Origin of the sequence: Micromonospora sp. NPDC005299 (assembly GCF_042872345.1) — a bacterium.
GTDB lineage: Bacteria > Actinomycetota > Actinomycetes > Mycobacteriales > Micromonosporaceae > Micromonospora.
In genome coordinates this window covers 166580-222752 of record NZ_JBIAKG010000008.1, presented here as the reverse complement: position 1 = coordinate 222752, position 56173 = coordinate 166580, and the positions used below count along the sequence as shown (strand labels likewise).

The window sequence follows — 56173 nt, the reverse complement described above, 5'->3', positions numbered from 1 at the left end:
CTCGAGCGACGGGTCGAGCTGGGCCAGCGTCGCCGAGCTGGAGCGGAACACCAGGGGAAGGAACCGCACGAAGTACGCCAGCGGCATGATCCAGAAGGTGCCGATCAGCACCTGGCCGAGGCTGAACGCGTTGCCGGTGCTGAATGCCGAGATCAGGTTGATCGCCACCACCGTGCCGGGCAACGCCCAGGCCAGCATGACCGCCACGTCGAGCAGACCGCGGCCACGGAAGTCCAGCCGGCGGACCGCGTACGCGATGAGGACGCCGAACACCACGCAGCCGACCGTGGCGATCAGGCTCATGTTCAGCGAGTTGACGATCGGCCGGTACGCCTCGGGGTCGGAGAAGATCGTGACGAAGTTCTGCGTGGTGTAGGCCGAAGGGATCACCTCGGTCGTCCACGAGCCGTCCTGGGAGAACGCCACCAGGGCGATCGTGCCCACCGGGGCGAGCAGCACCACGGTGGCGAGCACCGAGGCGAGCAGTGCGAGCCAGCGGCCGAACGGGTTGGTGATCTCCCGGCGGTGGGAGGCGACGCCCTTGGACTGGGAGCGGTAACTGCGCCGTCCCTCGTACCAGCGCATGCCGAGCAGGAAGAGCACCGACACCACGCCCAGCACGGCGGCGTACGTGGAGGCCATCGGCAGGTCGCCGTTGGTGCGGTTGATGTAGATCTGCATGGTCATCGTCTGGTCGACCCCGAACAGCAGCGGGGCGGTGTACGACGCCAGCGACGTCATGAACACCAGCAGCGAGGCGGAGACCAGCGCGGGGGTGAGCATCGGCAGCAGCACGGTGCGCCAGACCCGGACCCGGCCGGCACCCAGGTTGTACGCGGCCTCCTCGACCGACGGGTCCATGCCGACCAGCGCGGCCGAGGCCGCCAGGTAGAAGAACGGATACATGGTGAAGGTGTGCACCACCAGCACCCCCGCGATACCGCTGAACGGCAGCACCGGGTTCTCCGTGCCGAACAGGTGCTGAAGGCCGCGCGGCAGGATGCCGGTCTCGCTGTAGAGCAGTTGGAACGAGATCGCCCCGATCAGCGGCGGCAGCGCCGCCGGCACCAGGATGATGGCCTCGATCAGCCGGCGGCCCGGAAACGAGAAGCGCTTGAGCAGGAACGCCATCGCCACCCCGACGATGCCGCAGAGCACCACGCTGGCCGCGGAGATCACCAGCGAGGTGACCAGCGAGGAGCGGGCCACCCCGTCGCCGCTGAGGAAGACGCGGTAGTTCGCCAGGCCGTCCGCCCCGACGCTCTCCGCGAAGGTGGCGAACATTGGCTGCACCACGTACCCGAAGAGGATCAGGGCCAGCGGGAAGACCAGCAGGTAGGGGAACCAGCGGGAGTTGGCGCCGCCGGCGAGCCGGGCGGACCGGCGGGCCCGGGGTGGCGTCGGATCCCCGGTGACCGGCGGGACGGTGGCCGCGGCGGGCGTGGCCGGAATGGTGCTCATGGCCGCACCACCCACATCCGCTCCCGCTGCAGGCGCAGCCCGACCTGGTCGCCCGCGGCCAGCCCGGCCGGCACGTCGACGGCGGTGACCTGCACCGGCTCGCCGGCCACGTCCACCAGAAGGTTGGTGGACATGCCGGTGAACTCCAGCTCGGTCACCCGGCCGGTGAGCGCGCCGGCCTCGGTGGCCGAGGTGAGCCCGATGTGCTCGGGCCGGACGGAGACCAATGCGGTGTCGCTCGCGCGCAGCCCGTGGTCGGCAGGCGCCGCCACGGCCACCTGCTCGCCGCCGGGCAGCGCCACGGTGACGGTCTCCGGGCCGGCGGCGGCCACCGGCAGGCTGAGCACGTTGCTTCGGCCGATGAACCGGGCCACGAACGCGTTCGCCGGTCGGTGGTAGATCTCCTGCGGCGCGCCGATCTGCTGGACCCGCCCGGACTCCATGACGGCGATCCGGTCGGACATCGCCATCGCCTCGGCCTGGTCGTGCGTGACGTAGATGGCGGTGGTGCCGCTCTCCTTCTGGATCCGGCGGATCTCGACCCGGGTCTCCTCGCGCAGCTTTGCGTCGAGGTTCGACAGCGGCTCGTCGAGCAGCAGGGTGCGAGGCCGGATGACCAGGGCCCGGGCCAGCGCGACACGCTGCTGCTGGCCACCGGAGAGCTGGTCGATCCGGCGCTCGCCGTAGCCGGCCAGGTGCACCTGGCCCAGCGCCTCCTCGACCCGCCGCTTCGACTCGGCCCGGCCGACCTTGCGGATTTTCAGGCCGTACGCGACGTTCTGCGCCACGGACATGTGCGGGAAGAGCGCGTAGTTCTGGAACACCATGCCGGTGTCGCGCTTGTTCGGTGGCCGGTGGGTGACGTCCTCCTGGCCGAAGCGGATCCGGCCGGAGGTGGGGAAGTAGAAGCCGGCGACCATGCGCAAGGTCGTGGTCTTGCCGCAGCCGCTCGGGCCGAGCAGGGTGAAGAACTCCCCGGCGGCGATCCTGATGTCGACGTCGTCGACGGCCGCGGTGTCGCCGGCGCGCGTGAAGCGCTTGCTCACCGACTCCAGCGTGACATCGATCATGATGTCTCTCCTTGCATCCGGTACCGGGTCCGACCGGTGGTGGGTGGGGCCAGACCCGGTCTGGCGGTGCGTACGAGCGGCGGGTGCCGGGTGCGGTCCAACACCCGGCACCCCGGAGGTCAGCCCTTGTTCTTGATCTGGCTGTTCCAGTGGTTGATCCACTCGGTCTCGTTCTTGCCGACCACGTCCCAGTTGACGTCCAGCGGCTTGAGGTTGAGCTGGTTCAGCCACTCCGGCTTCTGGGCGATGTCCACGGCCGGGATCTGGTAGTAGTCCTTGGCCAGGTCGGCGCGGAGCGAGTCGTCGAACAGGAACTCGATGAACTTCTGCGCGCCGGTGGTGTTGCCGCCCTTGACCGCGGCCAGGCCGTCGACCAGGACCGGGGCGCCGGAGGCCGGCATCACGTACCCGAAGGGCATGTTGGACTGGTTGGCCTGGAGCAGGATGTCCTGCAGGTTCCACGCGCTGAGGACGCCCTGCTGGCGGGACATCTTGAGGTAGAGGTCGGTCGGGTTGGCCGCGTAGGCGCCGGTGTTGGCGTCGAGCTTCTTCAGCCAGTCGTAGCCGGGCTGCGGGTTGCTGCCGTCCGGCGACTGCCGCTGGATCATCGAGGCGTAGATCGACCGCATCGTGCCGGAGGCCGCCACGTCACGGATGATGATCTTGTCCTTCCACTCCGGGTTCAGCAGGTCGTCCCAGTCCTTCGGGGCCTGCTCCGGGGTGAGGGCCTTGTTGTTGTACATGATGACCTCGGGCAGCAGGATCTCACCGAACCAGCGACCCTCGGAGTCCTTGTACTTGGCGTCCATCTTGCCGGCGAAGGACGGCTGCCAGGAGGCGAGCAGGTCCTCGGTGGCCCCGGCGGCCAGGCCCTGCTGGGTGCCACCCCACCAGACGTCCGCCTGCGGGTTGGCCTTCTCGGCCCGGACCCGCTCCAGGATCTCCTGCGCCCCGAGGTTGAGCACCTCGACCTTGCCCTTGTACTCGGGGTACTTGGCGGTGAACTTGTCGACGGCGAAATCGGCGACCTTCTTGTCGCGGGCCGTGTAGATCGTCAGCTTCTCGGTGCCGCCGGCGGCGTCGTCGTTCGAACCACCGCCACCGCAGGCAGTGCCGGCGGCGAGGACGGTGGCGAGCGCTCCGGCGAGAAGAAGTCGACGTCTCATGTGGTACCTCCGAGGGGTGTGGGGGGAACTGCGTTGTTCTGAAGGGAGAGGTCAGGGGGCCGGCAGCAGGGTGGACAGTCCCGCCGCGGCAGCGGAGAGCGCGAAGCTGACGGCGCCGTGCAGCACCGCCCGGTCGCCGAGGACCGCCCGGCGTACCTCGGTCGGGCTCGGCGCCGCGGCCGAGACCAGGGCCTGGAGCCGGTCCACGGCGGCGTCGTCCAGCTCGGCGGCGGCCCCGCTGAGCAGGACCCGGCCGGGATCGACCACGCAGGCGCAGGAGACGATGAGCCGGGACCAGGCAGCGAGGACCTCGTCCAGGTAGGCGGCGGCCCGGTCGTCGGCGGCGGCCAGGTCCACCAGCGCCCGGACGGGCGACTCGGGACGGCGGCCCGGGGCCAGGGCCACCACCCGCTCGGCGATGGCGCTCTCCGACCAGCGGGCCTCGAACGGGCCGACCCCGTCGTGCCCCCGGTCGGCCGGATCGAGCGGCAGGAAGCCGACCTCGCCGGCAGCCCCGCCGGCGCCTCGGCGGACCTGTCCGTCCAGCACCAGGCCGGCACCGATGCCGTCGGCCACGTGCAGCAGGAGAAGGTCGGCGACGTCCGCGCCGGCACCGGCGGCGAGCTCGCCGGCGGCCATCAGGTTCACGTCGTTGTCCACCACCACCGGCACGCCGAGCCGCCGCTGGACCGACTCCCCTATCGGCTGTCCCTCGACCAGGCCGACCGACGGGGCGAGCCGGACCGCGCCACCGGAGGAGACGCCGGGTGCGGCGATGGCCACCCCGCGCAGCGCCGGCAGTCCGTCGCCGGCCAGCTCGGGCACCGCCTTGCAGATCAGCTCGACGATGTCGCCGGTGAGCCGGACCGTCCGGTGGGCGACCACGGCGCCATCGCTGTCGGCGATCTCGTAGCTGATCCGGGACGGCTCCAGCGAGACGGCGGCGACCAGTTCGGCGCGGGGGTTGAACTCCAGCATGGCCCGCGGCCGTCCGGCCCGGGACGCACCGGGTCCGCGTTCGATCAGGTAGCCCTCGGCGATGAGGTCGCGGACCAGCGGGGTGAGCGTGGCCGGGCTCAGCCCGGTGAGCTCGGTCAACTCGGCACGGGAGAGCACCCGCACTTGGCGGGCGGCGGAGATCACGGAGAGCCGCTTGATCTCCTTCGACCGCTCCCGGCTCACCGGGCTCGTCGGTGGCGTCACCACGTCAGTCACACTTCCTTCCTACGGCGAACGAACTATCTAGTCAAGTAACGAAAGCGTCTCGGCCGCGCGACAAGGCGGTTATGAGCTGCGGAAATGTTCAGGAATCCGGTCACCAGGGGACAGTGCTCTCCCGGCGAGGATCACGATCACAAGCGCTCTTGGTGGCGACTTAGTTTCTTTCGCAAATTAAGAAAGATCTTGCACGGCATTGACGGGCCGCCGCGCCGGTCCCTAGCGTCACCGGGCGAAGGCCTTCCAGTGTGTACGGCGACCCCGTGCCGCTGCGTACCCGGTGACCCCGGGCGCCGTCCGGCGCCCGCCGTCCCGTCGCTCACCCACCACCGTCCGAACGCGACCACCACGTCGACGCGACACCCGCGTCCGACGGCGATGACCGCTGCCCGGACCTCGCCACAGCCGGAAGGATCCGCATGCGACTCAAGGCGTTCCTGCTCCCCACGGCACTCGCCCTGGCCCTCTCCGGGGTCCCGGGCCCGGCCCTCGCCGCCCCCGCGCCGAACCGCCCCGCCGACGGCGTCGACCTCGATGTGCTCTTCGTCAGCGCCCACCCGGACGACGAGGCGGGCAGCCTCGCGACCCTGGGCCAGTGGAAGGAGCGTTACGGCGCGAAGGCCGGCGTCGTGACCATCACCCGGGGCGAGGGCGGCGGCAACGCCGTCGGCCTCGAGGAAGGCCCGCCCCTCGGCATCATCCGCGAGCGTGAGGAGCGCACCGCGATCGGCAAGGCCGGGGTGGAGAACCTGTACAACCTGGACCGGGTCGACTTCTGGTACACCGCCTCCGCGCCGCTCTCCGAGCGGATCTGGGGGCACGACGACACCCTCGCCCAGATCGTGCGCGTGATCCGGCAGACCCGCCCGGAGATCGTGATGACGATGAACCCGTCGCCGACCCCGGGCAACCACGGCAACCACCAGCAGGCCGCCCGGTTCGCCGCCGAGGCCTTCTACGCCGCCGCCGACCCGACCGCCTTCCCCGAGCAGCTCTCGAAGGAGGGCCTGCAGCCCTTCCGGCCGGCGAAGTTCCTGCGTACGGGTGGCACCGGCACCTCGACGGCCGGCCCGGCGTGCGCGACGAACTTCGTCCCGACGGTGCCGACCGACCAGGTCTTCGGCATCTGGGAGGGCACCCCGAGCAGCACTGGGAAGACCTGGGCGGAGATCGAGGTGGACGCCCGCCGCGACTACGCCACCCAGGGCTGGGCCGGCACCGCCGCCGCCCCCACCGACCCGGCGAAGGTCCGCTGCGACTTCTACACCCTGGTCGACAGCCGGGTCCCGTACGACCCGGCGGACACCTCGCCGGAGGCGATCCTGCGCGGTTCGGTGCTGCCAGCCGCTGCCGGAGGGCTGCCCCGGGGCACCGAGCTGTACCTGACCACCGACCGGTTCGACCTCGCCCCCGGCGAGACCGTCGAGGTCACCGCCCACGTCCGGGCCCCCCGGGACCGGGCCCTGCCCTCGCCCCGGCTCGCGTTGCGGCTGCCGCAGGGCTGGACCGCCACCGGCTCCGGCGCCCTGCGCGGCGCGGTGCCGGCGGGCGGGGAGCGGACCGCCACCTTCACCGTCACCGTGCCGGCCGACGCCGACACCAACCAGCAGCGGCTGGTCGGCGCGACCCTGACCACCGCCCGGGGCGCCGGGCGTACCGACCGGGCGGTCCGGGTGGTCGCCGACGTGCGGGGCACTCTGGAGCCGCTGCCCGAGGTGGGCACCTTCCGGGACTGGGCCGGGGCGAGCGGCTACCCGCAACTGGACACTCTGATCAAGCCGGTGCTCAGCCTCGGCTCCGGACAGAGCCGTACCGTCCGGGTGGACCTGCGCAACCACGGCGAGACCACGCAGCACGGCGAGGTCGCCCTCGGCCTGCCGAAGGGGTTCGCCGCCGACACCGCCACGAAGAGCTACCCCGACCTGGCCCCCGGTGCGACCGGCGCGGTGACCTTCACCGTCACCAACACCGACGCCACCCTGCCCACCGCCAACTCCGGCGGCACGGACGGCGACTACGGGATCACCATCACGACCACCAGCGCCGCCGGCAGCACCGTCGAGACCGGCGCCCTGGAGCTCGTCCCGACCAGCGAGGTGCCGCGCGCCGGGACCGACCGCGTGGTGGACGGGGTGGCCGCCCCCGGCGAGTACCCCGGCCCGGAGCTGGACCTCTCCCGGATCTGGGAGGGCGAGGCCACCACGCCGCAGGACGCGTCGGCGACCGGGCGGATCGCCTGGACCGATGACGCCCTGAAGGTCTACGTGCAGGTCACCGACGACGTGCTCGGCACGAAGGTGGTGCCGCAGGACTGCAAGCGGCAGCGCCGCACCGACAGCGTGGAGATCATCGTCGACCCGAAGGGGAACTCGGCCGACACCTCCACCGTGTTCAAGGCGGGCATCTTCCCGGTCACCGACGACCCGGCCAAGGGCGACCCGCCCTGCTGGCAGCGGGACGCCGACAACCGCCAGGGGCCGGGCGCGACGACCGCGCCGGGGATGACCGTGGTCAGCAAGGTCAGCGCGCCGTACACCGGCTACACCATCGAGGCGAGCATCCCGTTCGCGGTGCTGCCGGACGCGGTCGACCCGGCCCGGATGGGCTTCAACGTGCTGGTCTACGACTCGGACACCCAGGACCTCACCTCCCAGTCCCGACTGGGCTGGTCCACCTTCACCGGGGTACGGGCCGACCCGTACCGGTACGGCCTGGTCACCCTGCCCGGGTACGCGCCGGCGGCCCGCCAGCCGAGCGTCCCGGTCTTCCCGGACACCGCCGCGCGCAGCGTGCACAGCCCGCAGACCATCGCCCAGTCGGCGACGGACGGGGTCGCCCCGGCGGCCGTGCCGCGGCTGCCGGCAAAGGCGCTGCGGCTCACCGACCTCCGTGCGGTCACCGGTGGTGTCTCGGTCACCCTCCGGGCGGACCGGTCCGGCACCGCGTACCTGTACGGCTGGGACGGTGACCGGCCCACGGGCGACCGCATGGTGACCCTGACCGCCGGCTCGCCGGTGACCGTGGTGGTGCCGGTGACCGCCGGTTCCACGACGTCGCTGCTGGCCGCGTTCGAGGCGGACGGCGGCGCGCTGGCCCGCCGGCTACCCCTGAGCTGACGCCGAAGGAAGGGCCCCTTGTCAACGCACGTCTGTTGACAAGGGGCCCTTCCTTTCACCGCAGCCGGTAGACGGCCGTCCGGGAGTTCTCGAAGCGCAGGTCGGCCAGCGTCCGCAGGGCCGGCGCCTCGGAACCGACCTGCCGGTCCACCACCAGCCAGCGCACCCCGTACCGGTCGCGCAGGGCGGCCAGGCCGGCGGCCGTCGGGGCGGTGAAGGCCACGTCGTTGGCGCGTTGCCGCTCGACGTCCCAGAACGGCGCGTACGGGCCGTCCGGCCGCCCGACCATCCGGGGCGCGAACGCCCATCCCTCGACCAGCACCGACCGCTCGGCGTAGCCGCTGAGCCAGAACGACCGGGCGTCGCACCACCCGTCCACCATCTCCCGGCAGTGCGCGTTGGTGGCGAGCACGTCGTCCGGGGCGCTGTGCGCCCGCACCCAGCGGGCCGCCTCGACCCGGGAGGCGGGCATCGCCACGACCGGGTACGCCCCGCCGTTCGGGTAGACCCTGGTCGCCGCGGCGTCCAGCACCAGCCCCGGCGCACCGGCGGTCAGCACGGCGGTGAGCAGCACGAGCCCGCCCCGCCCGGCCAGCCCCGGCCAGCGCCCCACCAGGGCCGGCCAGCACAGGGCCACCAGCACCGCCGGCACCGTCAGCACGGCCGCCCAGCGGAGCAGCGGCAGCACCGGGGCGTACGCGGGGACGGCCGGCGAGCTGGTCGCGGAGTCGAGCTGCACCGCGGTGAGCAGCACGGCGAACCCGGCGGTGCCCGCGCCGAGCAGCCACCGGCCCCGGGCGGAGAGGGCGGCCCGGCCGGCCACCTCGACCCAGCCCCACGCGGAGACCAGCACCCCGAAGGCGAACCCGGTCCGGGTGAAGTACTGGTTGCTGCTGCCGGGATGCCCGACGAGCAGGTAGATCGCCGGGCCGGCGAGCGCGCCGCCGAGCAGGAACACCTGCACCGGTTCGACCCGCCGGCGGCGCAGCCGGAGCAGGGCCGCCGCGCCGGCGACCCGGAGTTGGAGGTTGAGCAGGAACGCCACCGCGACCAGCACCCAGTACAGCGCGGTCACCCCCGCCGGCCGGTCGGTCGGCACGTACGGGCGCAGCCCCGAGAACGGATCCAGGACCACGCCGTGGCTCTCGAAGGCGAACAGCACCGCGGTGGCGAACACCTGCGCGGCCAGGGCCAGGCCGGCGGCGACCAGCACCGTCCGGGGCAGCCGCCGGCGGGCCACCAGGGTCACCGCGGCGGTGACACCGAGCGCGGCCAGCACCACCGGCAGTGAACTGGCCTTCGCGCCGGTCGACGCGGCGAGGAAGAGGACCGCCAGCGCCCAGGCGCCGCGGCCCAGCGCGGGCACGGTCACCCCGCGCGCCCGGCCGACGATCTCACAGAGCGCGGCGATCAGCGGCAGCAGCAACACCCAGCTGTACGTCATCGACGGGCTGCCCCAGACGATGAAGGTGGCCTGGCTGCCGAAGAGCTGCCGCCAGCCGTTCTCGAAGCCGAACTCGCCCACGGTGAACAGCAGCGCGGCGGCCACCACCCCGGCGTACGGCCGGCCGGTGATCCGCCAGCCGACCACGGCCATCAGCACGGCGGCGAGCGCGCAGAGCGCGGGCACGGCGAGCCGGAACAGCACCGTGGGCAGGTCCACCCCGCTGACCAGGCTGGTGGCGGCCAGGTGGGCGAAGCCGAACCAGTGGTAGTGCAGCGGCTCCCCGGCGACCTGCGGCACCTCCGGCGGCACCTGGTGGGTGGCCGCCCCGGCGATGGAGAGCTGGAAGGCCAGGTCGAGGTACTGGGCCTGCCCCTCGTCGGTGGGCAGCACCGGGTTGACGGCGAGGAACGAGCCGTACAGGTAGAGGGTGAAGCCGACCACCACCCCCGCCAGCGACCAGGCCCAACCGGCCGGGACGACGGTGGGGTGGCGGACCCGCCAGTGCCGGCGCAGCCGGGGCACGGCGGCGAACGGCGCCACCACGGCGAGCGGCCAGAGCCGCAGCCAGCCGGGCAGCCCGACCGCGGTGAACCCGGCCCACGCGACCAGCTCCAGCACCAGGCCGACGGCCGCGCCCATGGCCAGGTCCTCGACCAGGGTGTGCGGCCGGCGGCGCAGCGCGCGGAACACCAGCGTCCCGGGGAGCAGCACGGCCAGCGACGCGTACGCCGTCCAGCGGGCGACCGCGCCGAGCGGGGTGCCGGCGGCGAGCAGCACGGCGACCACGGCGGCGTACCCGGCGACGGCCGGGGCCCAGCGCAGGGCGGCCGGACGGCGGCGCGGGTCGACGGCCGCCGGGGCGGCGCCGGTGGCGACGGCGGTCACCGCAGGCTGTCGGCCAGCTCGGCGGGGTCCGGGTGGGCCGGCCCGGCGGCGGCGCTGTCGCCGGCCACCAGATACGCGGGCCGGCCCTGCACGGCGGTGTAGATCCGGGCCACGTACTCGCCGAGCAGGCCGAGGCAGAGCAGCTGCACCGCGCCGAGGAAGAGGATCGCCACGTAGAGCGAGGGCCAGCCGTTGACCGTGCCTCCGGCGAACCAGGCCAGCACGGCCACCACCACCAGCACCCCGCAGACCGCCACCCCGACCAGGCCCAGCCAGGTGGCCACCCGCAGCGGGGCTGCGGAGAAGCTGGTGACGCTCTCGGCGGCCAGCCCGGCCATCCGGGACAGCGGGTACTTCGTCCGGCCGGCGGCGCGTTCCTGCCGCTCGTAGGTCACCTCGGCGCTCGTGAAGCCGAGCCAGGGCACCACCAGCCGGAGCACCGGGCTGCGCTCGGGCAGCTCCCGCAGCGCCTCCACGACGGCCCGGCTGAGCAGCCGGAAGTCGCCGGCCTGGGCGGGAACCTGCTCACCGACCAGCCGCCGGACCAGGCGGTAGTAGCCGCCGGCGCTCCACCGCTTGAACCGGGTGTCCCGGCTGCGGTCGGTCCGCACGGCGTAGACCACGTCCACGCCGTCGGCGCGGGCCCGGCGGAGCAGTTCGACGATCACCTCGGGCGGGTCCTGGAGGTCGGCGTCGATGCTCACCACGTACGCGCCCCGGGCGCGGAGCAGGCCGGCGTGCAGGGCCGCCTGGTGCCCGCTGTTGCGGCGCAGCCGCAGCACCCGCAGCTCGGGCCAGCCGACCCGCAGCGCGGCCAGCGCCGCCGGGGTGGCGTCGGTGCTGCCGTCGTCGACGGCCACCACCTCGTACGCCTCGCCGAGCCCGTCGAGCACGCCGCGCAGCCGGACGGCCAGCAGCGGGAGGACGGCCTCCTCGTTGAACATCGGCACCACCACGGACAGGGCCGGCTGCGGCGCGGTCACGGCACTCGACCCCCCGGATTCCCTGGCGGCGGACCGGGCCGACGCTACCAGTCGGGCAGGTCAGGACCGGGTCGGTCGCCCGGCACCCGCCCCGATCAGGTGCCGCAGGTGGTGGCGGGCAGGCCGGACACCTTCACCGGGGAGCGGCCGGTCGGGCGGGCCTTGCCGGCGAGCACCGCGGCCAGCGCGGTCATCGACGCCCGGGTGGACGAGTAGGTGGCCAGCAGGGTCGGTGACTTCGCCCCGGCCAGCACGTACGGGGTGTCCATGGCCACCGTCACGGTGGCGTCGGCGCGCAGGTCCTTGCTCCCGTCGCCGTACCCGACGAGGTGCACCACGGTGCCGCCGCTCGGCACCACCTTCACCCCCGCGGCGGTGAGCGCCTCGGCCAGCGCGGCCCGGGTGCGGTCCCGTCCCGCGGCGGAGGTGACGGTGACCGGGCCGGCCACCGGGCTGCCGCACCGGCCGCGCAGCATGGTCACCGCGGCGGCGGCCAGGTCGGCGGCGGCCTTGCGGTGCGCGGCGCTGTCCAGCGTCGACAGCGCCGGCGCCGGCCGGTCGGCCAGCTTGAACTTCATGGTCAGCACCCGGGTGACCGCCTCCACCAGCCGGGTCCGGGGCAGCGAGCCGTCCTTGAGCGCGGCGCGCAGCCCGTCGTACGCCTGGCCCACGTTCGGGGTCATCAGGATGAGGTCGTTGCCGGCGTTCAACGCGCGGACCGCGGCCTCCCCCGGCGACCACCGCTTGGCCGGCGCCATGTTCATCCCGTCGGTGATCACCACGCCCTGGAAGCCGAGCTGGCCGCGGAGCACGTCGGTGAGAAGCTTGTGGGAGAAGGTGGCCGGGGTGCCCGGGTCGACCGCCTTGACGTCCAGGTGGGCGGACATCACCGCCATGGCGCCGGCGTCGATCCCGGCGTGGAACGGCGGGAACGCGGTGCGGTCCAGCACGGCGCGGGACTGCCCGACCACCGGCAGGTCGGTGTGCGAGTCGGCGGCGGTCAGCCCGTGCCCGGGGAAGTGCTTGACGGCGGCCCCGACCCCCTCGGCCTGCAGGCCGCGGACCGCGCCGGCGACCTGGGCCGACGCGGTCTTCGGGTCGGCGCCGAAGGAGCGGGAGCCGATCACCGTGCTGCGGGTGGCCAGCACGTCGGCGACCGGCGCGAAGTCCAGGTTGACGCCCATGGCGGCCAGCTCGGCGCCGGCGGCCCGCCAGGCGGCCTCGGTCAGCGCCGGGTTGCCGGCGGCGCCGGCGGCGAGCGGGCTGGGCAGCAGGGTCACCCCGTCGGTGATCCGGGTGACCACGCCGTACTCCTGGTCGGTGCCGATCAGGAAGGGAGCGGGGCCGGCGGGCAGGCGGCCGGCGGCCGCGCGCAGGCCGTCGGTCAGCGCGCGAACCTGCTTCGGGTTGTCGACGTTGGTGGTGGCCTGGTTGCCCGAGGTGGGGTCGTCGGCGCTGAAGCCGACCAGGATCAGGCCGCCGAGGCGGTACTTCGCGACCATCTCCGCGGGGGTGTCGACCCCGGCCAGGGCCCGGTTGCCGGCCGCCGACCCGGGCGAGACCTTCGTCGCCGAACTGCCGTACGCGTAGGGCATCAGCACCTGGCCGACGAGATCCTCGTCGGAGAGCGTCGCCACCCGGGCGGCCGCCCGGGCGGCCGGGTCGGCGCCGCTCGGGGCGGGGGCCGCCGACGACGGGGCCGGCGCCGGGCTCGACGGGGTCGGTCGGGGCCGTTCGGGCTCACCCGAGCACCCGGAGACGAGCAGCGCGGTCAGTGCGGCGAGCGCGACGCAGGCGCGGCGCGGGGAAATCGACACGCGCCCCACCGTATCGGGGCAACTTGACCTTCCGTCAGCCCACCCTGGTGAGCAGTGTCACGGGCGCGCCGTCCCCGGCGTACCGGTAGGGCTCCAACTCGGCGTCCCAGGCGGTGCCGAGCGCCTTGTCCAAGGCGTGCGCGAGCGCCTCCGGGGCCCGGGCGGTGGCCATGATGCTGCGCAGCCGGTCCTCGCCGAGTTGGATGTCACCGGCCGCACCCACGGTGGCCCGGAACAGGCCGCGCCCCGGGACGTACATGAAGCGCTCGCCGTCGACCCCCGGACTGGGCTCCTCGGTGACCTCGAAACGGATCATGGGCCACTGCCGGAGGGCAGCAGCCAGCTCCGCGCCCGTCCCCGGGCTGCCGGTCCACCCGCACTCGGCGCGCCGCGCCCCGGGATCGACGGGCTGGGCCGTCCAGTGCAGGTTGACCGGCGCGACGAGGACGCGCGCGATCGCCCACTCGACGTGCGAGCACACGGCGAGCGGGGTCGAGTGGACGTATACGACGCCACGCGTTGGCACGGTGACCTCCCGGTGAGCCGAGGTGCGTCTTCCCCTACGACCTCGTCCACCCGAGTGGCCTCTGAAACACATGATGACCTGTGTGACGGATGGTGCGCCAGCGAATCGGAAAATTCGCCGGTGCCGGTGACCGGGAAATACCCGGGCGGCTGACCTGGTTGTGCTCCCTGACGGCGCGACGACCAGCCAGGCGTCGAGCTCGTGTACAGTTCTCTGGGCGGTTCTGTGCCGCCGCACGTCTTCGCGGGCTGACGCTCACCCCGGGCGTCAAACCGCACATACAGCCCCCGGACGGTTTCCGTCCTCCCGTACGTCTGCAAGGAGTACCTCCGTGGCGAGCAACACCTCTAAGACCGCGCGCGCGTCAGTCCGGGCCGGCCAGGCTGGCCAGGGTGGCGCCCTCAGCGTGCTGGGCGAGTTCAAGTACCTGATCCCGCTGAACGGCGGCAAGCACGCCTACGTGCGCAACCTGACCAACGGCAAGACCGCGCACCTGCGCACCGACTCCGAGGCCTTCGTCGAGGAGATCCGGGTGCTGGCCGCCGCCGGCCACGCCGCCAAGGTCCGCGCCGAGATCAACGCGCTGGCCGCCGTCCACCCGGACCACGGCTGGGACAAGACCGAGAAGCGTCTCGTCGAGGCCGGCGTCTTCGAGGGCTGAGCGCCCTCACCGCGACACCACGAACCGCCCGCCGGGGTCACCCCGGCGGGCGGTTCTGTCTTCTCACTCCTCGGGCAGCAGCGCCACCTCGCCGGTGGCCAGGTCGTAGAGGGCGCCGACCACGGCCACCTCCCCGGCCGCCACCGGGCCGGCCAGCAGGTCGTCGGCGCGCAGGGTGGCCACCGTCCGCCGGACGTGCCGGCGGATGGCGAGGGGGTGGGCGTCCGGGTCGTCCGCGCCGACCTCGTGAACCGCCGGCGTGATCCGGTCCACCACGTAGCCGAGCGCGCCGGCCGGGCGGCGCCCGCTGCGCAGCGCGTCGACCGCCGAGCCCACCGCGCCGCAGCGCTCGTGGCCGAGCACCATCACCAGCCGCACGCCGAGCTGCCCCACCACGTACTCGATCGAGCCGCAGACCGCCCGGTCGAGCACGTGCGCGCCGGTGCGGATCACGCAGATCGAGCCGAACGTCTGGTCGAAGATCGCCTCCAGCGGCACCCGCGAGTCGATGCAGCCCAGCACCACGGCGTACGGCTGCTGGTCGCCCGAGGCCACGGCGGCGGCGGCGGTGACGTCGTGGCCGTGCACCGGCTGCCCGCTGACGAAGCGCCGGTTGCCGGAGAGCAGCTCGGCCAGGGCGGCCCGGGGCGTGCGGGCGGCGGGAGTGGGCGGCATGCCCTACAGCCTGGTCACCGATCCGGCGCGGGGAGGCGGGGTTGGGAATCTTCTCACCACCCCGGTTGCCGTGCTGTCATGACGGGTACGCCGGTGTGACCGCCGGGTCACTCCGGTGCGCAGACACCGGTCGGCCCGGGGGAGGTGGAAGATGCCGGAGCACCTGGAGGTGCGGCTTCCCGACGGCGTACGCCTGCACGTGACGGCGACCGGACCGGTCGACGCCGAGGTCACCGCCATCCTGCTGCACGGCTGGACGCTGGACGGGCGCAGCTGGCACCACCAGGTCGCCGGCCTGCGCGACCGGTTCGGCGACCGGGTCCGGGTGCTCACCTACGACGCCCGCGGGCACGGCCGGTCGAGCTGCATGGCGCTGCGCACCGCCACCCTGGCCCAGCTCGGCGACGACCTGGCCGCCGTCGTCGACCAGTTCGTCCCGTCCGGCCGGATCGTGCTGGTCGGGCACTCGATGGGCGGGATGACCGTGATGGAGTACGCCCACCGTCACCTCGACCACTTCGCCGGCCGCGTCGCCGGCCTGGTCTTCGTCTCGACCACCGCCGAGGGGCACACCCACACCGCCTACGGGCTCTCCCCCCGGATCGCCCGGCTGATCCGGCTCGCCGAGACCACCGGCGCCGGGGTGCTGGCCCGCTGCGGTGCCTGGCGCCCGCCGCACGCGCTGCTGCGCGCGCTGCGCCCCAGCATCCGCTGGATGCTCTTCGGCGACCGCTGTGAGCCCGCCGACATCCGGCTGGTCACCTCGGCGGTGGCGCACGCCTCGCTGCGCTCGATCGGCGGGTTCCGCGCCTCGATCGGGGCCCAGCACCGGCTGGACACCCTCGCGGCGCTCGGCCGGTTGCCGGCCGCCGCGCTGGTCGGCGACCGGGACCGGCTCACCCCGCCGCCGTGCGCCGAGTCGATCGCCGCGGCGCTGCCCACCACCGAGCTGACCGTCTGCCCGGGCGCCGGTCACATGCTGATGATGGAACGCCCCGACGAGGTGACCGCGGCCGTCGCCGGGGTGCTGCACCAGGTGCTCTCGGGGACAGATGCGGGCACGTCCGGGCAGCGGGTGGGAACGCCCGGATAACGGGCAACCCGGACGGGCGGGCAGCGGGTAGCGGCATGGCCCCGACACGGGCCGGGTCGGCGGCCCGTACCCTCATTCAGCCCGCCGTCTGACCACAGGAGCCCCCGCGTTGAGCGACCAGACCACCCTGGAACGGGAGATCGCCATCGAGCAACGGCATCTCGACCGGGTGTACGCCCGGCTGGCCGAACTGCGGCGGTCGGCCGCCGACGCCGAGCGGGAGGGCTACCGGCTGGCCCGGGTCGGCAACTTCGGCGCGCTGGTCGAGCGGGACGCGATGGTCTTCCACGCCGCGCAGCGCCGGCACGTGCTGGACGCCGAGCACGAGGGGCTGGTCTTCGGCCGGCTGGACCTGCGTACCGGGCAGGTGCTGCACGTGGGCCGGCTCGGCGTGCGCGGGGAGAACGCCGAGACCCTGGTGGTGGACTGGCGGGCGCCGGCCGCCGCCGCGTTCTACCAGGCCACCCCGGCCGAGCCGCAGGGCGTGGTGCGGCGGCGCACGATCCAGTCGTCGGCGGAGCAGGTCACCCGGATCGAGGACGACCTGCTGGACCCGGAGTCGGCGCCGCCGGAGATGGCGGTGGTCGGCGACGGCGCGCTGCTGGCGACCCTGTCCCGGGCCACCGGCCACGGCATGCGGGACATCATCGCCACCATCCAGCGGGAGCAGGACGAGGCGATCCGCTCCCCGGGCAGCGGGGTCACGATCGTCTCCGGCGGCCCGGGCACCGGCAAGACGGCGGTGGCCCTGCACCGGGCCGCGTACCTGCTCTACTCCGACCGCGCCCGGTACGCGGGCGGCGGCATCCTGGTGGTCGGCCCGTCGAGCGTGTTCGTCCAGTACATCGCCTCGGTGCTCCCCTCCCTCGGCGAGGAGACGGCCACCCTGCACTCGCTGGGCTCCCTCTTCCCCGGCGTGTCGGCGACCCGGACCGACCCGCCCGACGTGGCGGCCGTGAAGGGGTCGCTGCGGATGCGCCGGGTGCTGGAACAGGCGGCCCGGGACGCGGTGCCCGACTCCCCCGGCGAGCTGCGCCTGCTCTACCGGGGTGAGCTGCTGCGGCTGGAGCGGGCCGAGCTGGACGCGATCCGGGATCGGACGCTGTCCCGCGGCGCGCGCCGCAACGAGGTGCGCCGGGCGGCCTTCGACGCGGTCCTCGCCGCGCTCTGGGCGCAGGCCCGCAGGCTGCGGATCGGCCGGCTGCCGGAGCAGCCCGCGTTCGAGGACGAGATCATCGAGCGGCCGGAGTTCCGGGAGTTCCTCAAGGCCTGGTGGCCGCGGCTGCACCCACGCCACGTGCTGGGCTGGCTGGCCCGCCCGGAGCGGCTGCGCCGGTACGCCGGAGGCGTCCTGTCCGGGGCCGAGATCCGGCTGCTGACCGAGGCGTACCGGAGCCTGGACGGCGAGGGGCTGACCATCGCCGACGTGGCGCTGCTGGACGAGTTGGACGCGCTGCTCGGTCGGCCGGTGCAGCGGGCGAGGCCGAAGCGGGACCCGTTCCAACTGGCCGGCGGCGTCCGCGAGCTGAGCACGTTCGCCGACCGGCAGCGGGCTGCCCGGGCCGCCGCCCGGGAGCGCCCGGAGGACTACCGCGACTACGCCCACGTGGTGGTCGACGAGTCGCAGGACGTCTCGCCGATGCAGTGGCGGATGATCGGCCGGCGCGGGCGGCTGGCCTCCTGGACCGTGGTGGGCGACCCGGCGCAGACCGCCTGGACCGGCGACCCGCAGGAGCTGGCCCGGGCCCGGGACCAGGCGCTGGGCCGGCGCCGCCGCCAGCGGTACGAGCTGACCACCAACTACCGCAACTCGGCGGAGATCTTCGCCGTGGCAGCCGCGGAGATCCACCGCGTACACCCGGATCTCGCGTTGCCCACCGCGGTCCGTTCCACCGGGGTGGCGCCCGTCGAGCGGACGGTGCCCGCCGCCGACCTGCCCGCCGCCACCACGGCGGCGGCCCGCGCGCTGCTGGCGGAGGTCGAGGGCACGGTGGGCGTGATCACGCCGGTGCCGCGCCGTGATGAGGTGGCCGGTTGGCTGGGCGACCTCGGCGGCCGGCTCCAGGTGGTGACCAGCCTCCAGGCCAAGGGCATGGAGTACGACGGGGTGGTGCTGGTCGCTCCGAGCGAGATCCGGGCCGATCCGGGGTCGGGCGTCCGCACCCTCTACGTGGCGCTCTCCCGGGCCACCCAGCGGCTCACCACGCTCGACCCGGTCGGCTGACGACGGCCCACATCCGGCGTTCACTTGCACACATAGCGATGTGAGCATAGATTGAGCCCGCCGGCACGGTGGACGGAAGGGTGTGGGCGTGGGCGCAGGTCATGACCACAGCGGCGCGGTGACCAACGCCGCCCAGCGTCACCGGGGCCGGCTCTGGGGCGCGTTCGCGCTGCTCACCGCCTTGATGGCGGTCGAGGCGGTGGCCGCGTTCGCCACCGGCTCGCTGGCGCTGCTCTCCGACGCCGGGCACATGTTCACCGACGTCCTCGGCATCGGCATGGCGCTTGCCGCGATCAGCGCCACGCGGCACGCCGACACCGACCCGCAGCGCACCTTCGGGCTCTACCGGCTGGAGGTGCTGGCCGCGCTGGCCAACGCGGTGCTGCTCGGCGCCGTGGCCGTCTACGTCCTGGTCGAGGCGGTACGCCGGTTCGGTGAGCCGCCGGAGGTGCTCGCCGGGCCGATGCTCGCCGTGGCGGTGCTCGGCCTGCTCGCCAACATCGCCGCGTTCGCGCTGCTGCGCGCCGGCGCCGAGGAGAGCATCAACCTGCGCGGGGCGTACCTGGAGGTGCTGGGCGACCTGCTCGGCTCGCTCGGCGTGATCGGCGCCGCCGTGGTCATCGCGCTCACCGACTGGTGGTGGGCCGACCCGCTGGTCGCCGTGGCGATCGGGTTGTTCATCCTGCCGCGCACCTGGCGGCTCGGCCGGGCCGCCGTCCGGATCCTGGTGCAGGCCGCGCCGGAGCACCTCCAGGTGACCGCGGTGCACGACCGGCTGGCCGCGGTGCCCGGCGTCGCCGAGGTGCACGACCTGCACGTCTGGACGCTCACCTCGGGCATGGAGGTGGCCTCGGCACACCTGACCATGACGCCGGGCGCGGAGGTCGGCGAAGTGCTGACGGCCGCCCGGACCGCCCTGCACGAGGACTTCTCGATCGATCACGCCACGTTGCAGATCGAACCCGGAGCGTCTCCGGGGGCGTGCGGTGCGGTCGAGTGGTAATTAGGGCAATCTTAAATCCAAGTGGTTATTGTGCACTTATGCCGGTTTTGACCGGGACACCGGCTCCCACCAGCGGAGCCGTCCCGGCACAGCGCCGGTAGGCTCGATCGCGGCCCCCGCCGGGCGGCGCCCACCGGCGCCTGCGGCGGCCAGCGCCTAATCGCCCGCAGGGCGAGCCGGGGAACCACGTTCGTGGGGTGCATCCGCGTCAGCGGTAGGGATCTTCCGTCCCGAACCCGTCAGCTAACCCGGTCGGCGGTTGACGGAAGGACACGTGAATGCCCCCAGTGGCACCTGTACGACGGACGGTCGCCCGGTTGGCGGCCCTGCTCGTCGCGACGCTCGCCCTCGGCGTCGTGACCGCGCCGGTCTCCCCCGCCTCGGCGGCGTGGTCGGCTTCCCCGACCGGCCTGCTCGCCGCCGCACCCGGCGACGACGAGGGCGGGACCCCGGCGCTGCGCGCCCAGCTCGACGCGGCCAGCAAGGGCTGGCTGGAGGCGCGTACTGCGCTGAACCGCTCGGTGACCCGGCAGCAGCAGCTCACCACCCAGCTCAAGACGGTCAACGCCGAGTTGACCGTCCGCGACGCCAAGGTCGGCGAGATCGCCGGCGTGGCGTACCGATCCGGGCGGCTGGGCACGGCCGCGGCGCTGCTCGGCAGCAGCAGCCCGGAGGGCTTCATGGATCGCGCGGCGGCGCTGGAGCAGGTGGCCGCGCACGAGGACCGGGCGCTGCGCGACCTGATCGAGACCCGGGACGAGGCCACCCGCACGCAGGCCGCGCTCACCGGTGAGATCCAGGAGCAGCGCAAGCAGGTCGCCGTGATGGCCAAGCGCAAGCAGCAGGCCGAACGCGCCCTGGAGGTGGCGAACGACCGGGCGTCCAGCAGCGGTGGCGGCAGCGTGCAGGGCACCTCCTCGGCGAACGCCAAACCGGCCCCGCGCAACGCCGACGGCTCCTGGCCGCCCGAGTCGTGCAGCGTCAACGACCCGACGCCGGCCGACGGCTGCATCACCCCGCGTACGCTGCACGCGCTCCAGCAGGCCAAGGCGGCCGGCTTCACCCGCTATGTCTCCTGCCACCGGCCCAGCGGCTCGGGCGAGCACCCGAAGGGGCGGGCCTGCGACTTCGCCGCGCAGAAGGACGGCTTCGGCGGCGTGGCCACCGGCGGCGACAGGACGTACGGCAACAACCTGGCCGCCTACTTCATCCGCAACGCCGACGCGCTCGCCGTGCTCTACGTGATCTGGTTCAAGCAGATCTGGCTGCCCAGCAGCGGCTGGAAGGCGTACAGCGGGGGCAACGGCGACCCGTCCAGCGACCACACCAACCACGTGCACCTGTCGGTGTACTGATCTCCGCCCCGGCGGCACCCGGCCTACGCCCCACGACGTACGCCGGGTGTCGCCGCGCGGCCCACGACGCGACGCCCGTGACGGCCGAGCATCGGGGGCATGATTCGACTCTCCCCAGCCGGGCGCAAGGCCCTGCTCACCCTGCACCTGGTCACCTCGCTGGGGTGGCTCGGCGCCGACCTGGTGCTGCTGGCCCTCGGCGTGGCCGGGCTGCGCGGGGCCGACCCGGAGGTGATCTACCCGGCGGCCGCGCTGCTGGTCACCTGGCTGTTCGCCCCGCTGAGCGTGCTCGTCTGGCTGGTCGGGCTCGCCAGCGCGCTGCTCACCCCGTGGGGGCTGCTGCGCTGGCGCTGGGTGCTGGTGAAGTTCGCCGTGACCACCGTCGTGCTCACGCTCGTGCTGCTCCTGCTCACCCCGCGGCTCCGGCACCTCGGTGAGCTGGCCGGGGCGGCCGACGACCACCTGCGTGTCGACCTGGTGGTCGCACCGACCGTCTCCAGCACGCTGCTGCTCGTCGTGACGGTGCTGTCCACGTACAAGCCGTGGGGGCGGCTGCGGCCGGCCCGACCGGCGGCCCGGCGACCGGTGGCCGCCGGGCGGCGCGGCTGAGTCAGGCCGCCCGCCCCTCCAGGGTGGCGCCGAGCCGGCTGGCCAGGCCGAGGTGGGCCGCCCGGGCCTGCCGGAAGGCGTAGCCGAACAGCGGCGCCGGGGCGGAGAGGGTGATCTCCACGTCGATCCGCACCACCCCGTCGGGCTCGTCGCGCAGCCGGGTGTGGTTACGCACCGTGGTGGCCGGCTGCTGCCGGGCCACGGTCACGACCTCGTCCTCGTTGGCGATCAGCACATCGGCCTGGTAGGTGACCGGGAAGTGCAGCGGGCCGAGCGCCAGCCGGTCGGTGATCGCGTAGCTGGCCAGCGCCCCCGGGCGGGGCGGCAGTTGGCGGACCCGGACGATCAGCGGATGCAGCTCGCCCTGCCGGCTCAGGTCGCCGAGCAGGGCCACCGCGTGGGCCCTGGTGCACCGGGCCTGCACGGTGTAGCTGAAGCTGTCGCTGCTGAGCAAGCGGCACCCCCTCGCCGTCGTGGGTCCGCACGATCGTCCCGTACCGGAGCCGGGCTCGCAACGGGTCGAAAGGCCCTGGCCGCGGTCGGCGAGGTGGCGGGGTCCGGCGGCTCAGCGAGGGTGGGTCGGGTCAGGCGCCGGGAAGCACCTGGGGGGTGCTGTCGGCGAACCAGGGCTCGGGCGCGCCGAAGAGGCCGAGCAGGCCGGTCACCCAGAGCTGCCGGTGCACGAACCGGCTCGGCTCGGTGACCACCAGCTTGACGCCGCTGACCTCGCAGGTCTGGAAGCCGGCGACCATGGCGCTGATGCCGACCGAGTCGATGAAGGTGACGAGCCGCATGTTGAGCTCGATCCGGGAGGGGCGGCCCTTGGCGAGCACCTCGGCGATCGCTTCCCGCACCTCGTACGCGGTGTCGACGTCGATCTCCCCTCGCGGGGCGATCTGGACCACACCACCCGGCAGCACCGACTTCACGATCGACAGGCTCACGCGAGCACCTCCACTCGCCCGTACGGGCGCCTCATCAGTACGCGGGCCGCGACCGAGAGTATTCCTCCGACGGCCTCGGTCGCCACCCCTCGGGATGAGCAATTCGCGTACTGGGCACACCTGGGCATCCCAATCCGGACCTTCGGGCTCCCGTTTTCCCCGCGGCGCGGGGTCCCCACCGGTCGATCGGCCGAGCGGGGCCCGGCCGATCCGCCGACCCAGGGTAGCGGGCGGGCGCACGCCCGGGTGGCACCCGCCCCCGGCGCGTTCGGGTGGTTCGTCCGGTGCCGCGCCGATCGGCCGCGACCCGGCCCGCCCCGGTGGGTTTGCGCCGGCTCCGGTGCGGGCACTGGCCCCGGTGAGCGAACCGTCACGCGCCGGATGACACCCGGAGTCCGATTTGGCCGCCGGACTTCGGCACCCCGAGGAGGTACACCATGTTCGGATCCACCCTGCTGGACCGCCGCAGCAAGCCGGAGCGGGTCGCCGACCAGGCGTGGCAGCACCTGCTCGCCGCCGCCGGCTCCGCCGGCGGCGGCGTGCGGGACGCCGCCCGGTCGGCCCGCCGCAACTCCTCCGGCCTCGCCGACGACGCCACCGACCTGGTCGGCTCCGCCGCCGAGGAGGCCCGCCGCCGGGCCAGCCTCGCCTTCGACGCGCTCGCCGGCCGCCGGCCGGCGCTGCCCTGGACGCTGCTGATCGCCGCGGCGCTGGCCGGCGCGGCGATCGGCTGGGCCGCCGGCACCGCCGCGCGGGCCGCCGGCAGCCGGGAGCGGGACGTCGACGAGATCGAGTTCGTCGACGTCGACCGCCCCAACTCCCCCGCCGGTCTGGACGGCTGAGCCCGGACGCGACGGTGGCCGCCCCCGGCGTCGGGGCGGCCACCGTGGTGTGTGCGGTGTGGTCAACGGACGGTTGCCGTCGGTCACCCTAACCGCCGCCCGGCGGATTGTGGAAGCGCTCCCACTCACTCCGTCCACCCGCATCGGGTGAGGGCGGGTCACCCGGAGCGCGCGCAGGATCGGGGTTGCGGGACTCCGTGCCGGACGGAGCCCGGCGAACAGCGAACCGACCCCGGGAGGGAGCCAGCATGGCCACCGCGACGACCACCCGCACCGACCAGGAGATCCAGTCCGCTGTCCTCGACGAACTGACCTGGGAGCCCCGGGTACGCCCCAACGAGATCGGGGTGACCGTCACCGAGGGAGTGGTGACGCTGGCCGGCTCGGTGGACAGCTACGCCAAGAAGTGGGCCGCCGAGCGGGCCGCCCACCGGGTGCCCCGGGTACGGGCGGTCGCCAACGACCTCGCCGTCCGGATCGCCACCTCGGCCGAGAAGAGCGACCCGGAGATCGCCACCGCGGCCAGTCGCGCCCTGGAGTGGGACGCGTTCGTGCCGATCGAGGCGCTCGACGTGACCGTCGCCGACGGCTGGGTCACCCTGCACGGCGAGGTCGAGTGGGAGTACCAGCGCCGGGCCGCCGAGCGCTCGGTCGCCCGGCTCACCGGCGTACGCGGGGTGAGCAACGGCATCACCGTGCGGCCGAGCGCCCGCCCCGACGGGCACGATCTGGCCGAGCGGATCGTGGACGCGCTGGCCCGCAACGGCGCCACCGAGGCGGAGGGGATCAGCGTCCGGGTGCACGGCGACACGGTGCTGCTGGAGGGGTTCGTCCACTCGATCGGTGAGCGCGAGGAGATCGAGCGGGTGGTGTGGAGCGCGCCCGGCATCCGGGAGGTGCAGAACCGGGTAACCGTGGGCCGGTGAGGCGGACCACCCCGGCCGGGTGATCCCGGCTCACCCGGCCGTGGGCGAGGCTGGGAACCATGACTGATCCGAACGCCACGCCGGATCGGCGGGTGATGGCCCGATGACGACGCCACTGCAGGTCACCACCGCCCGGCTGCGGCTCCCGGTGACCGGGACGGACCACACCCGCGGGCCGGCCGACGCGCCGGTCACCCTCGTCGAGTACGGCGACTTCCAGTGCCGGTTCTGCGGGGCCGCGTACACCAATCTGGCCGAGGTGCTGCGCCAGCGCGCCGACACCGTCCGGCTGGTCTACCGGCACTTCCCCATCGCCAACGTCCACCCGTACGCGGAGAGCGCCGCGGAAACCGCCGAGGCGGCCGGCCGGCGCGGGCGGTTCTGGGAGATGCACGACTGGCTCTACGAGCACCAGGACCAGCTCGACCCGGTGCACCTGTCGCTCGGTGTGGAGCAGCTCGGGCTGCCGCCCGACGAGGTCGGCGCGGAGGTGGGGCGTCACGCCCACGCCGACCGGGTGCGGCAGGACTTCGTCGGCGGCATCCGCAGCGGGGTCGACGGGACCCCGACGCTCTTCGTCAACGAGGTGCGTCACGACGGCGGCTACGACCTGGCGGACCTGCTGGCCGCCGTGGACGCCGCCGAGACCGCCTGACCCCGGTCAGATCAGCCGCAGCTCGCGCGCCCGCCGGACGGCCTCCCGCCGGCGGGTCGCGTCGAGCTTGCGGTAGATGTTGCGCACGTGGGTCTTCACCGTGTTGACCGACAGCGACAGCTCGCCCGCGATCTCCACGTTGGACAGGATGCTCTGCAGGTAGCGCAGGATGGTCAGCTCCCGCTCGGTGAGCGGCTCGTCCAGGGTCCGCTCCGGGCCGGCCGGACGCCCCGGTGACTCGTCGGCCCGGCGCTCGTCGGCCCGGCGCTCGTCCGCCCCGCGGACCAGGTCGCTCACCGTCGCCCAGTGCGCGGTGCCGGCGTCGAGGTGCGCGGCGAGCAGGTCGCGGACCCTCGGCTCGGCGCGGGTGAACACCCGCCGGTAGCCCTCCGGCTCGGCCAGGTCCAGCACCTGCTCCAGGATCCGCCCGGCGCCGCGGTCGTCGCCGGCCGCGCCGGTCAGCACCGCGTCGAGCAGCCCGGCGGCGAGCCGCACGGGCAGCGGCCAGGCATCCGCGTCCGGACCGGTCCAGTCGGGCAGCGCCCGGCCGGCCGCGCGCGCGTCGCCGCCCCCCAGCCGCACCCGGGCCAGGGCCACGTCCAGGGCGGCCTGCCCGCCGCCGCGGGCCCCGTCCGGCTCCCGGCCGGTCGGTCCCGCGCCGGCCGCCGGCCGGTCCGCCGGACCTGGGCCGACGGACGGCGACGGGTCGGGTGTGGTCACGTCGGTCATGCCGGCTCCGGCGTCGGCGAGCAGGGCACGGGCGCCCTCCAGGTCCCCGACGGCGGCGCGCAGCTGGGCCTCGTCGGCGACCAGCCAGGCCACCAGCTCCGGGCCGGGCGCCGTCTCCCGGGCCGCCGCGAGGGCGCGCAGCGCCGCGGCCGGCTCGCCGCCGGTAGCCAGCAGTCCGGCCCGGCAGAGCGCCGCCAGCGCCGCCCCGCCCGGCTCCGCGGTCGCCGGGCCGGCCAGGGTCAGGTTCGCCGCGGCCTCCGCCGGCTCGTCGCGGTCCCACGCCACCAGAGCCAGCGCGAGGTACGCGTACCCGCAGTCCAGCCGCGACGACCAGCCCTCGGAGGGCGGCATGGCCAGCGCCTCCCGGGCGGTGCGTTCGGCGGACCGGAGCGCGCCGTGCGCCGCGTCCAGCAGCGCCGACCGGCTGGCGCACACCAGCTCCGTACGCGGCCGGCCCGCCCGCCGCGCCGCCGCCAGCGCCCCGGAAAAGTGCCCGGCGGCCTCGGGCAGCTCCCCCTCGGCCAGGGCCACCAGCCCCAGCGCCGTGCCGGCGACCGCCCGCACGTCGGCGTCCTCCGCCGCCCCGGCCCGCGGGTCGTCCTCCGGCCCGGTCGGGGCGGCGGTGGCGAGCAACCGCCCGGCCGCCCGGCGGACCTCCTCGTGGTCCCCGGCGAGCCGGGCCAGGGTCAGCTCCACCGCGGTGGCCAGCCGCCGGAACCGGTCCCGACGCGGGGCGGGCAGGTCGCGGGCGTGCTCGACGGCCGTCCGCAGCCGTCCGGCGGCCGCCTCGGCGTCCCCGGTGTACGCCCGTTCGGCCGCGGCAGCCAGCGCCAGCTCGGGATCGCGGCGCACCGCCTCGACCGGCGGCTCGGGCGGGGCCGGGGCGGCCGGGCGGTCCCGCTCGTACGGCGCCAGCTCGGGCCAGCGGGCGATCAGCAGCTCGGTGGCGGTGTCCCACTCGCCCCCGGCCAGCGCGTGCCGCAGCGCCTCGGCCGGCCGGTCGTGGCCCGCGTACCAGCCGGCGGCGCGCCCGTGCAGCTCGCGCAGCTCGTCGGCGGGGAGCCGGTCCAGCTCCTCGCGGAGCAGGTCGGCCAGGAGCGGGTGGCACCGGTACCAGGGCGGGCTGCCCCCGTCCTGCTGGACGAAGCCGCCCTCCCGCGCCAGGTCGGCCAGCACCTGGCCGGCGTCGGGCCGACCGGTCACCGCGTCGGCCAGGTCGGCGCAGACCGCGGCGGCCACCGCGCTGCGGCGCAGCACGTCCCGGGCGGCCGGGTCCAGCGGCGCGAGCACCTCGTCGCGCAGGTACCCGGCGACGTCCGGCTGGTCGCCGGCGAACCCGTCGACCGCGCGGGCCGGGTCGGCCTGGGCGCGCAGCGCCAGCGCGGCGAAGCGCAGGCCGGCCGGCCAGCCCCCGGTCCGGTCGGCCAGGCGGGGCACCGCCGCGGCCGGCAGCGGCACCCCGTGCGCGACCAGCAGATCGGCCACCTCGTCGGGGGTGAACGCCAGCTCCCCCGGGCCCACCTCGGTCAGCTCGCCGGCCAGCCGCCAGCGGTGCAGGGCCAGCGGCGGGTCGGTCCGCGCGGCCGCCACCAGCCGCAGCCGCCCCTCCGTGTGCCGGAGCAGGAACTCCAGCCCGGTCAGCGCGGCCGGGTCGGTCACCCGGTGCAGGTCGTCCAGGACCAGCAGCACCGGGCGTTCCCGGGCGGCGAGCGCCGCGGCGAGCAGTTCGAGCTGGTCCGGCCGGGGCGGGCCGTCCGGCACCGGCGGCCGGGGCCCCTCGTCCGGGACCCCCTCGGCGGCCGCCCGCAGCGCCGCCGCCAGGTAGGCCCAGAGCCGCTCGCCGGTGTCGCCCTCCTCCACCGTCACCCAGGCCGGCGGCGGCTCGGCCCGCACGGCCCGGGCCCAGCCGGCCAGGAGGGTGGTCTTGCCCCAGCCGGCGGGCGCGAGGACCAGGGTGACCGGCCCGGCGGCACCCTGGTCGAGCCGGTCCAGCAGCCGGGGCCGGACCAGCACCGGCTCGGGCAGCGCGGCCGGCGCCAGCCGGGACGCCAGCAGCGGCACGCCCACCACCCCGAGGCCGCCCGCCGACCCGCCTCCGCCCGGCACTCCGCCGACCCCCACCGCACCGGCGCCGGCCGGGGCGAGCGGGGGCGGGCCGAACACGTCCGCCCCGGTGACGTCGGTCGGCGTCGCGGCGACCTCGACGCGGTCAGCCTCCTCCGGCATGCAGCCCCTCCCCCGGTCGGTGCGGGCAGCGGTTACCCGGACCGGACCGGTTCACCCCTTCCGGGCGAACCCGGGTCACCCGACCCGACCGCAGGGTGGAGACACGCGGGCGGCCGGCCATCCAGATCCGGCCGCCCGGTGATCCCCGACGACGGGAGGGGCAGGTGGCACGGATGGGACGGCTGGCCGGCGCCGGGCTCACCCTCGTGGTGGCGGGCGCGGGGCGGTCCCTGGTACGCCGGCACCGACGCGGGCCGCCCACGGCCGATCCGCGGCCCGGACGCCGGCAGGTGGTGACGGTGGCCGGCCGGCCCGAGGAGGTGCTGCCGCCCGGGCGCTGGCCGGAACCGCTGCGCCGGCTCGACGGCGCGGTGGAGCTGTCCGCCCGCCCGGCCCCCGGCGGGCGCGGCACCGAGCTGGCGGCCCGCCTGCTCGCCGGCGGGCCGACGCTGCCGGGGCTGGCCGCCCACCTGCTCGGCGACGATCCCGGCCGGTTCCTCCGCCAGGTGCTGCGGGAGGCCAAGCAGCTCGTGGAGACCGGCGAGGTGCTGCGGGCCGATCGCTCGCGGCTGGACCGGCCCGCCACCGCCGGCTGACGCGGCCGCCCACTCGGCGTCCCGTCCAGCGGACCGACGGCCGGATTCCGCGGTCGTCGCCCGGTGATCCGAACGGCCGGGGGTGGCACACTCGGCGGATGCGCGACGACCGCCCGTACGACCTCGTCCTCTTCGGCGCCACCGGGTTCACCGGCGGCCTCACCGCCGAGTACCTGGCCCGGCACGCCCCGGACGGGCTGCGCTGGGCGCTGGCCGGCCGCAACCCGGGCAAGCTGGCCGGCGTGCGCGACCGGCTGGCCGCCATCGAGCCGGGCCTGGCCGAGCTGCCGCTGCTCACCGCCGACGTCACCGACCCGGCGTCGCTGCGCGCCGTGGCGGAGAGCGCCCGGGTGGTCGCCAGCACCGTCGGTCCGTACATCCACCACGGCGAGCCGCTGGTCGCGGCCTGCGCCGCCGCCGGCACCGACTACCTCGACATCACCGGCGAGCCGGAGTTCGTCGACCTCATGTACGTGCGGCACCACGCCGAGGCGGTGCGCACCGGGGCCCGACTGGTGCACGCCTGCGGCTTCGACTCGATCCCGCACGACCTGGGCGCCTGGTTCACCGTCAAGCAGCTGCCCACCGACGGACCGGTCACCGTGGACGGTTATGTCCGGGCCGGCGGGCGGTTCTCGGCCGGCACGTACCACTCGGCGCTGACCGCGTTCTCCCGCACCGGCGAGATGAGCCGTGCGGCGAAGGCGCGCCGGGCGGTCGAGCCGCGGCCGGAGGGCCGCCGGGTCCGGGCGGTACCCGGCCGGGTCGGCCGGGTCCGGGAGTTCGGGCAGTGGGCGGTGCCGCTGCCCACCATCGACCCGCAGGTCGTCCGCCGGTCGGCGGCGGCCCGCCCGGAGTACGGCCCGGACTTCCGCTACCGCCACTTCGCCGCGGTGAAGCGGCTGCCCACCGTGCTGGCCGCCGGCGTGGGCCTGGCCGGCGTGGTCGGGCTGGTGAAGTTGCCACCGACCCGGCGCTGGCTGCTCGGCCGGCTCTCCTCCGGCCAGGGCCCGAGCGCCGCCCAGCGGGCGAAGTCCTGGTTCCGGGTCCGGTTCGTCGGCACCGGCGGCGGCCGGACCGTACGCACCGAGGTGGCCGGTGGCGACCCCGGCTACGACGAGACCGCCAAGATGCTCGCCGAGTCCGCGCTCTGCCTGGCCCTCGACGACCTGCCCCCGACCGCCGGGCAGGTGACCCCGGTGACCGCGATGGGCGACGCCCTGCTCGACCGGCTGGTCCGGGCCGGGATCACGTTCCGGGTGCTGGACGCTTGACCCTCGACCGGGTCGAGGGCCCAGGATCCGGCGTCGTGGAGAGCGAACTGCGCAGCATCGGCGAGCTGGCCCGGGCCAGCGGGCTCACGGTGAGCGCGCTGCGGTTCTACGACCGGTCCGGCGTGCTGGTGCCGGCGCTGGTGGACCCGGTGACCGGCTACCGCTGGTACACCGATGACCAGGTGGCCCCGGCCCGCCTCGTCGCCGGGCTGCGCCGGGTCGGCATGCCGCTGGCCGGGATCGCCGAGGCGCTGCGGCACCGGCACCGGCCGGCCGTGGTGCACCGGCTGCTGGACGCGCACCTGCGTCGCCTGGAGGACGGCCTCGCCGACGCCCGCCGTGAGCTCTCCCGGATCCGCACCCTGATCGATCCGGAGGAGAACCCCATGACCACCACCCGACTCGTGCTGTCCCGCGCCGACCTGGCCGCCGCCGTGGACGCCGTCCGGTTCGCCGTCGGCACCGACCCGGAACTGCCGGTGCTCTCCGGCGTGCTGCTGGAGGTCGAGCCGGACGGCGTCCGGCTGGTCGCCACCGACCGGCATCGACTGGCCGTGGCCCGGGCCGGCGGCAAGGTCGACGGCCCGCCCGTCCGCGCGCTGCTGCCGGTGGACGCGGTCGACGAGCTGCGCGCCCTGCTCGACACCGGCGCCGGGATCACCCCGGACGCGCATCTCACCGTGGCCCCGGACCGGGTCGAGGTCACGGTGGCCGGCCGGCCGGTGACCGCCGCCGCGCTCCCGTACGACTTCCCGGACTACCGGCGGCTGCTGCACGGACAGGTCGGCGGCGCGCCCGCCCACCGGATCCCGGTCGACGTGGGGGCGCTGCGGCGCGCGCTCACGGCCGAGGGCGCTCCGGTGCTGCTCCGCGAGTACGCGGGGGTCCACCACGAGGTGGTCGTGCTCGGCCTGGACGACCGGGGCGGGCTGCGCGTGCTCGGGCCCGACGCCCCGGACGGCCTGCGGGTGGGGGTGAACCGGGAGTACCTGCTCGACGCCCTGGACGCCGGCGGCCGGGGCCAGCTCGTGCTGGAGCTGGACGGACCGATCGGCCCGCTGGCCGTGCGCCGCCCCGACGACGAGGACGCCTTCTCCATCCTCATGCCGGTACGCCTCTGACCGGGCGTCCGGGTGCGGGGCGGGCGGAACGGGCCGCGACGGTAGCATCTGGTGGTCCCACCTGACTGCCTGGACGGAGGCGTACGAGCAGCATGCTCGACATGGAGTTGATCCGGAAGGATCGCGAGGCGGTGGCGACCGCGCTGGCGAAGCGTCTGGATCCCGCCGAGGCCAACCGGGCGCTGGACGAGATCCAGCGGCTCGACCAGGAACGCCGCGCCCTCATCACGGAGATCGACGCCGAGCGGCAGCGCCGCAAGGCCGAGGCGCGCGCGTACGCGGAGGCGAAGCGGTCCGGCGTCACGCCGGAGCCGGTCGCGCCGGAGGCCGAGCGCAAGCAGCTCGCCGAGCTGGAGTCCCAGCTGGACGAGGTGCAGTCCCGGCTGCGCACCACCATGAGCGAGCTGCCCAACCTGCCCGCCGACGACGTGGTCGCCGGGGGCAAGGAGGCCAACCGGGTGGTGCGCACCTTCGGCGAGCCGCCGGCCGTCGAGAAGGTCCGGGACCACGTGGAGCTGAGCCGGGCGCTCGGCCTGGTCGACCACGAGCGCGGGGTGAAGCTCGGCGGCTCCGGCTTCTGGATGTACACGGGTCTCGGCGCCCGGCTGGAGTGGGCGTTGGTCAACTGGCTGATCGAGCAGAACATCCAGGCCGGCTACGAGTTCCTGCTCCCGCCGCACCTGCTGTTGGACAGCGCCGGCTTCGCGGCCGGCCAGTTCCCGAAGTTCTACGACGACGTCTACCACCTCGACAAGCAGTCCGCGCCGCGCGGCCAGTTCCTGCTGCCCACCGCGGAGACGGCGATCCTCGGCGCGTTTCAGGACGAGATCCTGGAGACCGCGAAGCTGCCGCTGAAGGCGTTCGCCTACACCCCGTGCTACCGGCGGGAGGCGGCCGGCTCGCACTCCGACGAGCGGGGCACGGTGCGCGGCCACCAGTTCAACAAGGTGGAGATCTTCCAGTTCACCCTGCCCGAGCAGGCGGGCGCCGCGCTGGAGGCCATGGTCGGCCACGTCGAGGGCCTCGTCGAGAAGCTGGGCCTGCACTTCCAGACCAGCCTGCTCGCGGCCGGCGACTCCAGCGCCGCGATGAAGAAGACCCTCGACGTCGAGGTCTGGATGCCGAGCACCGGCAAGTACAAGGAGGTGTCGTCGGTCTCCTGGGGCGGCGACTACCAGGCCCGCCGGGCGGCCATCCGCTACCGGGAGCCGGGCGGTAAGCAGACCCGCTTCGTGCACACCCTCAACGGGTCGGCGCTGGCCACCAGCCGCCTCTTCCCGGCCATCCTGGAGCAGTTCCAGCAGCCCGACGGCTCGGTCGTGGTGCCGGAGGTGCTCCGCGACAAGCTCGGCACGGACCGGCTCACCCCGGTCCGCTGACCGCCTGGCGCGCGGCGGGGGTCGGCTCGTCCGGCCCCCGTCGTCGTCTCCACCGCAGGCCGGCCGCCAGCAGCAGCACGAGGGCGGCCGCGAGCAGCGCCGGGCCGGCCGTGTCCACCGCCCGGACGAGGGTCTGCTGCACGCGGGCGGCGGCCAGCACGACCGGGTCGCCGAAGGCGTCGTGGCGGCCCCGGGCGAGGCGCACCTCGTACCAGCCGTACCAGGCGACGTAGCCGCCGGCGACCAGCAGCACCAGGCCGCTGAGGCGGGGCACCCACGCGCCGGCGCCGCGCAGTCGGGCCACCAACCGCCCGCGCAGCAGCGCCACGCCGAGCGCGGCCACCCCGACCACCAGGCCCATCCCGATCGCGTACGCGCCGAAGAGCGCCAGCCCGCGCAGCGCCGAGCCGGCCCGCAGGCTGGTCACCACGATCGCCAGGAACGGCGCGATGGAGCAGGTCAGCGAGGTCAGCGCGTACGCCGCCCCGAACAGGACCATGGCCGGCCAGGTGCGGGTGAGCCGGGGCGCCCGGGCGAACGGGCGCGGGGCGGGCAGCCGCCGGCCGGCGAGCAGCCAGCAGCCGGCCAGCGCCAGCAGCACGCCGAGGGTCACGGTCAGCCAGGGCAGCCGGGGGCGCAGCCAGTCGGCCAGCGGCGCGACGGCCAGCCCGAAGGCGCCGAAGACCAGCGCGTACCCGAGGGTCAGCCCGGCCGTGGCGATGAGCGCGCGACTCACCGCGCCGCGACCGTCGGAGGGGCCGGCGACCAGCAGCGACAGGTACGCGGGCAGCATGGCGAAGCCGCACGGGTTGACCGCGGCGAGCATGCCCGCGGTCAGCGCGAGCAGCAGCCCGCCGGTCATCCCCGGGCCAGCGCGTCGACCTGCCGGGTGAGCGACTCCCCGTCCAGGAAGCCCTGGTGGACCACCCGGCCGTCGGAGTCCACGACCACGAAGGTGCTCTGCTCGACCACCTCGAACCGGCGCCACAGCACGCCGGAGCGGTCGTCGAGCTGCGGGGTGCCGGCCAGGTCGAACTCGCTGACGAACTCCTTCATGGCCTTCTGCTCGCCCAGGCCGGCGACGCCGACGATCGGCACGGTGTCCCGGTACTTCGGGGCGATCTCGGCGACCGTCCACGCCTGGCTGGCGCAGGTGGCGCACCAGGGCGCCCAGAACCACAGCACCACCGGCTTCCCGGCCAGGGCGGCGGCGGAGAACGACGTACCGTCGAGGGTCTTCGCGGTGAACGACAGCGTCTCCGGCACCCGGGCCGGGACCACCGGGGCGGCCGGCGACGCGGACGCGGCCGGGGCCGGAGCCACCGCGCCGACCGGGGTGGCCCGCTCCGGCCCGACCGCGCAGGACGCCGCGCCGGGCAGCGTGACGGCCAGCACAGCGGCGGTGACCAGGCGGCGGGTACGTGGGCGCATCGCGTCTCCCTCCGGGTTGGGCTACTCGGCCTTGACCAGCCGGAGCGCGAGTTCGGGACAGACCTTGACCGCCTTGAGCGCGCCCTCCCGCAGCCAGGTCGGCACCGGGGTGGCGGGGAAGGCGGGATAACCGTTGCCGTCGAGCCGGATGAAGTCCGGCACCACGTGGGCGCAGAGGCCGTGCCCGTCGCAGCGGGACCAGTCGAGGGTGAGCTTCCTGGGGTTGGCGTCGGGCGCGCCCGGCAGCCCCATGACGCCCTTGACCCGCTTGCCGCAGCCCTCGCCGGTGGCATGCAGCCGCAGATCCTCGGCGAACACCTCCATGGCGGAGAGCGCGAACCGGGCGGTGCCGTCGGGGTGGCTGCACGCCCCGCGCCCCTTCACGTCGCCGGCCGCCGCGCGGACCACCTCGATCGGCGCGCTGCCGGAGACCGCCAGGTCGACGGCGCGGGCCAGGTCGGGCAGGCCCATCTTGCACGGGCCGCACTGCCCGGCGGACTCGCCGGCCAGGTAGCGGACCACCTGGGCGGCCTCGCCGAGCGGGCAGGTGTCCCGGGCCAGCGGCACGATGATCCCGGCGCCGAGGGTGCCGCCGACCGCCGCGAGCCCCTTGCGGGACACCTCGGCCCGGTCGGCCGCCTCCGGGGTGATCCACTTGCCGTGGTAGCCGCCCATCAGGATGCCCGGCCCCTCGGGCACCTCGCAGAGCTCCAGGATCTCCCGCAGCGGCGTGCCGGCCGCACACTCCACCACGGCCGGCCGCTTGGCCGCCCCGGCGACGGTGAGCAGCACGGTGCCCGGCTCGTCGTCAGTGCCGAGCGCGGCGTACTCGTACGGGCCGATGCGGGCGGCGACCGCGAGCTGGGCATACGTCTCGGCGTTGGAGAGCAGGGTGGGTAGCCCGTTCACGCCGGAGTCGCTGGACCGCTTCTTGGTGCCCGGAGGGATGTGCGGCAGCCCGTTGATCCCGTTGACCAGGGCGCCGCCCTCGCCGGAGATGAACCGGTGCGGCACCGTGACGATGGTGGTCGGCACCGGCATCCGCCGCTCCTGCAACGCCTCGGTGAGCGAGGGCCGGCCCACGTCGTCGTCGGCCACCCCGATCACGATCTCCTCGGCGTCCAGCGCGTACGCGGCCAGCGCGGCGCCGTCCAGGATGAGGTGCGGGGCCCGGGTGAGCAGCACCTTGTCCTTCCAGCTCGCCGGCTCCCCCTCGCTGGCGTTGACCACCACCACGGCGGCCAGGTCCTGCCGCTCGCAGGACTCCAGCACGGCGCGCAGCTTGCGGGCGAATGGGAAACCGGCCCCGCCCTTGCCCTTGAGGTCGATCGCCTCGGCGAGCCGGAGCAGGGCGGCCGGCTCCACGGGCCCGATCGGGCCGTGCACCTCCTCGTGGGCGAGCAGGTCGAGCCGGCCGAACTCGGCGAAGCCGGCGGTGAGCCGGGGCTCGCCGACGCAGGCCACCGGCGGCACGGTCGTGCGCATCACTTGGCCTCACCTCGCAGCCCGGCCCAGTACGCCCCGTCCACCGCATCCGCGTTGGCCCGCTTGCGCCGGCTCGACCGGCTCTCGCCGGAGGCTTTCCGGGCCCGCCGGGAGGCGAGGTCGACCAGGGTCGGGGTGTCGTCGACGAAGGCGTCGTCGGGGGCGTAGCGGGCCGGCGGGCGCCAGTAGTCCGGCTCCTCCGGCAGGTCCTCCTCGACGCTGTGCCGGCCGCTGCCGCTGCGCGGCGCCGACGAGATCGGGCTGCCCGAGATCGGGCCGGCCGAGATCGGCTCGCCGGAGACCGGCTGGCCACCCCAGCGGCGCGGGCTGTCCCACGGCTCCTCCGGCTCGTCGGTCCGGCGGGGCGGGGCCGAGTAGCGGGCGGCGTCGGGTGGGGTGGAGTAGCGGCTTCCGGTGTCCGGCGGGGCCGAGTGCCGGCCCTCGCTCTCCGGCGGGGCGGAGTAGCGGGCGTCGGCGTCGGCGCGGGACCGGCGGGCGGTCCGCTCCTCCTCGTCCCGGTAGCGGCGGCCGGTCCGCTCGTCCTCGCGGCGCCGGGCCACCGCCTCACGCTCCTCGCGTCGGGCCACCGCCTCACGCTCCTCGCGGCGGACGGCCGGCTCGCGCTCCTCGCGCCGGCGGGCGGCCGGCGCCGGCTCCGCGTCCCGGCGGCGGGCCGGGGAGACCGGCGCCTCGGAGCGCCGCCGGCTGGCCCCCGCGCGGACCGGTTCGCGCAGCGTCCCGGGCTCCGGCACCACGGGTACGGCGAACCGCTCGGGATCGCGGCGCCGGGCGGTGCCGGCCGGCGCGGTCCAGGTGGCGGTGGCCTCGGCCCAGCGGCCCCGGCTGGACCGGCTCTCCTCCTTGCCGGCGGCCCGGCGCCGGGTCAGCCCGGCGAGCAGGCCTGTTCGCTCCTCCCCCTTGCCGGCCATCGCCTGGTTCAGCGCGGCGGCCTGGTGCTGCTCCCGGCTGCGCTTGCCGAGGTGGACGGAGAGGCGGACGAGCAGCGCCACCACCACCAGCAGCACGCAGGCCAGGTAGCTCAGCACCACCCAGGTCTTCGCCGCCCGACCGGCGTTGAGCCCGTGGAGCAGCGCGAACGGCCAGGAGACGTACGCCATGGAGTGCAGCCCGCGCCACATCCACTTCGGACCCGCACCGGCGAACCGGACCCGGACGATGCCGGTCCAGAGCACGCCGACCATCAACAGCGCGGCCACGGTGCCCAGCCCGACGTAGAGGCCGCGGCCGGCGACGAACGGCACCAGGGCGTCGGTCGGCCCGGCCCGGCCGATCGCGACCTTGGTGATCACGTGGCAGGCCAGCCCGGCCACGCCGAGGACGCCGGTGGCCCGGTGCGCCGACTGGAGCAGCACCCGGTGCCGGATGAGCAGCACCAGCCGGTCGGTGGCGAGCAGGCCCATCATCACGGTGAGGCTGAGCGAGACCAGGGTGACCACCCCGGCGAAGAACTCGGTGAAGAAGAATCCGTAGGAGTACATGACGCCGCCGGCGCCGGCCAGTTCGAGGCCGGCCCACGCGACGGCGAGCGCGGACACGGTGAGCGCCACCATCGCGGATCTCGACATCGTCCGGGCACCACGGCTCGTGGTGGCGGTCCGGACGGTCGTCGCCTTCTCGTTCTGCTGTGCCCGGGCCATCTGCTCCTCGATCGTCTCGCGGCGGCGCGCCCACCGGCCGACCCTGCTCCCCTCTCCAGTACGGACGGACGGCACGGGCGGATCACCTCCGGTGGCGAATTTCTCGGCCGGTCCGTCGAACCGTCCCGGCCCGGGGCGCGTGTAGCGCCTGACGCAACGACGCATTTCCATCCGTTGACAGTTCTTGCAACACGCTTGTAACCTTGCCGAAAATTTCAGGCCAACTTGCAAGAAGTCGGCACTGGAGCCTCCCCCGCGCCACGCACCCCCACAGGAGTCCCGATGCATCGACGTCGATGCCGCGCGGCTGCCCTCACCCTGGGCCTGGCCGCCAGCCTGCTCGTCCCGACCACCGTGGCGGCTCCCCCGGCCGCCGCGGCCACCCCGGGCACCAAGAAGGTCATCGTCCAGCTCTTCGAGTGGAACTGGACCTCGGTGGCCAGCGAGTGCACCAGCACCCTCGGCCCGAAGGGCTACGGCTACGTCCAGGTCTCCCCGCCGCAGGAGCACGTCCGGGGCAACCAGTGGTGGGTGGCCTACCAGCCGGTCAGCTACCGGATCGAGTCCCGCAAGGGCACCCGCGCCCAGTTCCAGGCGATGGTTAACACCTGCCACAACGCCGGCGTCAAGGTGATCGTCGACGCCGTGGTCAACCACATGTCCGGTCAGGACAACGGCGGCACCGGCTGGGCCGGCAGCGGCTACGGCCACTACGACTACCCCGGCACCTACTCGGCGCAGGACTTCCACTACTGCGGCCGCAACGGCAACAACGACATCGCCAACTACGGCGACCGGTACGAGGTGCAGAACTGCGAACTGGTCAACCTCGCCGACCTGAAGACCGAGTCGGACTACGTGCGCAGCCGGCTCGCCGTGTACCTTAACGACCTGCTCTCGCTCGGGGTTGACGGCTTCCGGCTGGACGCGAGCAAGCACATGCCGGCCGCGGACATCGCCGCGATCAGGGCGAAGCTGTCCCGCTCGGCGTACCTGGTGCAGGAGGTCATCTACGGCGCCGGCGAACCGATCCAGCCGACCGAGTACACCGGCAACGGCGACGTTCACGAGTTCCGGTACGGCAAGGACCTGGCCCGGATGTTCAACAGCGAGCGGCTGGCGTACCTGAAGAACTTCGGCGAGTCCTGGGGCTACCTGCCCGGCGGCTCCGCGGTGGTCTTCACCGACAACCACGACACCCAGCGCGACGGCGGCGTGCTGACCTACCGCGACCGCGGCGAGTACGCCCTCGCGAACGCCTTCATGCTCGCCTGGCCGTACGGCACCCCGGCGGTGATGTCCAGCTACACGTTCAGCAACAAGGACCAGGGCCCGCCCTCGGACGCCGGCAACAAGACGTCGAACACCACCTGCTACTCGGGCTGGGAGTGCGAGCACCGCTGGCGGGTGATCGCCAACATGGTCGGCTTCGCCAACGCCACCCAGGGTGCCGGCGTCGCCAACTGGTACGACAACGGCTACCAGCACATCGCGTTCAGCCGGGCCGGCAGGGGCTACCTCACCATCAACGACGAGGACTTCGCGATCAGCGGCCGCTCCTACTACACCGGCCTGCCGGCCGGGCGCTACTGCGACGTCATCCACGGCGACTTCAGCAACGGCTCGTGCAGCGGTCCGGTGATCACCGTGGACGCCAACGGCTGGTTCGCCGGGACCGTCAACGCGCACGACGCGGTCGCCATCCACCTCGGCGCGAAGCTGTCCTGACCGAGGTTTCCGTCCGGCACCCCGCCGGAACCCGGAGGTCCCCCGCACGCCGTTTCGCGGCCCGGGGGACCTCCTGCCCGATTACAGTCTTGATTGTGCTGTTTGACCGATTGTTCTCGCGCTGGACGTTCGGCTGGCTGCTCGCCGCGGTCGGCGTACCGGTGCTGCTGGCGGCCGCGCTGCTGGTCGGGCGGGCCCTCACCGCCGGTCCGGCCCCGGCGCCGGTCGCCGGCACACCCACGGCGGCGGTGCCGCCCGCCCCCGACGAGCCGAGCCCGTCCCCCGAGGAGTCCGTGCCGGCCGCCGCGCCCGCACCGGACGACCTGCCGGTGGTCACCTACGACCCGGCGCCCGGCGGATTCCCCGCCGACCCCGGTCCGGCCGACACCCGCCCGCTGACCGAGGGGCTCACGCCGACCCGGACCGTGGCCGCGTACGACGCGCCGGGCGGCCGGCCGCTGGCCTTCCTCGCCCCCACCATCAGCGGCGTCGAGCTGACCGTGCCGATCGTCGAGCGGCGGGTGGGCTGGACCGCCGTCCTGCTGCCCTCGGCCACCCGGCGGGTCGCCTGGCTGCCGGCCGGAGGCTGGAGCACCGTCGCGCTGCGCGACCAGATCGTGGTGGAACGCCGCCCGAACCGGCTCACCTGGTACCGGGACGGTCGCGCGGTGCGCTCCTGGGAAGTCAGCCTCGGCATGTCCGGCCAGTTGACCCCGCTCGGCCGCACCTTCGTGCTGGGCCGCACCCCGCCCCCGCAGGACGTCTACGGCGGGGTGGACATCTTCGCCCTCGGCGCGATCCCCGACGACCCCGACGCGGTGCCGACCGGGCTGCGCGGCGCCCACATCGGACTGCACAGCTGGTACACCGACGCCACGCTCGGCAAGAACGTCACCAACGGCTGCATCCGGCTCACCCGCAGCGGCCAGCGGCAGCTCCTCGCCGCGCTGCGCCCCGGCACCGCGGTCGTGGTGGTGGACCAGCTCCCCGCCCCGCCGGCCACCGCCTGAGCCGGGTCAGTCGCCGAGCAGCCAGCCGTTCTCCTCGGCCACCCGCACGGCGTCGGCCCGGTTGCGGGCGCCGGTCTTGCCGATCGCCGCGGAGAGGTGGTTGCGCACCGTCCCCTCGGAGAGGTGCAGCGTCGCCGCCAGCTCCGCCACCGTGCCGCCGCCCCGGGCGGTGCGCAGCACCTCGGTCTCCCGGTCGGTGAGCGGGCTCGGCCCGGTGGCCAGGGTCTCCGCGGCGAGCGTCGGGTCGACCACCCGCAGCCCGGCGTGCACCCGGCGGACCGCGTCGGCGAGCTGCCGGGCCGGAGTGTCCTTGACCACGAAGCCGTTCGCGCCCGCCTCCATCGCCCGGCGCAGGTAGCCGGGCCGGCCGAAGGTGGTCACCACCAGGACCCGGCAGCCGGGCAGCGCGGCCCGCAGCGCCGCGGCCGCCGCGACCCCGTCCAGGCCGGGCATCTCCACGTCGAGCAGGGCCACGTCGGGCCGGGTGCGCAGCGCCTCCGGCACCACCTCGTCGCCCCGCCCCACCTCGGCCACCACGGTCAGGTCCGGCTCCAGCGACAGCAGCGCCGCGAGCGCGCCCCGGACCAGCGCCTGGTCGTCGGCGAGCAGCAGCCTGATCGGCGCGGTCATCCGGTGGTCCCCCGTTCGGAGTCGGCCAGGCTCACCCGGAGCAGGAAGCCACGCCCGCCGCGGGGCCGGCCGACGGTGACCGTGGCGTCCAGCCGCCGGGCCCGCTCGCGGAGTCCCACCAGACCGTGGCCGGCCGCCTCCGGCTCGCCGGCCGTCCCCCGGCCGTCGTCGCGGATCTCCACGGCCGCCGGGCCGACCCGGATCTCGCAGCCCCGGGCGCCGCTGTGCCGGACCACGTTGGTCACCCCCTCGCGGACCGTCCAGCCGAACAACTCGTCCCGCTCGGCCGGCAGCGACGGCACCGACTCCGGCAGGTCCGCGACGATGCCCGCGGCAGCCAGCGCCGATCGGGCGCCGGCCAGCTCCGTCGCCAGGCTCACCCCGCGGTACGCCCCGACGGTGCCCCGCACGTCGGCGAGGGCCTGCCGGGCGAGCCGCTCGATGTCGGCGACCTCGGTGGCCGCCCGGGCCGGATCCAGCTCCAGCAGCCGCCCGGCCAGCTCCGCCTTGACCGCCACCACCGTCAGCGAGTGCCCGAGGATGTCGTGCAGGTCGCGCGCGGTCCGGACGCGCTCCTCGGCCACCGCCAGCCGGCGGATCTCCTGCTGGGCGCCCTGGAGTTCGGCGTTGCGCTGGGTCAGCCGGGTCACCCCGAACATGGCGAACGAGGCGAGCAGGACGGCGAAGATCACGGTGCCCTCCGCCTCCCAGCCGGGGACCAGCGCGGCCGTCACCGGTGGGGTCAGCGCGGCCAGCGCCACCACCACCAGCGCCTGCCAGCCCGGCAGCAGGAACACCGCCGCCGCGGCGACGAAGACCAGCGTGGTCAGCCAGTCGCCACCGGTGCCCGGTATGCCGGCGAGGCCGAGCCCGACCAGCAGTGCCAGGGCCGCCCAGGCCGGGACGAGCGGGATGGCCCGGTGCTCCAGCCGGTGGGCCCGGGCCCACTGGAAGACGAGCACGTAGCAGACACCGAAGGCGATCAGCGTCCCCGCGCCCACCACCCGCCGCCAGACCTCCGGCTGATGCAGGGCCGCGAGCAGCGGAATGTTGAGGAAGAAGAGCCAGACCGCGGCCAGCAGCCAGCCGGTGAACCGCCAGTGGCGGGTCGCCAGGTAGCTCCGGTCCCACGGAAGGTGCATCGTGAACACGCTAGCCCCCGTTGGCGCGGGTCAGACGCGGGTGGTGTCGCGGCGGAACAGCCGGGCCGCGCCGAGGCCGAAGAAGGCGGTCCAGGCGGCCACGTTGCCGACCGCCGCCCAGTCCAGCCCGTCCCCGGTCATGGGCGCCCGGGCGAGCTGGCCGACGCCGTACACCGGAGTGAACTTGGCGATCTGCTGCATCGCGTGGGGCAGGATGTCGAGCGGGACGAACAGCCCGCCGAGCATGGCCAGGATGGCCAGCGCCGGGCCCATGAACTGCATGACGTTCTCGGCCGGGGCCAGGTAGCCGACGAAGAGGCCCAGGGCGGCGAAGACCAGGGAACCGATCCAGGCGGTCAGGCCGGACTCCACCCAGACGTGCGCCGGCATCCGGACCCCGGAGGCGGCGCCCACGGTGAACTCGACCAGCACGCCGAGCAGGCCGAGCACCATGGCGGTGGCCACCTTCGTGGCCACGTACGCGGCCGGGCGCAGCGGGGTGAGCCGTAGCTGCCGGCTCCAGCCCAGCGCCCGCTCGGTGGCGACCGCCGCGCCGGCGCTGGTGGTGGCGACCATGGCCGCGTAGACGGCCAGGCTGATCATGATCCAGCCGGTCACCGGCAGGCCGTTGTCCAGGTTCTGCCCGCGCTGCGGCAGGCCGAACAGCAGGAAGAACACCGCCGGCATGATCAGGATGAACACCAGCGTGCGGCGGTTGCGCAGCACCCGGCGGATCTCGATGCCGAGTACGGCGGCGGAGAAGCCGCCCAGGGCGGGGGGCCGGCGGTTCGCGGCCCGGTCAGACGAGGTGGTGGCGGATGAGGCGGTGACGGTCATCTCAGGCTCCGGGATTGGGCGTGGTCGCGGTCAGGCGGCGGCGGTCAGGGCGAGGAAGGCGTCCTCGAGGTTGCGTGAGGTGATCTCCAGGTCCCGGGCGTCGGTCCGGGTCAGCAGGTGCCGGGCGACGACGTCGGAGTCCTCGGTGTGGACCAGCACGGCGTCGCCGCGCACCTCGACCGACCGCACGCCGGGCAGCGCCGCGAGCGCGGTCTGGTCGGCGCCTGGGAGGGTGGCGCGCACCACCCGGCCGGCGGCCAGGTTCTTGATCTCGGCGGTGGTGCCGTCGGCGACCACCCGGCCCTGGCGGACCAGCACGATCCGGTCCGCGTACGCGTCGGCCTCGTCGAGGTAGTGGGTGGCGAACAGGACGGTCCGGCCCGAGCGGGCGTCGCTCCGGATGGCCTGCCAGAAGTCCCGCCGACCCTCGACGTCCATCCCGGTGGTCGGCTCGTCCAGCACCATCAGGTCGGGGTCGGGCAGCAGCGCCAGGGCGAAGCGCAGCCGCTGCTGCTGGCCGCCGGAGCACTTGCCCACCGGGCGGTCGGCGATGTCGGCGATGCCGGCCCGCTCCAGCACCTCGGAGGCCGGCCGGCACTGGCCGTAGAAGTGCCCGGTCATCCGTACCGTCTCGGCGACGGTGAGGTCCTTGAGCAGGCCGCCGGTCTGCATCACGGCGGCGACCCGGCCGAGCCGGACGGCGTCGCCGGGCGTGCCGCCGAAGAGCCGGACGGTGCCGGCGTCCGGGCGGGCCAGCCCGAGCAGCATGTCCACGGTGGTGGTCTTGCCGGCGCCGTTGGGGCCGAGGAAGGCCACCACCTCGCCCGGTTCGATCCGGAGGCTGAGCCCGTCGACGGCGGTCACCGGGCCGAAGGTCTTGGTGAGTCCGGCCAGCTCGACGGCCGGTGGGGTGTCGGTCATGACAAAATGCTCCGGGGACCGGCGGGCCGGTCCCCGGAGCGGGCGTCACCTTCCGACCGTGACATTTGTCAGGAGGCCGGCCGTCAGTGGCCGCCGCCGGCCCCCGCCCGGGCCCTGCGGGGCAGCAGGAACGCGCCGGCCACGGTGACCAGCAGCAGGCCCAGCTCGGCCAGGAGGGTGACCCGCACGGCGTGCGACACCGACTCGGTCAGCCCGTCGAAGAAGACGGTGCCGAGCAGCGCCACGCCGAGCGCGCCGCCGAGCTGCTGCACGGCGGTGAGCGTGCCGGAGGCCGAGCCGGTCTCCGCCTCCTCGACGCCGGAGAGCACGATGTCGAAGAAGGGCGCCATCACCAGGCCCATGCCGAAGCCGACCGCCAGCAGCGCGGGCGTCATCCGCCACGGGGTGACGTCCGCGCCGGCCACGGTGAGGGTGAGCAGCATCCCGGCGACGCCGGCCAGCACCACCGCGAGTCCAAGGTGGATGAGCCGCCGGCCGAGCCGCTGGGCCAGGCCGGCGCCGGCGAGGACGAAGGCGGCCACCATGCCGAGCGCCTGGGGCACGCCGGCCAGGCCGGCACGCAGCGGGGACCAGCCGAGCCCGAGCTGGAGGTAGAGGCTGAACACCAGCGAGAAGCCGGCCAGCGCGGTGAAGAAGGCCAGCCCCGCGACGAGCCCGCCGGTGAAGGCGCGGCGGCGGAACAGGGCGGGCACCACCAGCGGGTCCCGCCCGGTCCGCTGCCGGCGCTGCTCGTAGCGGGCGAAGACCGCCAGCACGACGACCGCGCCGGCCAGCATCGCGAAGCTCCACGCCGGCCAGCCGAGCTCGCGGCCCTGCACCAGCGGGTGGACCAGCAGGAACACCGCGACCGAGAGGAGCGCGACGCCGGGCAGGTCGAGCCGGGTGGCGTGGCCGGGGCGGGAGGCCGGCAGGAAGCGGGCCGCGCCGAGGGCGGCGAGCAGGCCGAGCGGGACGTTGATCAGGAAGATGGCCCGCCAGCCGGTGCCGCCGAGGTCGGCGTCGACCAGCCAGCCGGCCAGGATCGGCCCGCCGACGGCGGAGATCCCCATCACCGGGCCGAACGCGCCGAAGGCGGCGGCAAGCTGCTCCGGCGGGAACATCTCCTTGATGAGGCCGAGCCCCTGCGGGAGGAGCAGCGCGCCGAGCAGGCCCTGCGCCACCCGGGCGGCGATCAGCGTGCCGGGACCGCCGGCGAGGGCGCAGGCCGCCGAGGCGGCGGTGAAGCCGAGCACGCCGACGAGGAACATCCGCCGCCGGCCGTACAGGTCGCCGAGGCGGCCACCGGTGACCAGGCCGACGGCCATGGCGAGGGTGTAGCCGGCGCCGATCCATTGGATGACGGTGGGCGAGCCGCCGAGGTCGGCCCGGATCGCCGGACCGGCGAGGTTGGTGACCAGCACGTCGAGAAGGTCCATCACCTCGGCGGCGAGGATCACCGCGAGGGCGATCCAGCGCCAGCGGTGGCCGCTGGCCGGTGGCGCCGCGATCAGTTGGGTGGTCATGAAGTCCCCCGATTCCGAGCGAACACTGTTCGTTAACGAACACTGTTCTATCAACGAACTGCGTTCGCGGCAAGTACTATGTTCGAGTCCCTGAGCCGGAGGTCGTCCGTGAGCGAACAGCCCGCCCCGCCGTGGCGTACCCGGCCCCGCAGCCGGGCGCCCCGACAGCCGCTCAGCCAGCAGGCGGTGGTCGACGCCGCCCTCGCCGTGCTCAGCCGGGAAGGGCTGGGCGGGCTCAGCATGCGGCGGGTGGCCCAGGAGCTGAGCACCGGACCAGCCTCCCTCTACGCCCACGTCTCCGGGCGCGAGGAGCTGCTCGAACTGCTCGTCGACCGGGTCAGCACGGACATCACCGTGCCCGAGCCCGACCCGGGCCGCTGGACGGAGCAGGTCCGCGAGGTGGCCCGGCAGGCGTACCGGGTCTACGCCGCGCACACCGACCTGGCGCTGGCCTCCCTGGCCACCATCCCCACCGGTCCGAACGCCCTGCGGGTCACCGACGGGCTGCTCGCCGTTCTCCGCAGCGGCGGCGTGCCGGCCCAGCAGGCGGCGTGGTTCCTCGACCGACTCTTCCTCTACATCGCCGGCGACGCCTACGAGGGCGCCCTGTACGCCGAGAAGGTCCGGGCCGCCGGTCAGGACCAGCCGACGTGGTGGGCCCGGATGCGCGAGCAGCTCAGCACGTACTACCGGAACCTGCCGGCGGGGCGGTACCCGCACGTGCGGGAGCACGTGGACGTGCTGCTCGCCGGCGACGGCGACACCCGCTTCGACTTCGGCCTCGACCTGCTGATCCAGGGCCTCGCCACCCACGTCCCCGGCGGGAGTGAGGGCGACCGGGCCGGGTAACCAGCGCCGACGTCAGTCGTCGCGGCACCGGGAGGTCAGGCATGAGCGCACCGACGGCACGGGTCGACACCGTCGTGCTGGTCCACGGGCTCTGGATGACCTCACGCAGCTGGGAGCACTGGGTCGACCGCTACGCGGCGCGCGGCTTCCGGGTGCTCACCCCCGCGTGGCCCGGCATGGACCAGGACGTCGAGCGGCTCCGGGAGGACCCGACGCCGATCGCCGCGCAGCGGGTCGCCGCCATCGTCGATCACTACACGGCGATCATCCGGGGCCTGCCCCGGCCGCCGATCATCATGGGGCACTCGTTCGGCGGCCTCATCGCCCAACTGCTCATGGGCCAGGGCCTCGGCGCCGCCGTCGTCGGCCTGCACCCCGCGCCGGTGAAGGGCGTGCTGAAGCTGCCGCTCAGCACCCTGCGCTCCGGGTTCTCCATCCTGCGCAACCCGGCGAACCGGCACCGCGCGGTGCCGTTCACCCCCGAGGACTTCCGGTACACCTTCGGCAACACGATCAGCCCGGAGGACTCCGACGCCGCCTGGGAGCGGTACGCGGTGCCCGCCGCGGGCCACGTCTTCTTCGAGGGGGCGTTCGCCAACCTGGACCCGACCTCGGCGACGGCGGCGGACACCAAGCGGTCCGACCGGGCGCCGCTGCTGGTGACGGCCGGCGGCGAGGACCATGTGGTGCCGCCGTCCCTGGCCTCCGCCGTGGCCAACCTCTACCGGGGCTCGACGGCGATCACCAGCTACCGGGAGTTCCCCGGCCGGTCGCACTTCGTCGGCGGGGAGCCGGGCTGGGAGGAGGAGGCCGACTTCGCGCTGGAGTGGGCCGTGGAGGCGGCCAACGAGTACTCGCCGACGGTGGTCAGCACGGCACCCGGCCGCCGCTGAGCCGGCGGCCAGCGGCAAGGGCGAGTCCGCCCGGGTGTGGAGCCGCCACCCAGGGGTATGACGGGGGCATGAGGGCGAGCTTCCGGCTTGGCCGGATCGCGGGGGTACCCGTCGGGGTCAACTGGAGCGTCCTGGTCATCTTCCTGCTGATCGCGTGGGCGCTGTCCGCCAGCCAATTTCCCCGCGCGTACCCGGGCCACTCGGGCGTGGCGTACGTGGCCGCCGGGCTGGCCGCCGCGGTGGTCTTCTTCCTCGGCCTGCTCGCCCACGAGGTGGCCCACGCGGTGGTCGCCAAGCGCAACGGCATCGAGGTCGAGGGGATCACGCTCTGGCTCTTCGGCGGTGTGTCCGAGCTGAAGGGCGAGGCCCGCGACCCGGGCGCCGAGCTGCGCATCGCCGGGGTGGGACCGCTGGTCAGTTTGATCATCGGGCTCTTCTTCGGCGCGATAGCGGTGCTGCTCGCCCTGACCGGCGCGCACGGCCTGCTGCTCGGCTCGCTGTCCTGGCTGGCCGGCATCAACGTGCTGCTGGCGATCTTCAACGTCCTGCCGGCCGCGCCGCTGGACGGCGGCCGGCTGCTGCGGGCGGCGGTGTGGAAGGCCACCGGCGACCGGACGAGGGCGTCCGTGGTGGCGGCCCGGGCCGGCTGGGTTCTCGGCGCGCTGCTGATCGGGCTGGGGCTCTGGCAGTTCCTGGCCGGCAGCGGGGTCGGCGGGCTGTGGCTGGCACTCATCGGCTGGTTCCTGATCGGCGCCGCCGGCGCGGAGGAGCGCCAGGCCCGGATGGGCAGCGCGCTGCGCGGCATCCGGGTCGCCGAGGTGATGACCCCGCAGCCGCAGACCGCCTCCGGGGAGATGACCGTCGCCGACTTCGTCGACCACTACCTTTTCGCGTACCGGCACTCGGCGCTGCCGCTGACCGACCAGGGCCGGCCGATCGGGCTGGTCACCCTCGACCGGGTTCGCGGCATCCCCGCCGACCGGCGCGCCGCGACCACCCTGGCCGAGGTCTCCTGCCAGGCCGACGAGCTCGTGCTCGCCAACCCGGACGAGCAGCTCACCGACCTGCTCCCCCGGCTCAGCCAGTGCGCCGACGGCCGGGCGCTCGTGGTGGCCGACCAGCGGCTGGTCGGGATCGTCTCACCCAGCGACATCAGCCGCGCCGTGCAGCGCGGCAGCATGCGCGAGCAGATGACGGCCAACCGCTCCTAGCCCTCGCCCAGCAGGCCGCGCAGGTGCGCCCGGGTCCAGGCCGCGATGGTGAACGAGTCGGTGAGCACCCCGTCCCGGATGAGCCCGCCGACCTCGGCCGGCGGGCAGCGCCGGACGGCCCGGATGCCCTCGCTCGCGTCGGGCTCCCCGACCGCCGCCACCTCCGCCAGGAAGAGCCGGACCTCGTCGGTGGAGGTGCCGGTGTCCGGGTGCAGCACACCCAGGTCGACCAGTCGGACGACCTCGGCGCCGATCTCCTCGCGCAGTTCCCGGGCCGCCTGCTCCTCGGCCGGCACGCCGGGCTCGCCGAACCCGCGCGGCGCCTCCAGGTGCCACCGCCGGGTGGCGTGCCGGAAGTGCTCGATCAGCACCACCGCGCCGTCGAGCACCGGCAGGAGCACGACCCCGTACGTGCCGCCCATCGAGACGGCGCGGATGTAGGTGCCGAGCCCGCCCCCGGGAAACCGGACCGGGTCCCGCAGCAGCGTGAGCCACTCGTCCTGGTACGCGACCCCGCTCCGGCCCCACTCCTCGGGCAGGCCCCGCGCGCGCAGCGCTTCGACCTTGGCCCGTTCCGCGGCGGCCACCTCGGCGGGGTCGACCAGGATCTCCACCGCGGCGCCCGGCGGGTTGACGAACAGTTCCGGCAACCGGTCGCGCAGCTCCCGGTAGCGGAGGTCGTCCGGAGCCTCACTCATGCGCCCTCCCGGGGTCGGTCGATGTTCGGTTCGGAGTCGCGCTCGACGTTGCCGTCCACCACCGGGAAGCCGCCCTCCCGCAGCCGGGCGACGAGTTCCCGCCAGTCCTCGCGGGCCCGCTCCAGCCGCACCCGCATCACGTCGATGCCGGTGGCCAGCTCGTTCTCGGCACGGCGCTGGTCGCGGCCGACGACGGCGAAGCGGAGCACCGCGTCGGTGCCGCGGGAGGCGACCTCGGTGGCCACGTCGCCGATCACCTCCAGCCGGGGGTCGCCGTCGTAGATGAGCGAGGCGGAGGCGCCGAGGACCTCGATGGTGATCCGGACGACCGGCTGCCAGATCCGCATCCGGCTGCGTCGCCGCTCGCCGACGATCTCCGCGAGCCGGCCGGCGAGGGCGAGGTAGCGGTCGTACACCAGCTGGCCGCGGGCCACGAAGTCGGTCGGGTCGTCGAGCAGCGACTCCAGCGCGGCCAGGTAGCCGCGCCACTCGTCGGTGTCCCGCGCCTGCCGCACGTGCGCCAGTTCCAGCCCGGTCAGGTCGATCCGCAGCGGGGACAGGGCCAGGTCGAAGGCCTGGGGTCGCAGCGTCCGGAGCAGCTCGACGAGCTGCACCAGGTCGGCCCGCGGGGCGCCCTCCTCGGTGGCGCGGGCGGCCCGCACCGGCGGCCGCTCCTGCAGGGCGGTGCGCCGCAGCGAGTCGGTGGGGATCAGCGCGAAACGCTCGACGGCGTCGGGGACGGTGGTGTTGTACCGCAGGTCGATGAGCTGCTTGAGCTCCGCCACCAGCGGCGCCGACCGGAAGCGGCCCTGCGCGGGGTCGCTGCCCGGCTCGACCAGGAACTCCCGGTAGAACCCCTCCCGGTCGGCCCGGTCGGTGTCCGCGGCCCACAGGGTCACCTCCCGCAGCCGCTCCCGCAGGGCCGGGATGCTCTCCCCGTCGAGGCCGAGGTCGCGGCGCAGGGCGTCGAGGTTGAAGCCGCGCACCTGCAGCAGGAAGCGGTGGAACTCCTCGAACATCAGCCGCTGGGTGCACTCCTCGTTCTCGGCGTCGTCCCAGCTCAGCCGGAGGCACCGGATGCTGTCGAGGTCGCCGAGCAGGCTCCGCCAGGCGTCCCAGCCGACCCGGTCGACGGTGAACCGCGGCTCGTCCGCGGGCGAGCCCTCGCGGAGCAGGAAGGGCACCAGCACGCTCTCGTCGAGCAGGGCCCGGACGGCGTCGCGTTGCGGGCCGTGCGCCGCGAAGTCCTGGTAGACGACCGGGTTGTTGAAGAAGTACGCCCGGTTGACGATGACCTGCTGGGCGTTGAGAATCGACCGGAGGTACTCGGCCCGCGCGTCCTGCCGGCGCCGGCGCTCCACCTCGGCGTAGGAGAGCCGCCGGCTCACCATGTGCTCCAGCAGGTCGCGGGTGACCCACTGGTTGTCCAGACACTGGGCGACGACGCTGATCCGGGACAGCGCCCGGTTGTCGACGCGGACCAGCCCGCCCGGCCCGGAGGGCTCCTGCACCATCGTTCTCCCTCACCGACGTCCACCATGGATGGTCGGCCCATACGCTACGGGTGACCCGCCGGTAGGTCAGTATCGCGGGAAGTAACGGTCCAGCAACGCGGTGCGGAACTTGCCGGCCGGGTCGAACTCGCGCAGCAGAACGCGGAAGTCGTCGTGGCGCGGATGGGCGGCGGCCGGGTCGCGGGCGAAGAGCTTGCCCCAGTGCGGGCGCGGGGCGAACGGTGCCAGCCGTTCCTCCACCTCGGCCAGCACCGGCGCCACCGCCGCCGGGTCGCCGACCCAGGTGAAGTGGACGGCCAGGGTGTCCCGCTCGTAGTTCGGGCTGAGCCACAACCGGTCTGCGGCCACCGTACGCAGCTCGCAGACCTGGAGCACGGCGGCGATCTGCTCGGCGGCCGGGTCGAGCGCGGCCAGCGCCGCGGCGGCGTCCGAGCGGGCCAGGTGCCACTCGGACTGGAGTTCGTCGCCGCTGCTCGGGGTGAAGCCGAGCCGGAAGTGCGGCAGCCGCTCGTGCCACGGCCCGGGCACGCCGAACTGGGCCGTGCAGTTCTGCGCCGGCATTCCGGGCACCGGGTGGTGGGGCGTGTCGGCCGCGCGGGTGTCCAGCCAGTCCGCCCGGGGCGGCGGCTGGTCGGCTCGCTGCTTGAGCCACACCTCGTCGAACCGGGACGACCGCCAGCCGGTGAAGACGCTCACGCTGTAGGCCGCGTCGAGGGCGGTGTCCAGTGCCGCGCGGGGCAGGCCGAGCCGGACGTACTGCCGCACCTCGAAAGCGGGCACCACGTCGAGGGTGAGCCGGGTGACCACGCCCAGCGCGCCGAGGTGGACCACCATCCCGGCGAACCGTGGGTCGGCGCGGTCCACCGTGAGCAGGTCGCCGTCGGCGGTGACCAGTTCCAGCGCGGCCACGGCGGTGGCCAGGTTGCCGTTGGCCGGTCCGGAGCCGTGGGTGGCGGTGGCGACCGCCCCGGCCACGGAGATGTGCGGCAGCGACGCGAGGTTCGCCAGCGCGTACCCCTCGGCGTGCAGCGCGGTGGCCAGGTCGCCGTAGCGCAGCCCGGCGGCGACGGTGACGGTGCCCCGGTCGCGGTCGAGCGCGACGGTGGGCGGCAGCCCGGCCACCGAGACCTGCTCGCCGGTGGTGTCGCCGAGCCGGTTGAACGAGTGTCCGGTGCCCACCGCCCGGACCCGGTCCGCGCCGGCCACCAGCCGGCGCAGCTCGTCCAGGGTGGCAGGCTCGTGGCGGGCCCGGGCGGACCAGGTGACATTGCCCGCCCAGTTGGTGCCGGTCACGCGGTGGCCTCCCGATCGGTGCTGGCATCCTCGGCGAGGGCGGCGCAGAGCCGGTCCAGCGCCGCCTCCACCTGCGTGGTGGAATAGCCGCGCAGTGCCACCGGCAGCCCGGCGGCCCGGGCCTGCTCGATCTCCGCCCGGGCGGCCCGCCGCTCCGCCGGCCCGCCCCGGGCGAGCGCCTCCCGGGCCCGTTCCACCAGCCGGTCGACCTCGCGGACGTCGTAGCCTCGCAGCCCGATGGCGAAGTCGAGGTCCGCGCCGGCCGGCCGGGTGCGGGCGTCGCTGAACCGGTCGCCCGCGAAGCGGACGAGCGCCGCCGTCACCTCGTCGGGGCTCTCCCGCACCTGGCCGAGATAGAGCAGCTCGACGGCGGGACGGCCGTCGCGCGGATGCCGGGCGGTGACCCGCAGGCCCGGCGGCAACCCCGCCCCGGGCACGCCGACCAGCCGGCCCGCGTCGTCGAGGGCGAGCGCCGCGAACTGCTCCCAGCGGTACGTCCCGCGCAGGCCCGGCCGGCGCACCTCCAGCCCCTCCGGCCCGAGCACGCAACGGAACGGCCGCAGCGCGCCCACCAGCACCGCGACGCCGACCACCACGACGCCCAGGGCGACCAGCATCCGCAGCACCGGCCCGTCACCGGCGACGGCCAGCACCATCACCCCGCCCGCCACGCAGACGAGGGCCAGCGGCAGGGCGCCTCGGTTGCGGTGCAGCTCCATCTCGTTCCCCCGTTCCGGTCACCGGCGTCCGGGTGCATCATCCGCCAATCGCGCAAGGCGTGGTTGCCCCGCCAACGGGTAGGGAACCCTGTGGGCATGAGCAGCTACCGCGACCCGACCCTCCGTGGCGACGTGCACCCGTCGGAGGAGGAGATCGACCCGACCGGCGTGGGTCCCGAGCCCGCCGGGGCGGCGTACGCCACGGCACCCGTGCCGGCGCCGACCCCGGAGCCCGAGCCCGACCCGATCCCCCGGCCGGGGCCGCCGCCCCGGGGCGCCGGGGGACGGTCGATCGTCACCCGTCACCTGGACGGGTCGGTCGAGGTGGTGACCGACCTCGACGGCGACGGGGTGGCCGACATGGTGCAGGTCGACCTGGACGGCGACGGCGTCCCGGACGTGACGTACCTGGACAGTGACCGGGACGGCCGGCTCGACACGGTGCGCCGCGGTCCAGCCCACTGAGCGGGACCGGCCCGGGTCCGGATCACACCTGCCGCATCACCTCGGCGGCGACCAGCTCCAGGTGGTCCAGGTCGGCCAGGTCGAGCACCTGGAGGTAGACCCGCTCGCTGCCGACCTCCGCGTACCGGCCAAGCTTGTCGACGACCTCGGCGGGCGTGCCGGCGGCGCCGTTCTCCCGCAGTTCCGCGGGCTCCCGGCCGATGGCCGCGGCGCGCCGGGCCACCTCGGCGTCGTCCCGCCCGCAGCAGAGCACCAGGGCGTTGGACCAGGTCATGCTGGACGCGTCCCGCCCTGCCTCGGCGCAGGCGTCCCGGACCCGCTGGAACTGCGCCGCCGAGTCCTCGACCGAGGCGAACGGCAGGTTGAACTCGTCGGCGTACCGGGCGGCGAGGCGGGGCTTCCGCTTCGGTCCCGTGCCGCCGAGCAGGATCGGCGGGCGCGGCTGCTGGACCGGCTTGGGCAGCGCCGGGGAATCGCTGACCGGGTAGTACTTGCCGGGGAAGTCGAAGGTCGAGCCGGCCGGCGTCTCCCAGAGCCCGGTGATGACCGCGAGCTGCTCCTCCAGCCGGTCGAACCGCTCGCCCAGCGGCGGGAACGGAATGCCGTACGCGGTGTGCTCCTCGGCGAACCAGCCCGCGCCGATGCCCAGCTCGACCCGGCCGCCGCTCATCTGGTCGATCTGTGCGACGGTGATGGCGAGCGGCCCGGGGAGCCGGAAGGTGGCCGCGGTCATCAGGGTGCCGAGCCGGATCCGCGTGGTGTCCCGGGCCAGGCCGGCGAGGGTGGTCCAGGCGTCGGTCGGACCCGGGTCGCCGCTCACCGAGCCCATCTTCAGGTAGTGGTCGGAGCGGAAGAAGGCGCCGAAGCCCGTCTCCTCCGCGCGGCGCGCCACGGCGAGCAGCTGGTCGTAGCTGGCGCCCTGCTGGGGTTCGGTGAAGATCCGCAGTTCCATGCCCCGAGCATAGAAAGCGGGCGGGCCCGCCGCTTGCGTGCCTCGTATTCCTTGACAGGCATATGAGTGTCGAGGCATATTGTAGGCGTGTCCGGGGATGCCTTCGCCGTGCTGGCCGAGCCCACCCGACGCCGCATCCTCGACCGGCTGCGCCGGGCGGAGAGCAGCGTCGGCGACCTCGTGGACGCGCTCGGCATGAGTCAACCCGCTGTCTCCAAGCACCTCAAGGTGCTGCGGGAAGCCGGCCTGGTCAGCTGCCGCACGGCCGCCCAGCAGCGGATCTACCGGATCGACGTCCGCCCGCTGCGCGCCGTGGACGACTGGCTCGGGCCGTACCGGCGGATGTGGACGGACCACCTCGACGCCCTGGAACGCCATCTCGACAGTGAGGAGTGATCATGGACCGCGACAGCTTCCGGCCCGGCCCGCTCGCCGACGTCAGCTGGGCGCCGGCCGGCGACCGGTGGGACCTGGTCCTCGTCCGTGACCTGCGGCACCCGCCGGCCAGGGTGTGGGCGGCGCTCACCGAGCCGGACCGCCTCGCCCAGTGGGCGCCCTTCCTCGCCGACCGCGGCCTGGCCACCCCCGGGGCGGTCACGCTGAGCACCGTCGACGGCGACCGGCGCTGGCCGGCCCCGGAAACCGTACGGCGCGCCGAGCCCCCCACCCTGCTGGAATACACCTGGGGCGACGGGCTGCTCCGCTGGGAGCTGGCCGGCACGGAGGGCGGCACCCGGCTGACCCTGCGGCACCGCTTCGACGACCGCGCGCTGGGCGCCAGCATGGCCGCCGGCTGGCACCTCTGCCTCGACGTCGCCGGCCACCTGCTCGACGGCGACCCGGTGGGCCCGATCCGGGGCGCCGAGGCCAAGGAGTTCGGCTGGGACGAGCTGCGCGCCGCGTACGACGAGCGCCTGAAGGACTGACGGGTCAGCGGGTGGCCGCCGGGGCGTCCGGCAGGGTGATCGCGGTGGCCGCCCGGCGGATCGGCTCGGTGACCCGGCGGATCATCCGCTCCCGGCCGGGCAGGCGCGGCATGAGCCGCAGCATCAGCGTCTGGAACCGGATCCGGGCCGCCGACGAGAGCACCATCCCCTCCAGGTTGCGCTCGGCCAACCGCTGGTTCGCCGTGACGAACGGGCGCATCCGCCGCTCGTACCCCGCGAACCCGGCCACCGGGTCCCCACCGGCCTCGGCCAGCGAGGCGGCCAGCACGTACGCCCCGACCAGCCCGAGGCTGGTGCCCTGACCGGAGGCCGGTGAGGGGCCGTGGCCGGCGTCGCCGACGAGCGCGATGCGGCCGGTGGACCAGCGGTCCATCCGCACCTGACTCATGGGCGCGAAGTAGAGGTCCGGCGCGTCGGCGGTCGCGGCGAGCAGCTCAGGCACCCGCCAGCCGGCCCCGTTGAACGCCCGGGCCAGCGCGGCCCGCTGGGCGGGCAGGTCCCGATGGTCGGGCTCCTCGGCCGGCGACGGGAAGAGGAACAGCGCGCGGGCGGCCGGCGCCCCGGCGGTGCGGTAGACCCCGACGGTCCGGCCCGGCGCCGGGTGCATCAGCTCGACCCGCTCCTCGCCGAACTCGGCGGGGACGGTGCAGATCGCGATGTGGTGTCCGAGCGGGCGCAGGTGCTCGGCGGCCGGGCCGAACGCGAGCCGGCGTACCGCCGAGTGCAGCCCGTCGGCGCCGACCACCAGGTCGAAGCGACGGCGCCCGCCCCCGGCGAAGGTCACGTCCACCCCGTCGGCGGCCGGATCCAGCGCGGCGATCGAGTCGCCGAAGAGGTATTCCACGTCGCCGGTCGCCTCGACGAGCAGCCGGGCCAGGTCACCGCGCATCACCTCGACGTCGTCCCCCTCCCGGCCGCCGAAGAGCGCGGCGTCCATGGTGGCCAGCTGCGCACCGGACGCGTCCACGAAGCGGGCGAGCCGCATGCCGGTGTCGCGCCGGCGCACCTGCTCGAGGAGGCCCATCCGGTCCAGCACGGTCAGCGCCGCGCCCCGGACGTCCACCTTGTAGCCCCCGTCGCGCAGCGCAGGGGCGCGCTCGACCACGGTCGGACGGAAGCCGTGGCGGCGCAGCCACCAGGCGAGCGTGGGCCCGGCGACACCGGCGCCGGAGATCAGCACATCAGTCATGACAATGACGGTACAAGCGTGTTAGACGTTTGTGCAAGACGTTTGTTCAAGGAATCGGCTAGGCTGCGGCCATGGGAAATCGGGAGGACCTGCTCGCCGGCGCCAAGCGCTGCCTGATGGAGAAGGGCTACACGGCCACCACGGCCCGGGACGTGGCCGGCGCCGCCGGCACCAGCCTGGCCGCCATCGGCTACCACTTCCGCACCACGAAAGCGCTGCTCAACGAGGCGCTCGTGGAGGCCATGGCGGAGTGGGGCGACGAGCTGGAACGCGCCCTCGCCGAGGACGCCGGGCCGGACGCCACGCCCGAGCAGCGCTTCGAGGCGGCGTGGGAGCGGATCATCGAGTCGTTCACCCGGCTTCGGCCGCTCTGGGCCGTCCAGTTCGAACTGATCGCGCAACTCGACCGGGCGCCCGAGCTGCGGGAGGCGTTCGCCGGGGTCACCCGCCAGGCCCGGCTCGGATTGGCCGAGGTCTTCCACCGGCTCGACCCGGCCCTCGACGAGTCGACCGCACTCGCCCTCGGCGCCTTCCACCAGGCGCTGATCGGCGGCGTCGCGGCCCAGTGGCTGGTCGACCCGGCGGCGGCTCCCTCGGCGCGGGAGTTGACCGGCGCCCTACGAATCCTAGCCGCCGAGTTCCGCGAGAGTCAGGGCTGAAACGGGGGCGCGGAAATCCGTCGTCGGCGATTCATCGCGTCCACGCGGGATCCGGAATCGCACACCCGCGGCGCGGCGCGGCGATACGGCGGGGCCGCGCCGGAATATGACGAACGCACGACAGTTCTCTATCAGTGCCGACAAATTCGGGGATGAGCCGCGGCAATCGAATCCCTCGGCGACGAGACGGCGACGAGCGGCGACAAAAGGGAACAAGAGTCCCTAAATTACCCGAGCCGGCTGCCCACCGGGGCTGTCCCTGCTGCGTGCGGCGACCGAATTCGACGGCACCGGACCGCGATTTTTTGTGGGCATATCCACATTCCCCGCACTCCGGACTGGATCCCCCGCAGTGAAGTCGGTAGGTTTCCGGGCCGGCCCCCATGGCCAGACTGATGTGACCGATGTTGATATCGAC

50 protein-coding genes and 1 riboswitch (1 of these 51 only partly in view) are annotated in these 56173 nt (G+C 74.6%); of the genes, 23 read left to right on the top strand and 27 right to left on the bottom strand.

Features of this window, described 5'->3' with window-relative positions; all coding sequences use genetic code 11:
- The 4 genes from ACFYPD_RS23215 to ACFYPD_RS23200 form a co-directional block, all read right to left on the bottom strand.
- On the bottom strand, positions 1 to 1461 hold the 5' portion of the coding sequence (locus tag ACFYPD_RS23215) for an ABC transporter permease (RefSeq protein WP_387117061.1). The gene continues 324 nt to the left of window position 1, outside the view; the window shows 1461 of its 1785 coding nt (coding positions 1-1461); it begins with the start codon at positions 1459 to 1461; its stop codon lies off the left edge, out of view.
- Entirely contained in the window at positions 1458 to 2531 is a 1074-nt protein-coding gene (locus ACFYPD_RS23210) for an ABC transporter ATP-binding protein (RefSeq protein WP_387117058.1), read from the bottom strand. The genes ACFYPD_RS23215 and ACFYPD_RS23210 overlap by 4 nt, the downstream gene beginning before the upstream one ends.
- A gap of 119 nt (positions 2532 to 2650) precedes the next feature.
- A complete protein-coding gene (locus ACFYPD_RS23205) occupies positions 2651 to 3697 on the bottom strand; it encodes an extracellular solute-binding protein (RefSeq protein ID WP_387117055.1) in 1047 nt (348 codons plus the stop codon).
- A gap of 51 nt (positions 3698 to 3748) precedes the next feature.
- Positions 3749 to 4912 (bottom strand): ROK family protein, encoded by a 1164-nt coding sequence (locus tag ACFYPD_RS23200; protein WP_387117052.1) that lies wholly within the window; start codon positions 4910 to 4912, stop codon positions 3749 to 3751.
- A gap of 422 nt (positions 4913 to 5334) precedes the next feature.
- Between ACFYPD_RS23200 and ACFYPD_RS23195 the strand changes: the two genes are divergently transcribed.
- Positions 5335 to 8031, top strand: a complete 2697-nt coding sequence (locus ACFYPD_RS23195; protein ID WP_387117049.1) for a sugar-binding protein — start codon at positions 5335 to 5337, stop codon at positions 8029 to 8031.
- Positions 8032 to 8086: 55 nt separating this feature from the next.
- Here the strand turns inward: ACFYPD_RS23195 and ACFYPD_RS23190 are convergent, their stop codons facing one another.
- From ACFYPD_RS23190 to ACFYPD_RS23175, 4 genes are all read right to left on the bottom strand, one after another.
- The gene (locus ACFYPD_RS23190; protein WP_387117046.1) at positions 8087 to 10363 is read right to left on the bottom strand and encodes a hypothetical protein; all 2277 of its coding nucleotides are present in this window, start codon (positions 10361 to 10363) and stop codon (positions 8087 to 8089) included.
- Entirely contained in the window at positions 10360 to 11346 is a 987-nt protein-coding gene (locus tag ACFYPD_RS23185; protein ID WP_387117043.1) for a glycosyltransferase family 2 protein, read from the bottom strand. Before ACFYPD_RS23185 ends, ACFYPD_RS23190 begins: the two co-directional genes overlap by 4 nt.
- Before the next feature lie 95 nt (positions 11347 to 11441).
- A complete protein-coding gene (locus ACFYPD_RS23180; protein WP_387117041.1) occupies positions 11442 to 13163 on the bottom strand; it encodes a glycoside hydrolase family 3 protein in 1722 nt (573 codons plus the stop codon).
- Positions 13164 to 13197: 34 nt separating this feature from the next.
- A complete protein-coding gene (locus ACFYPD_RS23175; protein ID WP_387117038.1) occupies positions 13198 to 13689 on the bottom strand; it encodes a DUF3145 domain-containing protein in 492 nt (163 codons plus the stop codon).
- 331 nt (positions 13690 to 14020) lie between these two features.
- On the opposite strand from ACFYPD_RS23175, the gene ACFYPD_RS23170 reads away from it, so the two are divergent.
- The gene (locus ACFYPD_RS23170) at positions 14021 to 14350 is read left to right on the top strand and encodes a hypothetical protein (protein WP_387117035.1); all 330 of its coding nucleotides are present in this window, start codon (positions 14021 to 14023) and stop codon (positions 14348 to 14350) included.
- A gap of 63 nt (positions 14351 to 14413) precedes the next feature.
- Here the strand turns inward: ACFYPD_RS23170 and ACFYPD_RS23165 are convergent, their stop codons facing one another.
- Positions 14414 to 15025 carry a carbonic anhydrase gene (locus ACFYPD_RS23165; protein ID WP_387117032.1) on the bottom strand — a complete coding sequence of 204 codons (612 nt, stop codon included), beginning with the start codon at positions 15023 to 15025 and terminating at the stop codon, positions 14414 to 14416.
- Positions 15026 to 15176: 151 nt separating this feature from the next.
- Here ACFYPD_RS23165 and ACFYPD_RS23160 point away from each other — a divergent pair, with 151 nt between their 5' ends.
- From ACFYPD_RS23160 to ACFYPD_RS23140, 5 genes are all read left to right on the top strand, one after another.
- Complete coding sequence (locus tag ACFYPD_RS23160; protein WP_387117029.1) at positions 15177 to 16118, top strand: alpha/beta fold hydrolase; 942 nt, start codon at positions 15177 to 15179, stop codon at positions 16116 to 16118.
- A 109-nt stretch (positions 16119 to 16227) separates the two neighbouring features.
- Positions 16228 to 18342, top strand: a complete 2115-nt coding sequence (locus ACFYPD_RS23155) for a HelD family protein (RefSeq protein ID WP_387117027.1) — start codon at positions 16228 to 16230, stop codon at positions 18340 to 18342.
- 88 nt (positions 18343 to 18430) lie between these two features.
- The gene (locus ACFYPD_RS23150) at positions 18431 to 19345 is read left to right on the top strand and encodes a cation diffusion facilitator family transporter (RefSeq protein WP_387117024.1); all 915 of its coding nucleotides are present in this window, start codon (positions 18431 to 18433) and stop codon (positions 19343 to 19345) included.
- A 143-nt stretch (positions 19346 to 19488) separates the two neighbouring features.
- Positions 19489 to 19619, top strand: a riboswitch (cyclic di-AMP (ydaO/yuaA leader).
- Positions 19620 to 19623: 4 nt separating this feature from the next.
- Complete coding sequence (locus ACFYPD_RS23145; protein ID WP_387117021.1) at positions 19624 to 20700, top strand: coiled-coil domain-containing protein; 1077 nt, start codon at positions 19624 to 19626, stop codon at positions 20698 to 20700.
- 99 nt (positions 20701 to 20799) lie between these two features.
- Entirely contained in the window at positions 20800 to 21309 is a 510-nt protein-coding gene (locus ACFYPD_RS23140; RefSeq protein WP_387117019.1) for a hypothetical protein, read from the top strand.
- 1 nt (position 21310) lies between these two features.
- On the opposite strand, the gene ACFYPD_RS23135 is transcribed toward ACFYPD_RS23140, so the two are convergent.
- Complete coding sequence (locus ACFYPD_RS23135) at positions 21311 to 21763, bottom strand: SRPBCC family protein (RefSeq protein ID WP_387117016.1); 453 nt, start codon at positions 21761 to 21763, stop codon at positions 21311 to 21313.
- A gap of 130 nt (positions 21764 to 21893) precedes the next feature.
- Complete coding sequence (locus ACFYPD_RS23130; protein WP_313718855.1) at positions 21894 to 22253, bottom strand: STAS domain-containing protein; 360 nt, start codon at positions 22251 to 22253, stop codon at positions 21894 to 21896.
- A 437-nt stretch (positions 22254 to 22690) separates the two neighbouring features.
- Between ACFYPD_RS23130 and ACFYPD_RS23125 the strand changes: the two genes are divergently transcribed.
- From ACFYPD_RS23125 to ACFYPD_RS23115, 3 genes are all read left to right on the top strand, one after another.
- Positions 22691 to 23095, top strand: a complete 405-nt coding sequence (locus ACFYPD_RS23125) for a hypothetical protein (protein ID WP_387117013.1) — start codon at positions 22691 to 22693, stop codon at positions 23093 to 23095.
- Between the two features lie 248 nt (positions 23096 to 23343).
- The gene (locus ACFYPD_RS23120) at positions 23344 to 24021 is read left to right on the top strand and encodes a BON domain-containing protein (protein ID WP_387117010.1); all 678 of its coding nucleotides are present in this window, start codon (positions 23344 to 23346) and stop codon (positions 24019 to 24021) included.
- A 103-nt stretch (positions 24022 to 24124) separates the two neighbouring features.
- Positions 24125 to 24676 carry a DsbA family protein gene (locus ACFYPD_RS23115; RefSeq protein ID WP_387117007.1) on the top strand — a complete coding sequence of 184 codons (552 nt, stop codon included), beginning with the start codon at positions 24125 to 24127 and terminating at the stop codon, positions 24674 to 24676.
- Between the two features lie 6 nt (positions 24677 to 24682).
- Here the strand turns inward: ACFYPD_RS23115 and ACFYPD_RS23110 are convergent, their stop codons facing one another.
- Positions 24683 to 27631 carry a LuxR C-terminal-related transcriptional regulator gene (locus ACFYPD_RS23110; protein ID WP_387117004.1) on the bottom strand — a complete coding sequence of 983 codons (2949 nt, stop codon included), beginning with the start codon at positions 27629 to 27631 and terminating at the stop codon, positions 24683 to 24685.
- Between the two features lie 173 nt (positions 27632 to 27804).
- Here ACFYPD_RS23110 and ACFYPD_RS23105 point away from each other — a divergent pair, with 173 nt between their 5' ends.
- From ACFYPD_RS23105 to serS, 4 genes are all read left to right on the top strand, one after another.
- Positions 27805 to 28227, top strand: coding sequence for a hypothetical protein (locus ACFYPD_RS23105; protein WP_387117364.1), 423 nt, complete (start codon positions 27805 to 27807; stop codon positions 28225 to 28227).
- Between the two features lie 98 nt (positions 28228 to 28325).
- Positions 28326 to 29501, top strand: a complete 1176-nt coding sequence (locus ACFYPD_RS23100; protein ID WP_387117001.1) for a saccharopine dehydrogenase family protein — start codon at positions 28326 to 28328, stop codon at positions 29499 to 29501.
- A gap of 47 nt (positions 29502 to 29548) precedes the next feature.
- Positions 29549 to 30622, top strand: coding sequence for a MerR family transcriptional regulator (locus ACFYPD_RS23095; RefSeq protein WP_387117361.1), 1074 nt, complete (start codon positions 29549 to 29551; stop codon positions 30620 to 30622).
- Positions 30623 to 30714: 92 nt separating this feature from the next.
- On the top strand, positions 30715 to 32001 hold the full coding sequence (gene serS / locus ACFYPD_RS23090) for a serine--tRNA ligase (RefSeq protein WP_387116998.1): 1287 nt from the start codon (positions 30715 to 30717) through the stop codon (positions 31999 to 32001).
- Here serS and ACFYPD_RS23085 read toward each other — a convergent pair.
- The 4 genes from ACFYPD_RS23085 to ACFYPD_RS23070 are packed head-to-tail and all read right to left on the bottom strand — an operon-like array spanning position 31985 to position 36503.
- Positions 31985 to 32863, bottom strand: coding sequence for a cytochrome c biogenesis CcdA family protein (locus tag ACFYPD_RS23085; RefSeq protein WP_387116995.1), 879 nt, complete (start codon positions 32861 to 32863; stop codon positions 31985 to 31987). The genes serS and ACFYPD_RS23085 overlap by 17 nt on opposite strands.
- The gene (locus ACFYPD_RS23080; protein ID WP_387116992.1) at positions 32860 to 33432 is read right to left on the bottom strand and encodes a redoxin domain-containing protein; all 573 of its coding nucleotides are present in this window, start codon (positions 33430 to 33432) and stop codon (positions 32860 to 32862) included. Before ACFYPD_RS23080 ends, ACFYPD_RS23085 begins: the two co-directional genes overlap by 4 nt.
- A 21-nt stretch (positions 33433 to 33453) precedes the next feature.
- Positions 33454 to 34920: an NADH-ubiquinone oxidoreductase-F iron-sulfur binding region domain-containing protein gene (locus tag ACFYPD_RS23075; protein WP_387116989.1), complete on the bottom strand. Its 1467-nt coding sequence runs from the start codon at positions 34918 to 34920 to the stop codon at positions 33454 to 33456.
- Complete coding sequence (locus tag ACFYPD_RS23070; RefSeq protein WP_387116986.1) at positions 34917 to 36503, bottom strand: hypothetical protein; 1587 nt, start codon at positions 36501 to 36503, stop codon at positions 34917 to 34919. The genes ACFYPD_RS23075 and ACFYPD_RS23070 overlap by 4 nt, the downstream gene beginning before the upstream one ends.
- A 354-nt stretch (positions 36504 to 36857) precedes the next feature.
- Between ACFYPD_RS23070 and ACFYPD_RS23065 the strand changes: the two genes are divergently transcribed.
- Positions 36858 to 38303 carry an alpha-amylase family protein gene (locus tag ACFYPD_RS23065; protein WP_387116983.1) on the top strand — a complete coding sequence of 482 codons (1446 nt, stop codon included), beginning with the start codon at positions 36858 to 36860 and terminating at the stop codon, positions 38301 to 38303.
- 95 nt (positions 38304 to 38398) lie between these two features.
- Positions 38399 to 39313 (top strand): L,D-transpeptidase family protein, encoded by a 915-nt coding sequence (locus ACFYPD_RS23060; protein ID WP_387116980.1) that lies wholly within the window; start codon positions 38399 to 38401, stop codon positions 39311 to 39313.
- 6 nt (positions 39314 to 39319) lie between these two features.
- On the opposite strand, the gene ACFYPD_RS23055 is transcribed toward ACFYPD_RS23060, so the two are convergent.
- From ACFYPD_RS23055 to ACFYPD_RS23035, 5 genes are all read right to left on the bottom strand, one after another.
- Positions 39320 to 39943, bottom strand: coding sequence for a response regulator (locus ACFYPD_RS23055; protein WP_387116977.1), 624 nt, complete (start codon positions 39941 to 39943; stop codon positions 39320 to 39322).
- Positions 39940 to 41085 (bottom strand): sensor histidine kinase, encoded by a 1146-nt coding sequence (locus ACFYPD_RS23050; protein WP_387116974.1) that lies wholly within the window; start codon positions 41083 to 41085, stop codon positions 39940 to 39942. The genes ACFYPD_RS23055 and ACFYPD_RS23050 overlap by 4 nt, the downstream gene beginning before the upstream one ends.
- Positions 41086 to 41115: 30 nt before the next feature.
- Positions 41116 to 41922, bottom strand: a complete 807-nt coding sequence (locus ACFYPD_RS23045; protein WP_387116970.1) for an ABC transporter permease — start codon at positions 41920 to 41922, stop codon at positions 41116 to 41118.
- Between the two features lie 30 nt (positions 41923 to 41952).
- A complete protein-coding gene (locus ACFYPD_RS23040; RefSeq protein WP_387116966.1) occupies positions 41953 to 42843 on the bottom strand; it encodes an ABC transporter ATP-binding protein in 891 nt (296 codons plus the stop codon).
- 83 nt (positions 42844 to 42926) lie between these two features.
- Positions 42927 to 44366, bottom strand: a complete 1440-nt coding sequence (locus ACFYPD_RS23035; protein ID WP_387116963.1) for an MFS transporter — start codon at positions 44364 to 44366, stop codon at positions 42927 to 42929.
- 108 nt (positions 44367 to 44474) lie between these two features.
- On the opposite strand from ACFYPD_RS23035, the gene ACFYPD_RS23030 reads away from it, so the two are divergent.
- The 3 genes from ACFYPD_RS23030 to ACFYPD_RS23020 all read left to right on the top strand — a co-directional run bounded on the left by ACFYPD_RS23030 (position 44475) and on the right by ACFYPD_RS23020 (position 47319).
- Positions 44475 to 45215: a TetR/AcrR family transcriptional regulator C-terminal domain-containing protein gene (locus ACFYPD_RS23030; protein ID WP_387116960.1), complete on the top strand. Its 741-nt coding sequence runs from the start codon at positions 44475 to 44477 to the stop codon at positions 45213 to 45215.
- 41 nt (positions 45216 to 45256) lie between these two features.
- Complete coding sequence (locus tag ACFYPD_RS23025; protein WP_387116957.1) at positions 45257 to 46108, top strand: alpha/beta hydrolase; 852 nt, start codon at positions 45257 to 45259, stop codon at positions 46106 to 46108.
- A 68-nt stretch (positions 46109 to 46176) separates the two neighbouring features.
- Positions 46177 to 47319, top strand: coding sequence for a site-2 protease family protein (locus ACFYPD_RS23020; RefSeq protein WP_387116954.1), 1143 nt, complete (start codon positions 46177 to 46179; stop codon positions 47317 to 47319).
- Here the strand turns inward: ACFYPD_RS23020 and ACFYPD_RS23015 are convergent.
- The 4 genes from ACFYPD_RS23015 to ACFYPD_RS23000 all read right to left on the bottom strand — a co-directional run bounded on the left by ACFYPD_RS23015 (position 47316) and on the right by ACFYPD_RS23000 (position 51543).
- Positions 47316 to 48017, bottom strand: a complete 702-nt coding sequence (locus ACFYPD_RS23015) for an NUDIX hydrolase (RefSeq protein WP_387116952.1) — start codon at positions 48015 to 48017, stop codon at positions 47316 to 47318. The two genes, ACFYPD_RS23020 and ACFYPD_RS23015, sit on opposite strands and share 4 nt — an antisense overlap.
- The gene (locus ACFYPD_RS23010) at positions 48014 to 49531 is read right to left on the bottom strand and encodes a hypothetical protein (protein ID WP_387116949.1); all 1518 of its coding nucleotides are present in this window, start codon (positions 49529 to 49531) and stop codon (positions 48014 to 48016) included. Before ACFYPD_RS23010 ends, ACFYPD_RS23015 begins: the two co-directional genes overlap by 4 nt.
- Positions 49532 to 49597: 66 nt before the next feature.
- Positions 49598 to 50824: an FAD-binding protein gene (locus ACFYPD_RS23005; protein ID WP_387116946.1), complete on the bottom strand. Its 1227-nt coding sequence runs from the start codon at positions 50822 to 50824 to the stop codon at positions 49598 to 49600.
- Positions 50821 to 51543 carry a hypothetical protein gene (locus tag ACFYPD_RS23000; protein ID WP_387116943.1) on the bottom strand — a complete coding sequence of 241 codons (723 nt, stop codon included), beginning with the start codon at positions 51541 to 51543 and terminating at the stop codon, positions 50821 to 50823. The genes ACFYPD_RS23005 and ACFYPD_RS23000 overlap by 4 nt, the downstream gene beginning before the upstream one ends.
- A 96-nt stretch (positions 51544 to 51639) precedes the next feature.
- On the opposite strand from ACFYPD_RS23000, the gene ACFYPD_RS22995 reads away from it, so the two are divergent.
- A complete protein-coding gene (locus ACFYPD_RS22995; protein WP_387116940.1) occupies positions 51640 to 52008 on the top strand; it encodes a hypothetical protein in 369 nt (122 codons plus the stop codon).
- Between the two features lie 22 nt (positions 52009 to 52030).
- Here the strand turns inward: ACFYPD_RS22995 and ACFYPD_RS22990 are convergent, their stop codons facing one another.
- Entirely contained in the window at positions 52031 to 52960 is a 930-nt protein-coding gene (locus ACFYPD_RS22990) for an LLM class F420-dependent oxidoreductase (protein WP_387116938.1), read from the bottom strand.
- Between the two features lie 87 nt (positions 52961 to 53047).
- Here ACFYPD_RS22990 and ACFYPD_RS22985 point away from each other — a divergent pair, with 87 nt between their 5' ends.
- Positions 53048 to 53356 (top strand): ArsR/SmtB family transcription factor, encoded by a 309-nt coding sequence (locus tag ACFYPD_RS22985; protein WP_387116935.1) that lies wholly within the window; start codon positions 53048 to 53050, stop codon positions 53354 to 53356.
- Between the two features lie 2 nt (positions 53357 to 53358).
- The gene (locus ACFYPD_RS22980) at positions 53359 to 53886 is read left to right on the top strand and encodes an SRPBCC family protein (protein WP_387116932.1); all 528 of its coding nucleotides are present in this window, start codon (positions 53359 to 53361) and stop codon (positions 53884 to 53886) included.
- A gap of 4 nt (positions 53887 to 53890) precedes the next feature.
- Here ACFYPD_RS22980 and ACFYPD_RS22975 read toward each other — a convergent pair whose 3' ends face one another.
- On the bottom strand, positions 53891 to 55096 hold the full coding sequence (locus tag ACFYPD_RS22975; protein ID WP_387116929.1) for an FAD-dependent monooxygenase: 1206 nt from the start codon (positions 55094 to 55096) through the stop codon (positions 53891 to 53893).
- Positions 55097 to 55167: 71 nt separating this feature from the next.
- Here ACFYPD_RS22975 and ACFYPD_RS22970 point away from each other — a divergent pair, with 71 nt between their 5' ends.
- On the top strand, positions 55168 to 55755 hold the full coding sequence (locus tag ACFYPD_RS22970; RefSeq protein ID WP_387116926.1) for a TetR/AcrR family transcriptional regulator: 588 nt from the start codon (positions 55168 to 55170) through the stop codon (positions 55753 to 55755).
- Positions 55756 to 56173: the final 418 nt, after the last annotated feature.

What these genes read in the sequence shown, in the direction of transcription:
- ACFYPD_RS23015 (WP_387116952.1), bottom strand. Translation starts at nt 48,017, where the DNA reads ATGAGTGAGGCTCCGGACGACCTCCGCTACCGGGAGCTGCGCGACCGG.
- ACFYPD_RS23115 (WP_387117007.1), top strand. Translation starts at nt 24,125, where the DNA reads ATGACGACGCCACTGCAGGTCACCACCGCCCGGCTGCGGCTCCCGGTG.
- ACFYPD_RS23085 (WP_387116995.1), bottom strand. Translation starts at nt 32,863, where the DNA reads ATGACCGGCGGGCTGCTGCTCGCGCTGACCGCGGGCATGCTCGCCGCG.
- ACFYPD_RS22990 (WP_387116938.1), bottom strand. Translation starts at nt 52,960, where the DNA reads ATGGAACTGCGGATCTTCACCGAACCCCAGCAGGGCGCCAGCTACGAC.
- ACFYPD_RS23055 (WP_387116977.1), bottom strand. Translation starts at nt 39,943, where the DNA reads ATGACCGCGCCGATCAGGCTGCTGCTCGCCGACGACCAGGCGCTGGTC.
- ACFYPD_RS23045 (WP_387116970.1), bottom strand. Translation starts at nt 41,922, where the DNA reads ATGACCGTCACCGCCTCATCCGCCACCACCTCGTCTGACCGGGCCGCG.
- ACFYPD_RS23160 (WP_387117029.1), top strand. Translation starts at nt 15,177, where the DNA reads ATGCCGGAGCACCTGGAGGTGCGGCTTCCCGACGGCGTACGCCTGCAC.
- ACFYPD_RS23010 (WP_387116949.1), bottom strand. Translation starts at nt 49,531, where the DNA reads ATGGTGCAGGAGCCCTCCGGGCCGGGCGGGCTGGTCCGCGTCGACAAC.
- ACFYPD_RS23125 (WP_387117013.1), top strand. Translation starts at nt 22,691, where the DNA reads ATGTTCGGATCCACCCTGCTGGACCGCCGCAGCAAGCCGGAGCGGGTC.
- ACFYPD_RS23020 (WP_387116954.1), top strand. Translation starts at nt 46,177, where the DNA reads ATGAGGGCGAGCTTCCGGCTTGGCCGGATCGCGGGGGTACCCGTCGGG.
- serS (WP_387116998.1), top strand. Translation starts at nt 30,715, where the DNA reads ATGCTCGACATGGAGTTGATCCGGAAGGATCGCGAGGCGGTGGCGACC.
- ACFYPD_RS23210 (WP_387117058.1), bottom strand. Translation starts at nt 2,531, where the DNA reads ATGATCGATGTCACGCTGGAGTCGGTGAGCAAGCGCTTCACGCGCGCC.
- ACFYPD_RS23080 (WP_387116992.1), bottom strand. Translation starts at nt 33,432, where the DNA reads ATGCGCCCACGTACCCGCCGCCTGGTCACCGCCGCTGTGCTGGCCGTC.
- ACFYPD_RS23105 (WP_387117364.1), top strand. Translation starts at nt 27,805, where the DNA reads ATGGGACGGCTGGCCGGCGCCGGGCTCACCCTCGTGGTGGCGGGCGCG.
- ACFYPD_RS22980 (WP_387116932.1), top strand. Translation starts at nt 53,359, where the DNA reads ATGGACCGCGACAGCTTCCGGCCCGGCCCGCTCGCCGACGTCAGCTGG.
- ACFYPD_RS23120 (WP_387117010.1), top strand. Translation starts at nt 23,344, where the DNA reads ATGGCCACCGCGACGACCACCCGCACCGACCAGGAGATCCAGTCCGCT.
- ACFYPD_RS23000 (WP_387116943.1), bottom strand. Translation starts at nt 51,543, where the DNA reads ATGGAGCTGCACCGCAACCGAGGCGCCCTGCCGCTGGCCCTCGTCTGC.
- ACFYPD_RS23050 (WP_387116974.1), bottom strand. Translation starts at nt 41,085, where the DNA reads ATGCACCTTCCGTGGGACCGGAGCTACCTGGCGACCCGCCACTGGCGG.
- ACFYPD_RS23025 (WP_387116957.1), top strand. Translation starts at nt 45,257, where the DNA reads ATGAGCGCACCGACGGCACGGGTCGACACCGTCGTGCTGGTCCACGGG.
- ACFYPD_RS23145 (WP_387117021.1), top strand. Translation starts at nt 19,624, where the DNA reads ATGCCCCCAGTGGCACCTGTACGACGGACGGTCGCCCGGTTGGCGGCC.
- ACFYPD_RS23195 (WP_387117049.1), top strand. Translation starts at nt 5,335, where the DNA reads ATGCGACTCAAGGCGTTCCTGCTCCCCACGGCACTCGCCCTGGCCCTC.
- ACFYPD_RS22995 (WP_387116940.1), top strand. Translation starts at nt 51,640, where the DNA reads ATGAGCAGCTACCGCGACCCGACCCTCCGTGGCGACGTGCACCCGTCG.
- ACFYPD_RS23040 (WP_387116966.1), bottom strand. Translation starts at nt 42,843, where the DNA reads ATGACCGACACCCCACCGGCCGTCGAGCTGGCCGGACTCACCAAGACC.
- ACFYPD_RS23140 (WP_387117019.1), top strand. Translation starts at nt 20,800, where the DNA reads ATGATTCGACTCTCCCCAGCCGGGCGCAAGGCCCTGCTCACCCTGCAC.
- ACFYPD_RS23100 (WP_387117001.1), top strand. Translation starts at nt 28,326, where the DNA reads ATGCGCGACGACCGCCCGTACGACCTCGTCCTCTTCGGCGCCACCGGG.
- ACFYPD_RS23065 (WP_387116983.1), top strand. Translation starts at nt 36,858, where the DNA reads ATGCATCGACGTCGATGCCGCGCGGCTGCCCTCACCCTGGGCCTGGCC.
- ACFYPD_RS23035 (WP_387116963.1), bottom strand. Translation starts at nt 44,366, where the DNA reads ATGACCACCCAACTGATCGCGGCGCCACCGGCCAGCGGCCACCGCTGG.
- ACFYPD_RS23110 (WP_387117004.1), bottom strand. Translation starts at nt 27,631, where the DNA reads ATGCCGGAGGAGGCTGACCGCGTCGAGGTCGCCGCGACGCCGACCGAC.
- ACFYPD_RS23070 (WP_387116986.1), bottom strand. Translation starts at nt 36,503, where the DNA reads ATGTCGAGATCCGCGATGGTGGCGCTCACCGTGTCCGCGCTCGCCGTC.
- ACFYPD_RS22970 (WP_387116926.1), top strand. Translation starts at nt 55,168, where the DNA reads ATGGGAAATCGGGAGGACCTGCTCGCCGGCGCCAAGCGCTGCCTGATG.
- ACFYPD_RS23165 (WP_387117032.1), bottom strand. Translation starts at nt 15,025, where the DNA reads ATGCCGCCCACTCCCGCCGCCCGCACGCCCCGGGCCGCCCTGGCCGAG.
- ACFYPD_RS22975 (WP_387116929.1), bottom strand. Translation starts at nt 55,096, where the DNA reads ATGACTGATGTGCTGATCTCCGGCGCCGGTGTCGCCGGGCCCACGCTC.
- ACFYPD_RS23205 (WP_387117055.1), bottom strand. Translation starts at nt 3,697, where the DNA reads ATGAGACGTCGACTTCTTCTCGCCGGAGCGCTCGCCACCGTCCTCGCC.